The sequence below is a fragment of the Paraglaciecola polaris LMG 21857 genome (assembly GCF_000315055.1).
Taxonomy (GTDB): Bacteria; Pseudomonadota; Gammaproteobacteria; order Enterobacterales; family Alteromonadaceae; genus Paraglaciecola; species Paraglaciecola polaris.
In genome coordinates this window covers 1-56126 of sequence record NZ_BAER01000095.1, presented here as the reverse complement: position 1 = coordinate 56126, position 56126 = coordinate 1, and the positions used below count along the sequence as shown (strand labels likewise).

Below are 56126 nucleotides of genomic sequence, written 5' to 3'. Positions count from 1 at the left end.
CAGTCTCGAAAGGTCCTAGGTTCAAATCCTGCTCCCGCAACCAACCGATACCTCAGTAATCGTTGGTAGAATTCAAAGTAAAAACAAAAGCAAATTAGTTACGGCATAGTGTAATTAGAGCTATTACGTTGGTTTACTAAAGTTGTTTTAATCCGCTCGTTCGTTGTTCATTGTGCGACTAAATGTCATTCCTAATCGACTAAGCCAATTTCAAGGTATTCAAGTCGCTTAAATCTAGGTAAAATTTGCCATTCGTATTTTGCCAAACCTGTTTGGCGTGTTTTTCCCCATCCCTGAGTAAAGGACAGCTATGCCTGGGTTACACCGCATTATATTAATTAATTGTCATCTTCCCGGTTTTGTTGAACTTGATGTATCTGGGCACAGTAATATCTGTGGTACCAACGCATCAGGTAAAACCACCTTACAGCGCCTTATCCCGGTTTTTTATGGGGAGTTACCTAGTAAAGTGGTGCCTAAAACCCGTAAAAAGTTTGATGAATTTTATTTGCCCCATGCCAATAGCTATCTTATCTATGAATATCAGCGAGAAGATGGTCATCAATGTCAGGTCGTGCTAACCAGAAAAGGCAGCGACGGCGTGCAATATCGCTTTATCGGTGCCCCGTACCAAAGTGAACAACTATTAGTGGCTATGGAGAATGGCGAAGCTCAAGCTATGATGCCCGAACAATGGATTAAGCAACTCAGACAGCTGCAGATTGATTTTTCTCATAAGATCCAGGCAACCAGTGAATTTAGAGGGATCATCCAAAACGATGCGAGTGTCGGGGGATCGGGGCGCGAGAATACCAAGCTGCGCCAGTTAGCCAGTCGTTACAGTTTAGTGTCGAGTCAACATCGCATTCGTCACATGGAAAAGCTCGTCAGTGCGGTCCATGCCAAAGAAGGCAAAATGGATACCTTGCGCACTATGCTGGCAGCCATTTTCGAAGAAGATGGTTTAGTGCAGCCAATGACGACTGTGAAAAATACTAAGGCGCGTGAATGGATCACGCAAATGCGCCAGACCATGCGTTTACAGAGTATGCAGGACGAATATGAAAAAATTCAGGGACAGACTGAGCAGCTTAATGTCATTGAACAGCAGCTACTCCTGCTTAAACCGCTGTTAGAAAAAGACTTGCACACCTTAACCACAGAAAAAGCTGACGGTCAGGAAAACCGCAGCGCTCTAAAGAACCAACAGCGTTCTGAAAAAGACATTTTTGAAAAGGCAGAAGGGGAGCTCAATAGCCGTCTTAGTGAAACCAAGGAACAACTTGGGGCCAAGTCGTCCCGTTTGGATCATTTACAGCAGCAGTATGAAAAATATCAAGACACAGATATCGAACGGCTGCAAAAAGACATGGATGCGCTACCGTTAAAGCGCGAAGAATATGAGCAAGGTTTAGAGCAATACAACTTACTGATTGAACAACACAAAGATCTGCAGAGTCAGCTTGAACAACAGAAATTTAAATTATCTGAGTCGTTAGAGAGATTATCGCGCAAGAACCAAGCGAGTGTGAAAGTCATCAGGCAACAGAAAGAAAATGTTCGCCAAACACATCAAGATAAGGAAACCGAATTACGCGGTCAATTTGAACAGCGTAAAGAACAGCAAGCTCAGCAATTTGAACAACAGTTAATGAATGTTGAGCGTAGTATTGTGCGCCAAGAACATCAGGCTAAACATGCATCGGCCACAGATCAAGAAGTTGAAAATGGTGGGCTGGCAGACAAACGCTTAGAATTAGCACAGCGTGCATGGCAACAAAGCTCCAGTGCTAAAAAACAAGCTGAAACTACGCATCAGCAATGTCAGCAAAAACGCGACGAAGCAGACAAAGACCTGCACCGAGCTAGGCTTGCCACTAGGCAAGGTAAAGATCATTTACAACAGTTACATAAACAACTATCTCCTGAACAAGACAGCTTACGTCAGTTTTTACGTGACAATAAACCCGGTTGGGAGCACAGCATAGGTAGGTTGATTGTTGAGCCTTTACTTGAACGGAAAGACCTGTCACCTGTACTAGTCGCCGCGAGTAGCAAAGAACACGATAATAGCGTTTTAGGTGTCCAGCTGGATATGTCGGTTATTGATGCGCCGGCTTATGCGCAAGATGAAACGGCGCTGCGCTTAGCGCTTGAGCAAGCCACCAAGCATTTACTCGGCGCAGAGAAGCACCAAAAGCAGACTGAGTCTGAGTTAGACCAGCTTCATCAAGAAGCTGAAATTCAACGTGAAATGGTGTCTGAGCGAAACCGAGCCTTCGAACAGGCAGAGCAAGAAGTGAGTTATGCGCAAAGCGCCAAGCAGCGCTTTTCTGATGAACTGAAAACTGCCTTAGAGAAAAGGCGGGCCCAGGCTCAGCAAACGTTACAAAGCCTGCTGCATGAAAAACAGCAAATAGTTGAGCAAAAATCCGCCGCAATCGCTTTGCTTAAATCTGATTACGACGAGCAGTTACTGGAATTTAAATCCGGTTGGCAAGATGAGCTAGCGGTATTAGATGAACAAATAGATGAATTAGACAAACAAGTTGAATATAAGCGCCAGCAAAACCGTGAGCAAATTAAGCAATTAGAAGATGCGTTCAATCAGGAGCTGGCGAATAAAGATATTGACCCCAACACGTTGAAAGCGCTGAAACAGCAAACAGAATCTTTGAAAAGTCATATTCAAAGCGTGACGGGTCGCCGGGAAGAACTAAACGAGTACAAAACGTTTATGCAGTCAGATTGGCTTAAGCAACGCCCCATTTTACTCGAGCAAGAAGCTGAGCTTAAAGCGTTATCCCAACAATTGACACAGCAGCAAACGTCCTTGCAACGTCAGTATCAAAACAAACGCACAGAGCTAAGCCAAGCACTATCAGCAGTTGAAAAACGTCTAGCTGCTTGGGGAGCGTTGGTAACAGAAATCGAACCTATGGTCAGGCAGTTGGCGAACATAGTATTTTCATTTACCGCTGATGATGATCACGAGATAAATGTAGGTGATCAGGCTGAACGTATCAGCCGTTGCACTGAAGCCCTCGAAAGTCGCAGTCGTGGCGAGAAAAAGCTTAAAGAAGCCCTAACGGAATTCGAAGCAAGTCTTGGAAAAGATGCCGGTAAGGACTTCTTAGATGCCATGCTGCAAGCGTTTAGCGTATTAGATGACGATGCCAATGTGCGTGACAGGTTACCGATCCTGCAACGTTTACTGAGTATATTGGCATCACGCCAGCGACAAATTGTTGAGCAAGGTGAAACCATAGGGGGCGATCTGAATAAGTTTTTCACTGTTTTCAGTGATATCAATCGCAAAATATCCCTACAGAGCAAACGATTAACCGACGAAGTTTCCGATGATTTAACCCTCGACGGTATAGCCCGCTCCGAGGTGAAAATAATATCGACGGTAGATGAATTAAACTTCTGGACGCCCCTTAAGCGATTCGCCCAGCAATACGATAGTTGGAATAAATCCGATGCTTTTTTACCGAGTGAAGCCTATTTAGATACATTGGCCGACGTGGTAGAAGTACTGCCAAATGATGCCAATTATAGTATTGAATCCTTGTTGCGCTTAGAACTGCACTTGAACGAAGGCGGCTCAGACTTGGTGATCAAAAATGACCGTCAACTGTTAGAGTCTTCGAGTCACGGCATGGCGTACTTGATTTTATGTAAGTTTTTATTGGCCTTTACCCGTTTGTTACGTAACAACGCTAACATCGATATTCACTGGCCCATAGACGAAATTGGTACATTGGCCTATCACAACGTCGAGAAATTGTTCACCGCCTGCGATACCAACCACATTCATATTTTAGGTGCATTTCCTAACCCTGAATCTGATGTGTTGATGTTGTTTAAACATCGCTATTTGATTGATAAACAAAGACAACGCCTAGAAAAAATTGAACCTAAGCTGAGTCGTATCGCTCAGCGTCTGCAACAAAATAAAACGATTGGCAATGAACAGTCACAGGTGACAGCATGATAGAAAATGGCCCACTATTAGAACGCTTATTAGAAGGCGAGTTTATCTGCGCGGTAACGGACGAGCATAGTTTTCATAAACTGCAGAACGCGCAACTGGTTGAAGATCTTAATCACTTTCTGCGTCCGTTAAATCGTCGTGTGGCCAAAAGTGAAGATGGTGCGGTCTATTTTCTCGCTTACTGCGACTTAAATCAGCAAGCTCGCCAACAATTAAGCCATCAGTTTAACGCCACAGTGCAGTCGCTGTTACCTATGTTGGAATGGATGCAGCTAGTCCAAGAAGCCATGGGCAAAGATGGCGCGCTTAGTGCCGGAGACACGATTAAGTTACAGGATTTTGAATCAAAGGTGGTAGATAACCAATCCCTTAGTCAACGTCTTGCGCAGCTCTCCAGCGATAAGTTGTTCAAATCCACCAGCGATAAGTCTGACATGCAAATCAAGCAAGTCTTTAAACGTATTAAGGAGCTTGGCTATTTGTATCAGCCTCACAAAGACCGTTTATTTTATATTGTAACGGGTAAAGTTGAGCAACTGATTGAACTGGTGCGCTTCATTAAAGATGAAGAGAATGTGCCTATTAGCGACGATATCTCTGAGCAAGAGGCGATGTTTTGAGCGCCCTAGTAGAAGCAAAAAGCAGCGCCCAAAGTAATCCTTTATATGCGTTAGGAAAAGAGCGCTTGGAGCTGATTGGTAAACACGCTGATGCCCTGATGCAAGGGTATTTGCAAGGTCATGTTGATGAGAGCAGTTTCAGCCAACAAGCCCTCGACAAACTGATTAACGGGCGCATTCTGTGGCGCCCAGACGAGCAACAACCTCTGAGCCTGCGACCTAATGTAAATGAACTTATTGCAGGTTTAACCCAGGATGAACGTAAACGGCAGATCAACTCTGACGTAGGCGAACATTTAGACTTGATCCACACCCGGGTACAGTCATTGCACGGCGCGCGGCAAAAAGGGGATTATGCTGCCAGTGAACACCATATGCAGCTGCTTACCGAGCGTGTGCATGATATGACCGGTCAGTTCGGTGATGCCATTGAGAGTCTTTGGCATAGATTGAACACGGAGTTTGGTTTTGTTAGCAGTTTAGACGATAAAATATTAGAAATTGAGCTCGCCCAGCGTCAATTACGCCGTATATTGGATGGTTTTAAAATCATTAACTTCGATGATTTGATTCAATTAGCCGGCAGTGACGGCGCATTACGCAAGTTGCTTGTTAGTCAACTACAGGCCCGTATTTCAGAGCATTCAGGTTCCTTGTTTGAGGTACAAAAGCGTTTGGTGTTGCTCATGGCGCGTTTTCGCCATCAACAAGAACGTGCATTGTTGGTTAATCGCATGAGTGCTTTTTTACGTCAGCATCCGAATTTTAAAGTTGGAGATTACGCCAACCGGAGTCAAGTGCCGTCTGTGATAAATCAGGCGCACGGCATAATTGCACTAGGGTTTATTGCCATAGACAGGGCACAAGACAGTTACGCGTTAGCTGAACTCGCCCGCGCTATTCCAAGAGATCTGGTTCCAGCATTACATTCTGAAAAACAAACTCAAGGTTTTGCGACATCGATACAAGATTTAGTGGCCACAGAGCAAAAGCAATTAGCAAAAGATGTGGAAGATTACTTTTTGCACGTAATTGAAAGTAGCGCAGCGATAAGTGGTGTTGAATACCTCGCTGAACAGCAATTACCTTGGGAGCCTGAAATGTGGTTGTTTCAAATCGTGGCAGAATACGAAGGCCTACCTCAGCAAAACAAGCAGAGTTTTATGCTCAAAAAAGACAGCGACCGACACAGCCCGTTTAACCATTTGCATATTATTGAAGATGTCACTTTGGGTATGCGTTTCTTCGATGAGTTTCAGGCGACAGGTTAATACGGACAATGACAGACGCACTCACCCCTAAGGCGAAAGCACTGTTAAAGGAACAGTATTTCGCCTTAATGTACGATGATAGTGCCTTCACGCAAAAAGTCGCCACGGTGAAGCAGATTACCACTTGGTGCGAACAGGCATACATAGAGCCTGGCCATTGGCTTGTCATGGATAAGCGTTATCGTTTTCACCGAGACGCCATTGAGGCTATTCGGGATGCTTACCAGATGAGCATGGGTGAGGATATATTTACTGATTTTAGCCAAGATACGCATCAAAGCGCCGCCCAAAAAAGTGCTGATGAAAAGCAAGGGAGCATAAAGCCTACTCATCACTTGATCCTATGTGCGCTAACACAACCTTCAATTGTAGACCGCTTCAAACAGGACTTTTACCCGAGTCAGCAAGTGAACATCGAACTGGATATACGAGCTTTAGATGTCAGTGGTTATGACGCGCTTTTGATGATAGAAAATCGTGATAGCTTTAATGATTGGCATGTATTTTCAGCCCAGGTAAAGAGTGACTTGCAAAAGGTACTGGTCTTTTATCGAGGTGATAGCCATTACAGTGTTGCCGCCAGCCATTTGTTACAGCAATGGCGCAAGGATCACAGTGCGAAGCCAGTGATCTATTTTGGTGATTTTGATTTAATGGGCGTACGCATTGCTGTGGGTGGCCAATGTACACATTTATTGTTACCAACCTATGCGTATTTGGATGCTAATTTAGTGCCGCAACACTTCCCCGTTGAGCAAGAGAAGTTACTGGCAGGTTTACGCCGGGATTGCCCGTCAAGCTGGCAGTCACTGATAGGTTTAATGGCTTGTAAACGTGCTGGGTTACGACAGCAGAAAATGTATCGCGTGCCTTTGGCCCTTTATCCTGCTCAATAAAATGGGGTCGGGAGCATCTCTTCCCAGGCATTCTGTTTAGCCTGATAACAACGCACCTAGGGTAAACGTAAACTAGTTACTTCTGGTTGCCATCGCAGGGGAAACGCCCATCGCGCGATAAGCGGGCTTAATCACCGCTAACTGACTAATCAGGAATAAACTTACTATTCCAAGTGGCAAATAATATAGCGGCAGCGGCACAAGAGCATACTGGGATACGAGAAAAACATTCAAGCCGAGTGTCACTATGCTGCCTAACAACACACCCATTGCACAAAGTAGTGCGTTTTCGAGCATAAAATGATGCAATATTTGACGCTTACTTGCCCCTAATGCTCGGCGGATACCTATTTGTTGCCTGCGTTTATTGATATTAAAACTGGCTAACCCCGCCACTCCCATAGCCGTCACAAAGGCCAACACGATTATGACGATCAGTAATATGCTGACGGTGGCAATATCCGCAGCGTAGATTTCATCTTTGGCCTGTTGAATACTTTTTACTTTACGAATGACCCGTTGGGTGTTCATCTTGGCCAGTGTTGCCGTTAATGTTTGCATAATTTCATCTCGTCGCCCGGGCTGCGTACGAATAACATAGCGTGCTGAGTTATGGGTGACTCGGGCAGGGGAGATAATTGTTTGTTCTACATGTGCCCAGTCAACCCAAGGGGCATATAATTGTTCAACAATCCCTTTAACAATTATGGGCGTGTTGTGATTGACATAAATCGTTTTGCCTACGGCTTTTTGCCATTGCTGATCACCAAATAACGCCGCCGCTGTTGCGCGGCTAAGTAAAACGTGACTCGGCCATTGGCTATCAGCTTCCTCAAGCCATAAGGTATCCTGTTGGTTAAAGTTTTCACCTGCTAGCAATGTTAACCCAAAGGTATTGATGCCGTGCTCATCGAATTTATAACTCGCAGCGGGAATGAGTTGGGCACTGCTCTCAGGGCTCGTTTGGATCTCATACCAGTTGCCGCTGTCTGACAGTGGAAATGAATTGGCTTGTAGCGCGTCTATCACCCCATCTGTACCACGAATAAGCGCTAAGTCTTGCTCTATAGAGGCTCTGGGGTTGAAATCTTGACTGAATCCAGAGCTGGTAAGAAAAAACAAATTGGGCTCATCAATGCCACTTTCACGCTCTATATGCACATAACGATCCCATGTAATCGCAACGCCATTGGTGATTATGGCCATTGTGATTGCGACTTGTATCACGACTAATATCGCGCTGAATTTTTGCTGTAACAGGGCACGAAATATAGGACCGATATTTAGCAGTAAATTCATTAGATAAGCCCTCGGTTACTGTTTCAATTGTGTGGCTAACACTGGGCGACATGCAGTATAAACGGGCACGAGTCCCGCGATAATAGTACCCATAACTGCCAGTAGAATAACGCTTAGTGCGATAGGTATATCAAGTTCGATCAAGCGTCCATAACCAGCATAAAGTGAGGCAACCCCCTGCAATCCCACTAACGCTAAAATAATGCCTATCAAGCCGCCACACAGGCCGATGAAAACAACCTCAAGTGAATATTGCATTACGATTTGACTAAAATTAGCACCCAAGGCCCGGCGCAGGCCTATTTCGCTATGCTTGGTGTGTAATTTGGCACTTAATAAGCTCGCCGCATTGATTAAGCAAACCAGCAAAAACATAATTGATAACCAAAACATAATTTGCACATCTTGTTTAACCACTTGTTTATATTCAAGCCATTGAGCAACATTTAACAATCGGTTATTCAATGGACGAGGGAAGCGGCCTAAGGATTTCTGCTGTTGTACGTACTGGGTGAGATAGTCAGCAAACTGTGATTTTTGTTGGGGATTATCCAATTCGACCCAAAGCTGGAAATTAGTGCATTCCGAATGCATAAATGCATCATAACGCTCGCTTTCTACCGCCTTCCAGCAACTTGTTATCCCGCCATGGGGCAATTCAAACACCGCTTTTAACTCTAAGGGTAAATACATTTCTTCTGGATCACTAAACGCGCCATAAGACATGTCGTAAAACTTTGGTGACAGGTGCCAGTCGTTCAATACCCCGACCACGGTAAAGGTAGCGCCCAACATGGTAAGTGTTTGGCCAACCGAGTTGGCACCATGAAAAACCCGTTGATTGGTTTCTTTGCTTAATACCACCACATAATCGTTATTTTGTTCAGCGTTTTCATCCCAACCTGCGCCATATAAAAAAGGCACATCAAACATGGGGAAAAAGTCTTTGCTGGTGACGCGCATCAATGCCAGAAATGGGGTTAGTCCTTGCTCTGCCGGGTTGACCATTCCCCAGGTTATGGCGCTGGCACTCTGGCGTTTTGCTTGTCTTGCTTGAACGACATTACGGGCATCGGTCCAAGTAACGAATTCAGGGGGCAGATCCGGAGATATCGCAGCCTGATTCGGATCCCAGTTATCTAATTGCACGCGAAATAACTGCCCACTTTTATGGGCAATCGGATTAGACGACATGCTGTTAACCAAAGTCAAGGTGATCGTACAGGCTGCAATCCCAAGAGCAATGGTAAGCATGGTTAATATACTGTGCACTTTAGCGCCTAAAATACTCAACAGGGCCAGTCGGCAATAGTAGTTAAACACTTGGTGTGATTTCAGCTTGTGTTTGTATATGAGCAGCCGTTTCGCTGGCATCACAGACTTTGCCATCACGTACAATAATTTGTCGCTGAGCTTGTTTGGCGAGCGCCTGATCGTGTGTCACCATGATAATGGTGGTGCCACTTTGGTTAATTTCTTGAAGTAGGGTCATTACACTGTTGGCCATGTCACTGTCTAGGTTACCGGTTGGCTCATCAGCCAATAAAAATCGTGGTGTGCCTGCTAGCGCCCTCGCAATCGCCACGCGTTGCTGTTGGCCGCCAGATAATTGCGCGGGATAGTGCTTAATACGCTTGCCTAGGCCCACTCGCTCAAGGTTTTGTATGATCCGACTTTTACGCTCAGCAGCGTTAAAACCACGATAACGTAAGGGCACGTCTACGTTATCAAATAGGTTTAAATCAGGAATAAGATTAAAGCTTTGAAAAATAAAACCGATTTTCTCATTGCGTAATTGACTGCGCTGTTTATCGTTCAGACCCTGTATGTTTTCACCATCCAGGGTGTACTGGCCACTGTCGAACGTTTCGAGTAATCCTGCAACATTTAAAAAAGTGGTTTTACCCGAGCCAGATGTGCCGGTTACCGCCACAAAGTCGCCTTCACTGACGTTGAGGTTGAATTCTCTTAAGGCATGGGTCTGCACCACATCCGTGGTGAAAACTTTACCGATATTTTTCATGACTAACATAGTGCACCTTATTATTGTTGTTGTGCCAATTACGCGACTATTTTTAGCGAGTCAATTTTAGTGAGCCAATAACACAGTTTCGGCACTGTTAAGCGCGTCTGTAGAAGAGATGATGACTTGGTCACCTTTATTTAACCCTGCGAGTATCTCCACTTCACTCAAGCTACGCGCGCCAATTGTTATCGGTTGGCGTACTGCCATGTCGTTTTTAACCACGTAGGCGAAACGACCATTATCACTTTGTAAAAACTGGCCTCTGGTGAGTGTCAGCACATTGTGCTTATTTTCCATCAATATACGCGTGCTTAAACGCTGGTTTTGGCGCAGGCCACTTGGCTGCTCTAGGGTTTTGCCTTGTATATCTTGCTTGGCAAAGCGCACTCGACCGTTCACCTGATTATTTTCAATTTCAGGTGAAATGGTGACCAATACGGCTGGGTATTGTTGTCCGTTAAGACCCACTTGGGCATCCATACCTATTGCGAGATCATCGGCATAACTTTCAGGAATATCGACCTCTAACTCGAATTCGGATAAATCGACCACACTCAATATGGCCTGATTTTTACTGACTTGATTTTTTTGCTGTACGGCAAGATTACCCACAATTCCATTGACCGGTGACTTGACTTGTAACTGGTCTACTTGGCGCTGTGTTTCTGATACTTGCAGCGCTTGATGTTCTATCATCAACTGCTGTGTTTTGAGTTCAAAATCGTGACTTTCCTGATCCAAACTGGCATCTTGCAACGCATGCTTGTACACCAATTGAGCGTTTTTAAGATCGTCTTGAGCCTTCTCGTAATCTATTTCGCTAATGGCATGCGTGGTATAGGCATTATCGGCCCGGCGCTTTTCCCGCTCGGCCGCTATGGTGGCGACTTGCGCTAAGTCCGCTGCCTTTTGTTTTTCTAAGGCGAGTTTTTTACCTTGAATCGCTTGCCTTTCTAACTCTAATTTATTGCGCTGTAAACTGGACTGTTCTTGCTTGAGTTGGTTGGTTAGTTTTGGACTATCAATAAGTGCTAATACTTGATTCTTTTCTACTTTATCACCTGCATCCACTAACAATGTAATGGTGCCTTGGGCAGGACTGTAAAGCCGTGGACTCACAGCCGCTACCACTCGACCTTGGACTGATAAGTCGCGTACAAAGTCTTTTTCGGTGACGATTGCCATGCGCACATTTTGCATAGATAAACTGGTATCTGCCGATGACCATCTGGCAAACGCTCCTGCAAAAATAACCAATAATGTTATCAATATCAGCAAAACGATGAGGCCAACCCATAGCCGTTTTTTGGATGAAGATGTTTGCAACACTGTGTCTTGTGAACTGGTATCGGTAATATTCACTAATGATCCTTGAGACATTTGTCATAGGCGAGTACATTTAAATAACGACTCGACCCTCAACGTCTTGTTAACTAAGGGTAAATTAATTGCGCCTGAGTGTCTACTTTACAATTTAACATTTACTTACATTTACATTGGATAGAGGTGTAAAAGCCATATGTTAGCCCTAAGACCGAATTGTGAACATTGTAACAAAGCCTTACTACCCGCGGCCGAGGACGCCATGATCTGTAGTTTTGAATGCACATTTTGTGAAGTGTGTGTGCAGCAAATTTTAGCCAACGTGTGCCCCAACTGCGGTGGCGGGTTCACCCATAGACCGATTAGGCCCCAACGTAATTACGTTAATCATAATTGTTTGTTAGATCACCCAGCAAGCACCGCGATCGTACATAAACCCGTGGATCTCAAAAAGCATAAACTGCTAATAAGCATGCTTAAAGGGCTGGCACCGAGTTTTCGATAAATTTCGATGATGCTTGTGTATAGGATGTTAAATGGATAACGTCTTGTTAACTTAATTCAAAGGAATATGTTGTGATGCAAGCACAGCCACAAAAGCACTACTCGACTTGTACCCTCTGTGAAGCCATGTGTGGTATTGAAGTAACCACTCAAGGACGTGAAATTTTATCTGTCGCTGGAGATAAGAAAAACCCTTTTAGCGAAGGTCATGTTTGTCCTAAAGCGGCAGCAATTAAAGATTTATACGATGATCCTCAGCGTCTTCGTCAGCCGATGCGCAAAACAGCCAGTGGCTTCGAGCCGATCAGTTGGGACGACGCACTAGACTCGGTAGCGACTCGTTTGCACGCTATTCAAAATCAACATGGTAATGATGCAGTAGGGGTGTACTTAGGCAACCCTAATGCACATAACATGGGCAGTATTTTATTTGGGCCTTATTTTTATCGGGCACTAAACACTCACAATCGTTACTCGGCCACCTCAGTCGATCAGCTACCTCACCATATTGTCAGCCGGCAAATGTTCGGCCATCAACTACAAATTCCAATTGGTGATATCGATCACACAGATTATTTCATGATCATCGGCGGTAATCCGCTTGCGTCCAATGGCAGCATCATGACGGTGCCCCATATTAAAAGACGCTTGAAAGCGATCCAGAAACGTGGCGGTAAAGTGGTGGTCATCGATCCTAAGAAATCTGAGACGGCAGATATTAGTTGCGAGCATCATTTCATTAAGCCCGGCAGTGATGCCTTACTTATGCTTGCCATGCTCCATACCATGTTTGCTAGAAACTTGGTTGATGCCGATGAGCTGCTTGAACATGCACCCGACCTATTACAAGTGGAATCGTTTGTAAAAGATTACCCCCCTGCAAGAGTGTCGGCCCGGGTTGGTATCAGTGCCGATGAAATAGAAACCATGGTGACCGAGTTTTGCGCCGCAGGCTCTGGTATTTGTTACGGCAGAATGGGCGCCAGTGTGCAGACATTCGGTACCCTGACGCAGTACCTGATCATGTTATTCAATATGCTCAGTGGAAATCTAAATCGTCGGGGAGGGATGATGTTTACCCAACCGGCAGCAGACACCTTGCCCCATTCTGGCCGTGGCACTATGGGCAAATACTTCTCCCGAGTGCGAAAGCTACCTGCCTTTGCTGGTGAATATCCAGTGGCAGCGCTATCAGAGGAAATTACCACTCCAGGAGAAGGTCAAATAAAAGCCATGGTGATCGGAGGCGGTAATCCTGTGCTAACCACAACGAATGGTAAACAGCTTGATAAAGCGTTCGAGCAACTCGACTTTGTGGTCGCGGTGGACTTTTATATCACTGAAACTAGTCGCCATGCAGATATTATTCTACCGCCTGTCACTGCGCTAGAGCGGGATCATTATGATGTGGTGTTTCATAATTTTGCCGTTCGCAACAGTGCGAAATTTTCACCTGCGTTATTTGAACAAGCCCCTGAAACCAAAACCGATTGGCAAATTTATTTAGGTTTAGCAGAGCGAATAGACAAACTGAATGATAAAGCCACAGAACATTATGCAACACTTTGGCAAAAGGAACCGACGGGGGTCGTCGATGACATGTTACGCAGTGGTCGGTACGCAAATGGCGAGCACAACTTAAGTATTCAAACTTTACGTGACCAGCCTCACGGTATTGATTTAGGGCCGCTACAACCTGAGCTTCCAGCAGCGGTTTATCATGGGGATAAAAAGATCAACATGGCGTTTGATTATTTTATGGCTGATTTAGTGCGGCTCGAGGACCACTTTTTCTCACCCGCATCCCCCTTAGACCAACACAGCGCTGAGATCTTGTATTTGATTGGGCGTCGGCATTTAAAGTCCAATAACTCCTGGTTGCATAACAGCCCGAGAATGATGAAAGGTTTGTTGAGCGACGGTAAAGGCCAAAATCCTCGTTGCAGTGCACAAATTCATCCCGCAGATGCGACACGCTTTGGAATTCAAGATGGGCAGCTAATCAGTGTCACATCGCGTGTGGGAAAGGTAGAAATCCCCGCAGAATTGACCGATAAAATTATGCCAGGGGTTATCTCCATACCCCATGGCTGGGGTCACAATAAAGCTGGCAGCGCTTGGAAATTGGCTGAGCAGCACAGTGGCGTCAGCGTTAACGATTTAACTGATGAAATGTGTCTGGACGAGTTATCCGGTAACGCGGTACTCAATGGCGTGCCGGTGACCATAGCTCCAATAAATGCCGGTTAGGTATAGGGACAGTTACTAATAACCAGTAGTCGATATTGAAGGCCGAGCCATCACATTGCTCGGCCTTTTTACTTTAGACCATAGACTGAACATATATAACGCTTCAGCTAATCAGCTAATGCTAGGGCGCTTCACTTTAAAAAAACCGGCATATAGTACCGGAACCGCACCCAAGGTCAGCACCGTACCCACGGCGAGTCCGAATGCAATCACATTCGCCATACCATAGAACAAAGGATCCCGACTCAGAATAAGCGGCAGCAGGCCTGCCACAGTGGTTATCGTAGTCATGGCGATCGGTCGTACCCGAGTGATACAGGCGTTGACGATGGCGTCATAATCCGACGCACCTTCTCTGCGTTCAATATCGATACGATCGATTAGGACGATGGCGTTGTTAATGATAATTCCCGCTAAACTGTATAAGCCCAGTGTCACCATAAAACCAAATGGGGCGAACATCACACCTAAACCCAGCACAGCACCTATGAATGATAACGGCATGGTTAAGATGATGATCCCCGCACGGCGAAACGAGTTGAACTGAGCGACTAACAACACCAATATCAAGCCCAGAACCATAGGCATGCTGGCACTGAGGGCTTTTTGCGCTTCCTGTGATTGCACAATAACACCGTCGTATTCTATGTGGTGGTTAAGGGGCAGATCTTGGGCGAGCTTTTGTAAATCGGCATCAATGATCGCTTTTAAATCTTCCGCGGCCATCCGGCTATTACGTGCCTCGACACTAACGGTCGTGAACATATCTTCGCGCTGTATAATCGAATATTGATTGACCGGCGAGAATTCAGCCACTTGGAATAGTGGAATAGCCGTGCCAGTGGCTTGTGAAAATACATTCAATGAACGTAAACGGTCGAGGTTATGGCGCTCGGCGTCACTTGCTCTAAACATGATCGGGATAATGTCATCTTCTTCACGAAATTCGGTGACCGCGGCCCCTGAGAAGTAAGCTTGCAATGAACTGGCAATATCTTGTGAGGTCACGGATGCGCGCCTAGCACGCTGCTGATCGACTCGCACCTCAATTTTAGCAATCATGTTTTCCCAATCATTGCGTATATCTCTGGTATCTGGGACTTGGTATAGCAGGTCCATAACCTGCTGTGCTTTTTGATAAATCACGTCTTTATCTGGCCCTTTAATTTGTATTTTAATGGTCTTGGAGTCAGAGGGGCCGAGAAACATCTTTTTAGCGCGCACCGATATATTCACAAATTGATGTTCTAGATCGCTATCGAGCTGAATGGCCAGCGCCGCAACATCGTTGCCAGGGGCAATATTGAGCACCATAAATGCTTTATTTTCGGCGGGATCTTCAGGGCTAAGGGAAAGCACAAATCTGGGCCCACTAAATCCTACGTAGGCAGAATGACTTTCGATAAAATCATAGCCAGAATCCTTGTCTAGCCAGTCCATGATGACGCGCATCTGCTCATTTGTTTGGCGTTCTGAGGTACCGCTGGGTAAATCGATATTCACAATCAGTTGATTACGGTTTGAATCCGGGAAAAACTGTTTTGGAATGACTTTCATTGCCAGTATTGATGCGATCAGTAAAGCGAATAGGGTGCCCATGAAAATGACTTTATGGCGTAAAATTAGATGCAAAAATTGCTCGTATCGACCGGTCACTTTCTCAGAGGCTAAGACGTCAGCTCCCCCTTTTGGGGCATCTATTTTGATAAAGTGGTAGCACAACAGTGGCGTAACACACAGTGCCAGCACCCAACTGGTGAGCAAAGTAATCAAAATAACCAAGGACACCGAACGGGTATACTCACCAGCGACATGTTCAGCGAGCATCAAGGGTAAAAAGAACAAAATGGTGGTTGCCGATGAACTGAGCAGGGGAATTGATAGCTCTTTACCGCCCTGGATCATCGCTTTGTAGCGTTCTTGACCGTTTTCTAACCTGCGCTTGAAATCTTCCGCGATAACGATGCCATTATCAACCAATAACCCCAAGGCAATGATTAATGTTGCCAGGCTCATGCGCTCTAAACGAATGTCGCAGATTTGCATGATGGTCAATGTAGCCAGCATAACGAATGGTACTATCGTCCCAACAATGAGGCCGGTGCGCATCCCCAAAAATAACACGACTACAATCAGCACAATCACCAAGGTTTGTAAGACGTTAATCGACACACCTTGTACTGTTTTTGCCACTTGATCGGCTTGATAAGTGGCAATATGCAATTGATACCCTATGGGTAAGCTGTTTTCTAGGCTGCCGATAGCCGCTTTGAGACGGGGTGCATATTCTAAAATGTTGTATTCAGGCAACATAGATATAGCGAAAACGATGGCTTGCTCGCCATTGAAATAAGCTAAATCATTGGGGGGATCAACATATCCGCGATTTAATGTGGCAATATCGCCAAGGGCAATTGATTCTTGGGTACCTGGAATAGTGATGTAGGTTTCGGCTAAATCGTCAAGACTATTAAAGTTTCCCGTGGGCTCGATAATGAATGACAAGAGTCCGGTATCGATTTGCCCGCCAGAACTGATAATATTTTGTGTCTGCAATGCGGTCATCAATGTGTTAGGTGATATACCCAACTGGGACAAGCGGGCATTAGAGGTTTCTAGGAAAATACGTTCGTCTTGAACCCCGAGCAATTCGATTTTTTTAGTGCCATCTACCGCATAAAGCGTATCCCTAACGTGTTTGGAAATATCAAACATCTGACCGAGATCAAAGCCATCGGCAGTTAATGCGAGAGTCAGCACTGACACGTCGCCAAACTCATCATTTACAAAGGACGGATTGGTCCCCTCGGGTAATGAGGCCTGTGCCTGTTCGACTTTATTCCGTACGTTTTGCCAGATGGCATCTAAGTTAAAATAACGATCGTAGATTTCCACGTGTATCACTGATAACCCGGTGGATGAAGATGAGCGCAACTTCTCCACTTGGGGGATTTTGCGGATTTCCTCTTCCAGCGTTTTGGTGATCAGCAACTCAATCCGTTCAGGAGACATGCCTGGATAAGAGGTACTGACAATCGCTTCGCGAATAGTAATACTGGGATCTTCTCGCGCAGGCAGAGTGAAATAGGCAATGACACCATTAATCAATAATATCAGAACGATCATCAGCACCAATTTTTGGTGCTTGAAAGCAATTTCAGTTAAATTCATTATGCTCAGCCGTTAGTTAAAACGTTTTACGTTGGCGTCGAGCAACGTCACGTGCTGGCCATTACGCAAGAATGAAACGCCCGCAATGGCGATGATTTCGCCGGCTTGCAGACCTTTGGCGATATAGACCTCATTGCCCAATATGTTGTTTGCCAGCACGTCTCGCTTGGAGACGGTTTGGCTATCTGGGTCGTATACAAATACATATTTAGTCTGGTCTTGCCCTGCGGCTAATGCAGAGACAGGTATGATCATCATTTCTGTGCTAACCAGGTTAGTCTCATTTGCTTGGGCGTCAGCTCGACTGGTGTAAGTAATATCTACTTCGGCCGTCATACCTGCCCGTAACAAAGGGGAGCTACCGTTCAACACTAACGTGATGGGAAAGGCGTTAGCCGCTTCTGCTCGAGTACCAACTTCGGTGATAACGCCGGTTAATTCAACATAGGGGGCAGCCGGGAAACGCACGGGTACAGTCATGCCATCTGATAATTGTTGTATCAAGCTCTCGGGTACCGATACCTGAACTTCGAGTCCACCGTGGCCTTCCACTTCAAACACACTTTGTCCTGGAGAAATCTGCTGAGACGGCTCTATCATACGTTTGGTTATCACGCCATCGTAAGGGGCTTGCAGGGTGCTGTCTTGTCGGTCCTTTGTGGCAAGCTCGAGCTGACTTTTGGCGACTTCAACGTTACTTAGCGCTGATTTATAGGCCGCTTCTGCATTATCAAAACCTGACTTGGAAACCAAACCTTGTTCCACTAATTCTTTATAACGCTGGTACTCATTCTGTGCTTCATTTAATGCCGAACTAGCCTGGGCATATTTAGCTTGCGCAGATTGATGATTGAGGACAAAGCTACGTTGATCGAGTGTAGCAAGCACCTGACCCAAAGTGATTTTTTGACCTAAATTGACCGAAACACTGGCGACTTTGCCCCCGACCAAAAAGCTCAAGGCGGCTTTTTCTACTGCTGCGGTGGTACCGGCTAATCTGCGAACTTGGGTTAACGCATGGGGTTTTACTTCCGTCCATGCAATAGGTCGAACAATTTCTTCAGGCGATTTGGCAGATTCATTACAGGCCGTAAGTAAGAAGCCAGAAGCCAATATACCAAGCGCTAAAACAGGCACTGATTTTTTCACGTGTTATTCCTAATCTGTTTGTATGTGACCTAGAGTAAACCCCAAAAAAGCTACGCGTAACCGCCGCATGCCTTAAATTTAGGTTGCTGAGTGTCGTTGGGTTAAATGTTATGCAAATGTGTTATTTCACCCACTTAATGCTATTTCTTGTGCTGTCTTTAGTTATTTTTACCGGCTAGGACTCGTTCACTTTATACAATGAGCCCCTATTGGCTGCTTTGTGCGACCTTTGTACGATTGTTCGTATCTCTACTTGCCACAATAATCTGGTCGCCATATTGTGTTTGAGAAGACTTTGCTAGGCGGTCGTAAAGTACGACGTTGACGGTTGCCGCGAGGTTCATGCAGCCTGTGGTTGGTACGTACACAACGTGTTGGCATTTATCCAATATAGCCTGCTCAATTGAACCGTCTTCGGGACCAAAAATGTAGTAGGCATGCTCGGGATGGGCAAAATGCGGAAGGGGCGTTGCGCCTTCTACTAGCTCTACTGCTACCATCGCCATGTGTTTCTCAGCACAAGGCGTGTCGATATGCTCCACGGGTATATTTAAACCCACATTTTTAGTATCTGTGTTAAACGCTCTCGCTCTTGCGTAGCGTTCACCAGTGTAATGAATGATATCGGCAGCGTAACAACCCGCTGCACGTAAAATACTGCCCATATTCTGTGGGCTCTTGGGATTAATAATACACAGGGCTACATTGCCCATAGTGGTATTTTTGTGTTCAGATGGTGCGTTCATTAGGCCACCAAAATTTGATCGATTTGCGCTAACTGTTCGGCACTAAATTGCAGATTATCCAACGCCGCAACACAATCCTCAATTTGACTAACCTTACTGGCACCAATAATCGCTGAGGTGACTGATGTAGGTTGCAATACCCAGGCTAAAGCGAGTTGGGCTAAGCTCTGTCCACGATCCTCGGCGATGAGACTCAAGCGTTGTACTTTGGCTATTTTGTCTTGCGTAATTTGGTCAGCTTGTAAGTGTATTTGTTCGCTTCGTGCCGCCCGAGACCCGTCAGGGATGCCAGTGAGGTATTTGTTAGTTAAAAATCCTTGTGCCAAAGGTGAAAATACCACTGAGCCCACGCCATTATCTTCCAACACTTGTGTCAGGCCGTCTTCAATCCAGCGGTCGAACATGTTGTAGCGAGGTTGATGAACCAACAAGGGGCTGCCTAAGTCACGTAAAATAGTAATGGCTTGCTTGGTTTGCTCGGCGCTGTAATTTGACACACCTACATATAAAGCCCGGCCAGAACGCACAATATAATCTAGCGCTTGCATGGTCTCTTCTAATGGCGTGTCTGGGTCAAAGCAATGGGAATAAAAGACATCGAAATAGTCCAATCCAGTGCGCTTTAAACTTTGATCGCAACTGGAAATGAGGTATTTACGCGAACCCCCAATACCATGGGGACCCGGCCACATGTCGTACCCAGCTTTACTGGAAATCAATAACTCGTCCCGGTAGGGGGCTAAACTCTTTTGCATTAATTTGCCAAACGTGGATTCAGCTGAACCGTACGGAGGGCCATAGTTGTTGGCCAAATCAAAATGATTGATCCCGAGATCAAATGCCCTGTGCACCATGGATTGAGCATTGCTAAAGGCGTCCACTTCACCAAAATTCTGCCACAATCCCAAGGATAATCTAGGTAATCTAATGCCGCTGTTGCCACAGCGTTTATACGGCATATTTTCGTAGCGGCCAGTGTCGGCAATATAATGAGGATTTGGCTGATGAGTGATCATAATGGCTCAGTAGATAAAATTTTTGATAGCCTAAACGAAAAGCCCTTGAATGCACAATTTTTCTCTATCAATTCAAGGGCTATACCGGAGAGCAAACCGCCAGATAAAACGCTAATTTGTGGGACTAAGCTTGAATGATTTTATTGGCCCATTGCTTAGATAACCCCATTAACGCTGAAGCTTTGCAGCGTAGTCGCAGTAATAAAACGTAAGCAAGTGGCACCAGCACCAAGCTCGTCACAGTAGAAAATGCCAAACCGCCGATAATGGCAATCGCCATAGGCGAATAGGCGGGTCCATCTCCGCCTATTGATGAGTCACCTAGCGCCAGCGGAATTAACCCGACTATGGTGGTGGCTACTGTCATTAAAATGGGTTTGACTCGGGTCAAGCAGGCTTCAATGACGGCGTTATTTAAAGCGATGTCTTGGTTGATTAATTGATTGATCCGGTCCACCAGCACAATGCCATTGTTGACCACTATTCCCATCAAAATTAGCATGCCAATCATACTCATTACCGACATGGGGGTTGCTGTAACGAACAGTGCCCAAAACACCCCCGTAAGAGAAAATAGTAGCGACGTAATGACCGCGGTAGGCAACAGTAGCGATTCAAACAAGGCCGCCATAACGATGTAAATCATGCAAATAGCTAACAACATGTTGGTCTGCATAACGGCTTCGTTCTGATTCTGACGGTCGATACTGCCATCGAATGTCCAGCTGTATCCATCTGGAAGAGTAAGATATTGCATGACATTTTCGATACGCTCTTTGGCTTGCTGTAACGTCACATCATCACGCATATTGGCGCCTATGGTTAAAGACGTTTGGCGATAGCTACGGCGTATTTCTGCTAAACGCGGAACAATTTTTGTGCTGCTTAGCATATCCAGAGTAACGGTTTGTTGGCCAATACGTGTAATGGTCAGGTTCTTAAGCTCAGAAATAGATTCTTGCAGCGCTTCGTCAAATAACATACGCACACCAATTTCACCGCTTTCGTTGTCTCTGAAGGTACGTAAATTGGTACCCCGTAAACCGCTGGCGATGGTGCGTGCCACATCATTGGCGGATAGGCCGTAACGAAAGGCTTTATTGCGATCTACGGTGATTTGCAATTCGAATTTCTGATTATTACCGTCGATACCCACATCGGTAAGCCCCTCGATTTTTTCGATGGCAGGTAATACACGCTGGGCCACACGACTTAATGATTCAGATGATTCCCCTAATAGTGTGAGTTGTAGGCCGCCGCCGTTACCTTCTTCCCATTTAAATGTAGGGCGAGCTCGGGCAAATGAAGGCATATCTTTCATAATGCGCGCTTTGAGTTCACTTTTGGCGACCGGTAAGTCATCACGCAATGTGAGGGCTGAAGTGGCTTCACCTGCAGTGTAATAGGTATACACCTGTTCTACATGAAATGCGTCTTGATTGGCGTACAAATAGGCTTCCATTTTATCTACTGATTTTTCGACTTCTGCAAGGCTGTAGTTCCCTTGAATGTCATAATTTAACCACAGGCGATTATTGTTATCGTCATCATCGTCTCCGCTAACAAACTGCATAGGAATGGCGGTACTAATTAAGATTAAAAGGGCGACAAGGCAGGTTAATCCGCGATGGGACAGCGACCAAATTAAGGTTTTACGGTACACGTTGGCAAGCCGTCCGTGAGAGGCTTGCGGTTGATTTTTAGGCTTTGGGGGATGGGCAACTTTACTGGCGAGTAAGGGGATCAATGTTTGGGCGATAAGCAAGGAAGCAAACAATGAAATACAAATGGCAATGGCCACATGCTCAAGAAATATCGTCAGGTTGACTTTAACGCCGATAATGTTCGGTAAAAATACGATGGCTGTGGTGGTGGTGCCGGCAATCACAGCCAAACTGACTTTACCGACACCGGCTTTGGTCGCTTCGACTGCACTGTGATAGTGATTTCGCTCCTGTTGAATGCTTTCAGTGACCACCACTGCGTTATCGACCAGCATACCCACCGCTAGCATAAGCCCCATCATGGATAAAATATTAATGGTGTAGCCCATAAAATACATGCAGCCTAATGTAATACAGATAGAAAAAGGCACGGAGAGCACCACAATCAAAGTGGTGGTGATATTACGCAGAAATACATACAACACACATACAGAAAGTAATGCGCCTAACATACCGGCATTGAGCAAGTCTGACAGTGATTCGGTGACGCTACTGGCTTCGTCATCCATCACGAACAATGTGATGCCTGCAAATGTGGGGCTGTCATCGGCTTGATTAATGACCTTCATGACGGCATCCGATACGGCGACCAAATTGCTGTTTGATTCCCTAAAAATGTTGAAGCCGACTGCATAGGTGCGGTCTAGATGACGTCCCTCTATGCGTTTTGGGCTTTCGTAACCAATGCTGGCAATATCACTTAACTGCACACCTTTTTTAAGCAACAGGGCTTCAATATCTTCAATTTGGCTGAATTCACCTTGGGGATTAATCGTTATTTTTTTTCCTAAATCGTAAAAGGATCCAGCGGTCATGGCAAAATTTGCCTGACGTAACGCGCTGAGTAATTCGCTGTTGCTGATCCCCAAGCTGGCCTGCTTTTGCGTATCAATACGTATGGCGATTTGCTTTTTTAGAACGCCATACAACTCAACCTTGGATACCCCTGGTACTCGCTCGATAGGCATTTTTAAGTTACGTTCGAGTAAATCATATGCGTCGGATAGGTCACGGTCACTGGATACACGCAACTGGAATATTGGCAAGTCACTGGTGTTGAATTGATATACCAAGATGCGCTCAACATCTGTGGGCAGATCGTTGCGGATAGCGTCTATTTTTTCCCTGGCTTCGATACCTTTGGCTTTGAGATTCTCATCCCAAGCGAACTGCAACTGAATTTCTGCAGCATCTTCGGTGGACTTTGAGCGTAAGCGCTTGATCCCTGACATAGTGGCTAATACCTCTTCCACTGGGCGGGTGATCATTTTTTCAATTTCCGCTGGGGTGGCATTTTCGTAGGGAATGCGAATGGCAATTTCAGGTATATCTATGCTCGGGAATTTTTCCAGGGGCAGCAACTGAGAGGCAAGGATGCCAAAAAGCAGCATTGAAAAAAACAACATACCTATGGTCACTGGACGCCGCATGGCAAAGGCGGCCAGCTTTGCACCGCCAGCACTGAATTGACTTTGCTCAGAACTTATCGTGTTGCTGGTTTTGGTTTTATCATCTTGTTTATCCGTATGCTTGTTATTCATAGCCCAGCTCCTTGTCTGCTGGCTGCACTGCGTTGCTTAATGGCGTGGCACGCATTTGCTGGTCTTGTTTACGGTCAAACAGCACATATAAACAGGGGATAAAAAATAAGGTCAGTAGGGTGGCAAATAGCAACCCAAATATAACGGTCACAGCCATGGGCACCCGCATTTCAGCGCCTTCACCTAGACCTAACGCCATCGGCAATAACCCTAACGAGGTGGTCAGCGTCGTCATTAAGATAGGTCGTAGACGGCTTTGCGCCGCCTCAATAATGGCTTGATACTTTTTGGCGCCATCAGTGCGTAATTGGTTAATTCGATCAATTAACACAATGGCGTTATTTACCACAATACCAGCGAGCATGATGAGCCCGATAAATACCACCACGCTGATGTTGGTTTGGGTGATAAAAAGGCCGTATATCGAGCCAGCACAAGCCAGCGGTACTGTTAATAGAATAAGCAGTGGATGCAGCAGAGACTCAAACTGAGAAGCCATGACCAAATAAACCAGAAATATAGCCAACGCTAAGGCAAATTTTAACGATGAAAAGCTTGTTTTCATTTCTTCACTTTGACCCGCTACCCTTGCCTGCATGGAAAGCGGTAGCGCCAACGCGTGAATATGTTGATTCGCGGCTTCAACCGCCTGCGCGAGATCGCCATAAGCGAGATTGGCTGATATCACCGCCACACGCTGCTGGCCTATGCGCGTGATTTCACTCGGGCCAATGGACATACTTAACTGGGCGACGGCGTTCAATGCTACGGCTCGGCTAGCCCCAGGATTAACAATGATTTGTCCTATGTCTTCAATTGAGTCGCGCTGTGCGTCTAAGCTACGCACGAGAATATCGATTTTACGATCGTCGAGATTGAACTGGCTGGCGACTTCACCACCGACTTTGGCGTTGATTAACGTAGACACTTGGGGGGCATTTAAGCCTAACTGAGCAAGTTTAGCGTGGTCAAAGGTAATTTTAAGTTCAGGTGTTCCTCTTAGCAGTGAGCTTTTTACATCGCTAAAACGCACGTCTTGCTCAAGAGCGTCGACTAACGCGGAGCTATAACGGCCTAAACTGGCTAAGTCATAACCAATAATATCAATTGAAATCGGTGCCGCGAAGCTGAACAGTTCAGGTTGGCCAAATTGGGCGCTCACCCCAGCTTGGGTACTTAGAAACGAGCGCATGGCGGTTTGTACCTGACTAATCTGTTCAGTCGTCACACCGTGTTGCATAACGACGTTGAGTTTACCCCAATTCTCGCCTCCTTGGCTGGCGGAAGCGTTCATTAAACTGCCCGTGCCCGCTAGGGAGTAGGTCCGTTCAACGGCTGCTTGTTGCCCGGTAAATTCGGCTAAGCCCATTAAGGTCTCATCGGTTTTATTTAACGGCGTGCCGTTGGGTAACCTGATCTCTACAAAAAACTCACCTTGGGACATGCTAGGTATCAGCTCCATACCTAAACGGGGTACTAATAATAATGCCCCGGCAGATATCGCCACTATTAGCATTAACAATAATGCGGGTACGCGCATCGCCCTGGTGAGTGCTTTTACATAGTGGGTCGCAATAAAATTGAAACTGCGCTCAAATACCCACAGTAGTGGTTTGAATATGATCTGTAATACGCGAGCGAGTGCTCTGAAAATCACAATCACCCAGGTGCAAATTGCCAATGGGAGGTAATAGAATACACCTCGCCCTAACCAGATGAATGGCAGGCTAAGTATGTTCAGCGTGCGCTTAATTGGCCCTGATTGATGCTTGATATTCTTTGCAGTGGTGTCCAGCTGCTCAGCCTCAAAAGGGTTGTCAATGTTTGCAAGGGGAGCGCTACGTTCAGGTGTTATTTCAGCTGGGCTTCGTTCCCGCGCAGCGAGCATAGGAATAATAGTTAATGCCACAATCAGTGAGGCACCCAAAGCGAAGGTCACGGTTAACGCCTGATCTGCAAATAGTTGGCCAGCGATGCCCTCCACAAACACTAAGGGAAAAAATACCGCCATCGTGGTTAACGTCGAAGCAATTATCGCCATGGAGACCTGCTTAGTGCCTTTAGCCGCAGCGAGTTGAATATCTTTCTCACTTTGTTTGTGGCGCTCAATATTCTCTAGTACCACGATGGCGTTATCCACCAGTAAACCTATGGCGAGGGCAATCCCCCCCAAACTCATAATGTTAAGGCTAATACCATTGCCGTACATTAGATTGAATGTGGCAATGATGGAAACTGGAATCGAAATAGATATGATCAGCGTCGGCCAGATGTTGCGTAAAAAAAGATACAACACCAACATCGCCAGTAAACCACCAATCATGCCTGCGGATTTTACGTCATCAATTGCATTGGCGATAAAAACTGACTGGTCATAGGTCAGCTGAATTTTGTAATTATCCGGTAGGGCACTTTTAAGCGCAGCTAATTCAGTGTTGATGTTTTGTGCGACTTGAACGGTATTGGCATCCCCTTCTTTATAAATAGCAATCTCAACCCCTTCTAGGCCATCGAAACGGGTAATTGAATCCCGTTCCTTGTAGGCGTCTTGAATTTGCGCGATGTCCCCTAAGCGAATATTTTTATTGTCACGACGGGCCACAAACACGTTTTGCATGTCTTGTAGGCTAGTGAACTGGTTTAGGGTACGTACAGTGTAAGCTTGGGAGCCATCTTCTACTCGTCCACCAGCAGCATTGACGTTCTCTTCTTTCAAACGTTTGATGATGTCGCTCATTGAAATCGCTAATTGACTGGCTTTTTGCTGATCGACCAACACCTGAATTTCGCTTTCAAGACCGCCGCCAATTTTAATTGAGGCGACCCCGCTCACGGACTCCAGTTTACGTTTAATTTGTTGTTCGGCGTATTCCCGTAAACGTTTCATACCTGCGATATCCAGCGTATCCTTGTCTACCGTCGACGTGATACCAAAACCCAGACGCATGACAGGCTCTAAACTGGGGTTGAAGCGCAATAATACCGGCTTTTTCACATCTAATGGCAAGGTTAAGATATCGAGTTTTTCCCTGACTTCCAAACTGGCCATATCCATGTCTGTTCCCCATTCAAACTCCAACAGCACATCTGACTGACCTGAGGTTGAAGATGAGGTAACTTTACGCACGCCTTTCACCACACCAATAGTCTCTTCAACCGGTTTTGATACCAGTTGTTCGATTTCTCCTGGTGCGGCACCGGAGTACTCGGTGCGAATAGTCAGGGTAGGGTATGACAAATCAGGTAACAGGTTGATGGCCAGACGTGATAGCGACACCAGACCAAATAACACCACTGCGAAGGTGAACATCCACACCGCGACAGGACGTTTTACTGCGATATCAACAATATTCATGCTAGGTGTCCTTACTTAGCTAGTGTGGTGGTCATTAGGATCGGCAGCTATAATTGGCTCGCTGATCGCTTCGATTTCTACTGGACCCGATTCTTGGGCTTGATTGACAATTTCAACTGGAGCACTGTCTTTCAGATTTTGATGACCTGTGATCACCACTTGTTCATCGCCGCTTAGGCCTGATAACACTTCAACGTAGTCACCTTCTTGGTAGCCAACCGTAATATGTTGTTTGTGAGCCACTCCGTTATTGACCACAAAAACACTGATGTTGTTATCGATGCTAAGCATGGCTCTGCGCGGCATTAGAGTGGCACGCTGGTGGGTGTCGTAATTCAAGCTTACATGGGCAAACATACCGGCTTTAAGTAAATGAGCATCGTTGGGTACTCGCAGCGTAACTTTAAATGTGCCGGTACTGGCATCAATCACGGGACTTATTCGCTCCACAAACGCGCTAACTTGATTGTCGTTTAAGGCGCTTAAGGTTAATTTGGCGGCTTGGCCTTTATGTACCCGAGACAGCTCTTTTTCTGGTAAGTAGACCACGCCATGCAATTCATTTTGCTCCACTATGTGAAACATCTGTGCACGCTGAAACGACTCGGTCAGGTTACCTACTTTAGCGTTTCGCGTAGCGATATAGCCTGATATAGGGGCAACTATGGTCGCTTCTTTTAAATCTAACTCGGCTAAGGAAAGTGTGGCTTGTGATGAGGCATATTGAGCGCTGATTTTATCGTAGGTGTCATCGCTGACCAGTTTCTGGTTATAGACTTTGTCTATTTTTGCCAATTCTTTTTGAATACCGATTAAATCAGCTTTTGCGCGGGCTAAATTTAAGCGATAACGCTCAGGTTCAAGCTGTGCAAGTACTTGACCTTTTTTAACGTAATCGCCTTCTTCAACATATATATGCTCGATAATGCCAGAGGCTCGGGCCACAACAAAAGCTTCTTCCTTGGCTTCTAGCACGGCAGTGGTGGTGTAGTTTGATGATATTTCACCTATATGCAGACTCGCCGCTTCGACTGGGACGGCAATCACCAGTTCTTTTTCCGGCTCAGTGCTGGTGGCATCTGCGCCGCAACCGGTAAGTAAAGTGCTAGTGGCAAGCAATGCTAATACTGTCAGAGAGTTAAAACTGATAATTGGTATCGTTTTAATCGTCATCTTATTCCCCTGTATCTGTGTAATTATTATTTGAATTAGTCGAGTTGCGTATCCGTGTGTTGCTAAAAGCACTGGTAGGCGCTCATCCACGTAATGGCTACTTTTTGTATTAGCTAAAAGCATTAGCTGTGCCACACTAAGAAAATAGACATATATGTTAATTATCAATTACTTATATGTTTCTTGAACAATGACTGATTTAACCGTCTCGTTATGACGACTAATGTTTAGTGAATTTGACCACTTATTCGCTCTACCGCATTTTTATTTCTAGTGAATGTAGCGTGAACGCTCTCGTTCAATGGAGCGGATCGAAGTGCGTTTAATGTGCATAACGGTATGTAGTTGAATGGACGTCTTGAGAAATAGCTGTGCAATTTTTATCGTCTCAAGTTTTGAATCGGCGGGTAACGTGAAAGTGCTGATGCAGGTTTTTTTTGGTGTGTTTTTTAGCCAGTAAAGTTTTCAACACAACTGCAGATTGTACATAGTTGGGTACTACATTTATTAATGCAAAATTAGTTGTGTTTATTTTAAGGTATTGATTTAAATAGTTTTATTTTAAATTTAAATAAAGTGGCATATAGCTTGTTATAGCAAGAAAGACGATGAAAGTGGCCAGACTTTCTGTCGGAAAATCTTGTTATAACAATACGGAGATAATGATGAAAAAATTTACCTTAACAACGCTAGCAGCGACCTCTTTACTTATGACCTCAGGTGCTTCTTTTGCTGCAATGGACGATAACGTTGATCATCACGGAATTTATGTAGGTGCGGGTTATGGGTTAGTTGACGTAGATGGTGACCAAGACTTTGATCGTGAAGACAACGCGCCAAATATATATATCGGCACTCAGTTTAATCAGTATCTGTCAGTTGAAGGCGGTTACATCGATTTTGGAGAATATGGCAATGACACTTTTAACACTGAGGTCGACGGTTATACGTTGGGCTTGAAAGCAGGTCTGCCTGTGAATGAGTACATCACACTTTATGCTAAAGGTGGACAACTATGGTGGGATGCAGATCTTAACGCCGCAGGCGCTGGAGACAGTACGGACGGTGATGATCTATTTTACGGTGTTGGGGCTTCGTTTGCGATTTCCCAAGGCTGGGATGTACGTTTAGAATATACCCGCTTCGAACTGGAATTTGAACGTGATGAGATCGGAATACTAGCTGAAATTGATGATTTCGACAGCGATGTGGATTACGCCAGTGTGTCTGTGCAATATACCTTTTAATCTATGATTGAAAAATGAACAAGGCCTGCTTTTAAGCAGGCCTTTTCGTTATGCGCGCGACAAAAATGGTTTAGTTATTTTCACCTGCAGCCGTAGCCACGATAATTTTTAACGCTTCCTCTTTACTAAACCCAGCCTCGACTAATGCTTGGTAATATTTACGCTGCAATTGAGCTTGAGCTTTTATCAAATCGGGATCGCTCATGGCTTTTACCTGGTTTTTCATCTGCTCTGCTAATTGTGAATTAACAAAATCAAGCGGACTGCCCATTTGCTGAGCTTGGGTATTGGTCGTAGTTAAAGCGCAGATGGCGATGAGTGCCAGCAGCGATGAGGTGTGCTTTGGTAATCGACGTGAACGTTTAAGGCTAAGCATAAGTAGCTCCTTATAAAATGTGCTTAAAATACGCGATAGGTCGTGGCGTTTATTCCTACCCTCTATAAAGCGTTATACAAAGGTTGACCTATCAAAGACGTAAATCGTAATCATTGAAACAGTAACATTAGAGACAAGGGCACACATAATTAGTTGCAAGTCGGCTGAGGCGGTTTAGCCCATACGCAAAGTGTTTATGCTCGACACTGTTAGTCGAGCTAGAAAAATGGGTCATTAGCATGACTAAAAGGAGACATCTTGAAGCAAAATGGACAATTACTTTTTTTGCGTTAAGGTGCGAGCAGATAAGTCAATCCAATCAAAAGTCATTGCCGTGGAAAATAACCCAGTACGAATATTCCGAATATTTGCGGTTATCTGTGCATTATCCTAATCACATTCACTTTAATAAAAAGCGTGGTTTCTGTGGCTATAAAAAAATAGGTTGTGAAGAGCTACTTATTTTCTCTATCTGTGTGATGAACCGAGACTTGCTCACCAAGCGAACCGTCGAATTGAACAACCCGAGTATGCGCGATATTCAAAATGTCCTCACTCATATTAACACCTTCTTTCAACGTCGAAGTGACGATGAGAGTCTTCATGACTAGCATAGGGCTGACCATGGGTATTATATGATTGTAACGGATGCCGTTCACTAGAGATCGATTCAAACTGTGTCAGTAATGGCTTCTGACACGGCCTCACTTCTTTCCAGAAAGTCGGTAAATTACATTCAACGCACAAGGGCATTACCGCTGATGCAAAAATTAGGTCTATTGTTTCCTATAAAAAACAGCCTATAAAACGCCTAACTTGCGTGATCCAGTAATGTGGAATATACCTTGAAGGGCAACGCCCCCGGCGGCTTTAAATGCTAAATGTGCTTTTTAAATGGCGGTTAAGGCCACAATACCGCTTATCACGTTCGAATTAACATCCTTATAAAACGTAACAAAGCGGCTTACACAGTACTAACCCGCTTAGCGGGTCAGCTTTTTGATTAAATCACTGTACTGTGGATAGCTACTGACAAGTTCAGTTTGTTTACCGAGTTGCATGTCTTCGTATTCAAAGCCTGGGGCGACTGCTTCGCCGATAAGGCCGTAACCGTAATCGCCGGTAGTGGATATTTTCGATGCTTTCCATGTACCGCCTTTGACCACCATTTGCATTTCATGGCCTTGTGTGGGGTCAGGTCCTAGAACGTGTGTTTCAAGGGTTCCGTCCTGATTTAATAGATAGTAGGTAATGGGATCGCCCACATGAAAGTAATGCATGATATCTGAGCGGTTCATATGAAAATGGCCGATGGGCGACTTAGCGCTGAGTAGATAATAAATGGAGGTCATGTTCACTCTATCCCCATTTTCAGTGTGCAGCACAGGGCGGTGATCTGCTTTAAAGGTTTGACGATAGAAACCGCCTTCCACGTGACCGGATAATTTGAGTGATTTAATGAGCTCTTCTGCACTCAGTTTCGCATCGACTGGGGCGGCTGATGGTGTCATTAATTCATGCAAAGTGTCTTCGTCCGGCGTGACCTTTTCGGCTTCGTAGGGTAGGGCATCTTTATACTGGGGCCAGTTAGCAATAATGTTGTTCACGACCACACTGCCCACACTATAAGCAGACTCAAGGGCGGATTGCATACCTGCGTAGCCATTTTCGCCACTTTCCATGGCTAAATTATCGGCGGCGGTTAGGCTATCAGGCTGCATGGCGTAATTACTGGCGGCGCGTAATACCATAAAACGCGACTTATCGGCCTTTTTGGCGTTGTCTAGGTAGATCATTGATTGATAGCTGCCGGTATCTTCCATGCCTGACGTGACAAAGTTGGCTTGGCCATTAGTCCAGTAGTCACTCCAGTCGTTGGCCCATTGGTTGAGCAATTTGCCATGCCAGAACGTAGCTGCAGCCATATGATCGCCGATTAATACAAAAGGGCGTTTTCGGGCATTGGGGTAGTTAAGGTATTTTTCACGTAATTCATACATGGCTGGGTAATCACTGAGTGCGGTATCTTTGCTCAGTTCATAAGCCCATTTTGTTAACTGAGTATTAAGTTGATAGGCTTCGCCATTAAGCGCTTGCACCGTCTCTTTTGTACCTTGGGTAGGTTTAACACTGAACAATGGAAAGTAACCGCTTTTCCAGTCTTTTGGTATTTCACGTGCATCAATTTCATGGGCTAAGTCACCATCGACTAACCAATTTGCCCAAACCGCCGAGCCTATTGATGCATCTTGTGGATCAACGCCTGCAATCCCTGCCACCAACCAGTAGGCATGGGTTAAATCAAAGCGCGGGTCTAAACCCAGGGCCATAATGGCTGCTGCGGCTTTTGCCGTGCCCATGCCTGTTACTATACCCATCACACCGGTATCTTCGTTTACATAGATATCATGGTGAGACATGGGAAATGCATAACGGGTATTCAGGTTTTGGCCTTCTTTCCACATTTGAAATTCACCTGGTTTGTCATCGTCGTCTTCACCGATTTCAAACATGGTGACCACCACTACTTTTATTTCGAGTGGGGTTGATGGCACGTTAGTCGCTTGCGAGCCTCTGACTGGATCAGACGCTGAGGGAGTGCTTTGACAAGCACTGATAAAAAAACTTATTAAGATAACTGCACTGATTGGCAGCCAAGATTTAGGGAGTGTTGAAAGCATAATAAAAACCGTCATATAAAAAAACAGGCATGCTATTTAGCATACCCGTCAGTTGGAATAAATCACTTATTAAAAATCAAATGTGATTAGAATTTATAGGATACCGACGCTTGATAATGACGTGGTAGCTCTGGTAATACAATCTGTGCCCCAAACAAATCAGGGAAGTTGGCACGGTAATACTCTTCGTCTGTTAAGTTTTTAATGTTAAAGCTTGCTGACCATGTATCGGTTGTATATGACACACCTGCATTGACCAAGGTGTAAGCAGGGAGTTGAACCGACTGGGAGAAACTAGAATAAGTTTCGTCCGCTCGCACTATACTGGCATTAGCTGCGTATCCGTTTAAGAAGTCGTAGGTGGCGTTAAACGTATAAATGTTTTCAGGAATACCCGCCTTACGTGCATCGTCTTTCGTTGCGCCTTCAGGCAGCAGGGTTAACCCTATTGGGTTACCACCGAAGATCAATGATGGGTCGGTTAAGCTAGTTAAATCTTCAGCCCCTAGGAAACCAAACTGGCTGCCTTCATTTAATGCCGTTAAGTTATATACGTTTAAGTGGGTGTAACCCGCGCCTAAAACAAGTTGGTCTGTCGCTACCCAGCGTAATTCAAATTCAACACCTTCATTTTGTGTTGTTGAGTTGGTGACGATGGCTTGAGCACTAAAATCCGTACGTTTTTGTTCGTAAACAGATAAAGCGAAGTACAGACTGTCGTCAAGGAAGGAACCTTTTATCCCGTACTCAAATAATTCAGATGTATCAAACGCACCGTCTCTAAGTTGGTCTACCCCAATTTCTGCACCTTGGCCAGCGACAATGGTTGCTTGCTCGGCGGCCGTGATATATGGGATCAAACCAAATTCTGTTTTATAGGAAATACTGGTATTCCATGATGTGCCGCTTTCCGTTTTACTTTCGGTAATGACATCACCTTTGACTAACAATAAATCACCTCGACTGGTTGTTTCAATATCGATAGTGTCGTAGCGCAAGCCTAAAACAATGTTCAAACCCCAATCCCAGGTTAAATCAGTTAGAGCAGCAATACCGTAATCAGTGTAATTGCCCTTATCATAGTTATCGAAATTATCACCAGTACGCGTAGATAACTCTCGTCTGTCTAAAGAACTTGATGCCATCGTTAAATCACGACGGTTAAAGTATTCATAGTTGAAATCATCACCGTGTAAAAAGTTAGTGTGACGAATCGATGGCGACACTTGAAATTGCGCTAACAACGAATTGCTTTCATATTCTGTAGAAAATATTAATTTGTTTTCAAATACCGAGCTGTCGTGAAACTGCGCGAAACCATAGGCGTTTTCATTTAAGTTGTCATAGTCTTCATAGAAAAACTGGTTCTTTAGTTCCCAACCGCTATCACTATAATAAATGGCATCAAAATAAAGTGTTTGAACGGTATTTTGTAGAACGTCATCAGCCGCTACCAGCACTTGGTTGCGGCCCAATGTGGTGGTACCGACGTTTTCTAACTGCATCAAATCAGTGGCTTCATCATCAGTAAACCCCGGCGCAAAAGGATAGAAAAAACTATTACCTGCTAAGTTCACCGCACCATATTCAGCATGCGAGATAGCGCCGCTTCCATCTGTATCAATATTTTTCGCCGTACCGGTAATATAGGTACCATTATCAATTAAATCTTGGGTTAAACGGTTCCAACCAGCTACTTGGTTACCATCGTAATCATGATACATACCACCAAATTCAAAGCGTAAATTATCGGTTACATCAATATTAAAAGAACCCTGCAAAACCGTTTGATCCGTTCCGGAGTTTTGGTAATAACTACCTGAATTTTCAACTTCACCGTACAGGTAGAAACCTGCTTCTTTACCGGCAAGTGTTGCGGGGCCGCCAATTTCGGCCGTCATGACGCTTTTATCCCATGACCCTAATGTGTATGAAAACTGACCTTCATTCTGTTCAAGGTATTGACCACCACTTGCGCGAGCAGATTTAGGATTGAAGTTTAAGTAACCGCCAATTTTAGCGGGACCGTAAATAGGAGATGCCGGGCCGCGTACTATATCAATGCGGCTCGATGCGCCAATTGGCGTAGGGTAGTTACCGGGATTATCTAAGCGTTTAACCCCGCGAAAATAGGTTTCGCCGGGCGTACCACGTACGTCTAATGAGCCTGCTACACCGAAAAATGATTGGGTAAACGTACCTGGTGAAAACGCCACTAAGTCATCAATATCGGTTACTGCAAATCGTTCAAGCATTTCATCGCTGATTGTTGATGCTGAGCGTGGCGTTTCTAAAATTGACTTGCCAAACCCAAATACCGCCTCAACGCCTTGGCCTGGCAAACTGCCAAGTGATCCCGTTACTTCAATTCGCTCCACTGCCGCGGTTTCTTCACTGACGGTCTCTTGCGCCAATATCGTGGGTGATAGCGTCATGGCTAGCCCTAATAGAACAGCATTACTCAAGGTTGAGCTTTTAAATAAGGGATGTTTCATCAGTATTCCTCTAACTATAATTCTTATGTGTATTAATGAGTGGTGTTTTATGGTGTTACTGATGAGGTAAAAGCATGAACGATGCCAAGGACTTGTCCAAATGGTCAAGAAATATTAAATCTTTTAAGGTATTGATTTTTAGTTATAAAATTTAACTTTGAGAGGGACCTTATGGTTGTGCATAGCCGTTTGTGTGAATTACATTTTTAGCGCGCACCAAAATGATTCGAAAAACCCGCAATTGCACCGTTACTGTACTTAGGCCTAGTGACGCTGAAGAGTAATTAATTTCACAAAGCCGACAGAGTTAGCCTAAATTGCCGAAGATTGCAGCTTTTTTGCCAGTTTTTGGTGTTCTATAGCTAGGGCATTATCGTCAATTGCATAATGCTTTGCATCTTCGATAACCCATTTACCCGCGATCATTAATTTGTCTACTGTGTGTGCACCGCACGTTACCAATGCTGCAACTGGATCGCCAGCGCCAGAAAAACGCAAAGCATTTAAGTCAAACACAGCTAGGTCAGCCTGTTTGTCAACTGCAATCTCGCCTATGTCATGTCTATTGAGTAAGGAAGCAGAGCCTGTTGTAGCCAGCCCTAATGCATATTCTGCAGTAATGTCACTGGCACCATAGCGCAAGCGTTGCTGCAGGAGAGATTGACGTACTTCTTGAGCCATATTCGAACAATCGTTTGATGCAGAGCCATCGACCCCTAGCCCAACTCTGCACCCGGCGTTTACCAAGTCGAGTGTTGGGCAAATGCCTGATGCCAATAACATATTAGAAGTTGGACAGTGTGCAATACCGACTTTGGCGTTTCCTAAGCGCCCAATTTCCTCTGGCGTAAAGTGAATACCGTGTGCTAACCAAGTACGATCATTTAACCAACCACATTGCTCCAAATAATCTAATGGACGGGCACCATATATACGCTGACAAAATGCATTTTCATCTTCAGTTTCAGCGAGATGTGTATGTAATAGCACGTCGTTTTTTTCCGCTAATCGCGCGGTTTGCAGCATTAGTTCTTTGGACACGGAAAAGGGAGAGCAGGGGGCTAACGCAATTTGCAGCATGGGGTTGGCATGACTACCTGTTGACTGGTGATAAGCATCAATGACTCGTTGAGAGTCTGCCAATATAGAGTCCTCACTTTGTATCACTGAATCGGGTGGTAACCCGCCTTTACTTTGACCCAGGCTCATGGAGCCCCGCGTGAGAACTGCACGACAGTTTAGCTCGGCGATGGCTTGCACTTGCACATCGATCGCATGATGCAAGCGCGTAGGAAACACATAGTGATGGTCTCCGATAGTGGTGCACCCTGACATCATCAATTCGAGCCCAGCTAGTTTGGTTGCGCTGTAAAGCATTTCTTCGTCTAGGTTTTTCCAAACCTTATAAAGAAAGGTTAACCAAGGGAGTAATGGTTTGTTTAACGCCCCAGGAACACAACGAGTAAGGGTTTGGTAGAAATGATGATGGGTATTGATCATGCCGGGCATAATCACTTTGCCTGTACAGTTTTCTATCGCATCAAAGGGTAATGTTGGGGATTCACCACTTTTCACTAGCTCGATGATTTGGCTATTCTGTACCAATAGGCCATTGCCGGCTTGCTGGGCATTACCGGTAAAAACGCCCTCTGGAGACTTGAGCCAGAGAGTCGGGGCCGCTTTTTTGTGTGGGGACGATTGCATGCTTGTTCGCTCTTAAATGATGATAGTTATGTGATGTTCATGATTCATTTGTGCGTCAGTCTTTACTTGGGATAATTTTTCTATTTGTCGTGGACGGTACTGGGCTGTGGTCGCCATATTGATAGGCATGTGCAGTGCTTTGCTTGATAACTGTGGTCGTGTTTTGTTCAGGAATAATAATACTCATAATGATGGCGCAAAAACCTGCGGTTGTTACCGAGGAGGATAAAATGTTGCTGGCCAATTGTGGTAATTGCGCCAGCGCATCGGGCACCATCATAACGCCTAGCCCTAAACCTAATGACGTCGCGATGATTAAGCTTTTTCGTCTGTCGATTGGTTCGCTGGTGAGTATTTTAACGCCGGCAACGGCAATTGTGGCAAACATGACTAGGGTTGCTCCGCCCAAAACCGGTTTGGGCATTAATTGCAGCACACTGCCAATAATAGGGAATAAACCGAGTAACACTAAGAAGCCAGCAATATAAAAACCGACGTGACGGCTTGCCACTCCAGTCATTTGAATGACTGCATTGTTTTGACCAAAAGTGGTGTTTGGAAAGCTATTAAACATGGCTGCCAACATGGAGTTGATGCCGTCAGCTAATATCCCGCCCTTTATGCGTTTGATATAAATAGGGCCTTTAATCGGTTCTTTACAAAACAGACTGTTGGCGGTTAAATCGCCGGATGTTTCGATAGCACTTAAAAAATAAACCAATGCAATGGGGATAAATAACTCCCAGTCAAACGCTACGCCGTATTTGAAAGGCTGAGGAAAGCTGATTAGTGGTAGAGACACCATATTATCGAACGTCAGTATGCCTTGCCACCACGCAATGAAGCAGCCGACAAACATGCCACAAAATATGGCACTTAGTCGAAGCATTGGATACCTAGATGCATTTAACGCGATCACTGTAATGAGCACACTTAAGCCTAAAATTAAATTGTGCGGGGCACCAAAGTCAGTCGCATTAAATCCACCAGAAAGATCTGTCATGCCAACCTTGATCAATGTTATCCCTATGGTTGTGATTACAATACCCGTCGTTAATGGCGTGATAACGGCTTTGAGATGTTGAATAAACTGGCTTAGTATAATCTCGACGAAGGCTCCAAAAAAACATAGGCCAAACATTAAAGCCATAATTTCATCATTGCTGCCGCCTCTACTTTTTATAGCGGTACCTGCGACTAATAACGCGCTGATAAAGGTAAAGCTAGTGCCTTGCACTGCAATGAGACCACAGCCGATAGGGCCGAATTTTTTGGCTTGAATGAAGGTTGATACTCCTGAGGTCATCAATGCCATGCTAATTAAATAGGGGATCTCAGCCTGCAAGCCAAGCACCGAGCCAATAATTAAGGTTGGGGTAATGATACCAATAAAGCAGGCCATAATATGTTGCAGCGCCGCCGTTATACTGTGACTCACGGATGGCACGTCTGTGAGTGAATACAGTATTTCACCATTTTGAGGACGGGATTTAAGCATAATTACGCCTATTAAAGTTAAGTGAGAAAAAGGAAAAGAGCCGCTGCTGGGCAGTAAACCGATAAAGGTAATAATGCCGACAAGCTCGCTCTTGCTACAATAATCTATATGGGAAAAAGTTGGATTATATAAAATAGAAAGCAATTATTTGACCAAATGGTCAATTGCTTTCTTGTTATCAAGTTATTGATTTTAAATGATAAATTTTTAATTTTTTAAAGCGGATATAGTAAGGGATATTCAAATGCACTCATCTAGTGCGCATGTGGACTATTTTGCATCATTTATGTTTTCATTCTAGGTGTGACTGCCGAAGGGTAGAAAATACGCACGGATAACAAATTGATGAAATTCGTCATTATTTGTTTGCTACAACCTTGGAGTACAGTATGCAAATCAGCAGCGCGCTCGTTAGCGCAAATTGGCTCAGCGAGCATTTACAAGATGAAAACCTAATGGTTTTTATGAGCACAATGGATGATATCGCCAGTGGTAAACCGGAAGCCACTCCGGCGGGTTACATACCCAATGCACAGCTGTTCGACTTTGAACATAAAATTTGTGATACCCAAAGTGGGTTACCACATAGCATGCCTAGCCCAGCCGTATTCCAACGTGAAGTTAGAAAATTGGGCGTGAATCAGGACAGTGTGATCGTTATCTATGACAACCAAGGTTTATTCAGCGCGCCTCGTGTGTGGTGGATGTTCAAATACATGGGGCACAAGCGAGTTTATGTCTTAAATGGGGGTTACCCAGCTTGGCAAGATGGCGCTTTGAAAACTACATCTAGTCTATCAAAAGCAACCTTGCCGGGAGATTTTGTCAGCGAGCCTCAAGCTGACTTGTTAGTCGATGCTGGACAGGTTTTAGCTGGGCTTAATGCAACGGATAGACGGGTCATTGATGCGCGCTCTGCTGACCGTTTTTATGCAAAGGTTGCAGAGCCTAGGCCTCATTTACGTGCTGGGCATATGCCGAACGCAGTAAATCTGCCATTTAATCAATGTATTGATAATGGTCGCTTGGCAGATGTTCACACATTACGCAGCAAATTTAACCTGTTAGGGGTAAATCATCAGCACAGACTGATTTTTAGTTGTGGCTCAGGGGTGACAGCCTGTGTGCTGGCGCTAGCAGCCCATGAAGCGGGTTATAATCACCTAAGTGTTTACGATGGATCATGGAGTGAATGGGGGGCAGGTAATACCTTGCCTGTAGTGGCTGAATAAAACATCACAGATATTTTGCCTTTAAGCCTAGGTATTGGGTTGATTCAGTCTCAATTCATTCAGACGAGTCAATACTGTGTCGCTTGAAAGGTAAGGTAATCGAAATTAATCATATTGTAAGGACGTAAAATGAAAAAAATAATCGCTATTGTGACTTTGCTAAGTGCCAGTGCTGCATTAACGTTTAGCACCACAAGCCTAGCAAAAAATGCTGAGACGGTTAATCAAATCAGCGTCAGTGGGCAGGCAAATGTGGCTAGCGTTCCTGATTTATTTGAATTCAGTGTTTATGTGCAAGAGCAGGGGGAGCGGGTTCAAGACTTGAACAGTGTGGTGTCTGATAAGACCCAAACGATTGTTAGCAGTGTGTTAGCCTTTGGTGTTGACAAAAAGGATGTGCAATCGATGCGCGTCCAGTTGAGTCCTTGGTTTGAACATAGTAATAATGCTCGAGTGCAAAAAGGTTTTCAGCTGTCACGGGAAATCAAATTTACCTTACGTGATATTAAACTTTATGATCAGGTGATTGATGCGGTATTAAGTACTGGCGCTAGTCGCATTGAGGGCTTCAATTATATAGTTGAGGATGCCCAACCACAGTATTTAGCCGCTCTTGAGCTCGCCCTTAAAGATGCAAAATTACGCGCATCGCGTATGGCGCAAACCTTGGGTGCAAAATTAGGCAAAGTTATTTCAATCAACGAAAATAGCGGTTATTCGCCTATACCTCGGGGACGAGAAGTGATGATGATGAGTAAAGCCAGTGATTCACTTCCCGGGCAAATTAACACGGGTGCTCAGGTCAATGTAGTATTTGAGCTAGTTGAATAGATAAGTCGGACGCAATATTACAGCGGTTTTCCTTTGATGAATGATAACCGCACATTCCGATGACTAATGTAAGGTGGGGGCATGATCCCGCCACGTTTTTGTTAATGTCACTTCCCCCATTCTAACGCTTTCCTTAGCTGTTTTGGCTCGTTCATAGTCAGCTCAGGCTTGCGCTGTAAATCTTACCTATTTATTAGTTGAACACAGTTAATCGCTTTTCCGGTCTGAACATTAACAATTGTTGATAGACGAAGGACTAGCGATGAATATTGACACAAAAAGTTTTTCCCAAAGCTTTGCAGAACAACTGCGACGAAATTTGGTGGCGTTGATTAGTTTAAGTGTCGCGGTAACGAGTTTAAGCTATGCAACGTGGCGAAATGAGGTCACTGAATTTAATCGTAATCAACGCCATGGGGGATTTGAGGTACTTATAAAACTTAATGAACTGCAGTTAGTCGTATTTCATAATCGTTATGATCAAACCTTACAGGACAAGGGTAATCCACGCCTAGGTTGGGCCTATGTATTAACCATTCAAGATTTAGCCCAGGTATTACAAGCGCCAATGCCGGATAAAAGTGCAGCCTTGGTGCAGGTGTGGAGTGACAATTGGCAAAGCATCGGTGACGAGCAAAGTAGTGTGGACGCAATTCTTAACCAAATCGAAGTGATGCGTGCAGAGACACTCTCTATGCTGCGCGAACTAAGCTAACCCTAATGCACAATATGTTTAATAATAGTAATCAAGCTCAATTTCTGGAACGGCAATCACAACTAACCAATACATAAAAATAAATATGATCAGTGCTAACACGATGGCCAGTGGCCATCTTGAGGATGATATGCCGCTCTTTGATTGCACATTTTTATGACCATGAAACATAGCACCGATTAACGGCTTTTTAAGAAGAAATTGATAACTTGTTATTGCCAATACATGAAGCGCAATGATAACTAGTAGAACATCGAACATTTTGTGATGTAACCATTGCATAGTGCCCTGCAATTCTGAAGATATCGCCGGATAATAAGGGCCGTTAAACAAGACGTCATCTGTGGTAAATAAGCCGCTTACTGCTTGTGTTCCGACGACTATTAGAATGGCTGGCACAATTAACGCACCCAATGGATTATGCCCAGTATAAGTGGGCTGGTGCCGGCTAAATAATGATTGCCCGTATTGCCAAATGGCCTTAGGCCCGCGCAAAAAGTCATTGAAGCGGGCGTGTTTAGGTCCAACAAATCCCCATAATAAACGAAAAATCATTAATCCTAACAGCGTATAGCCAAACACAGCGTGGTAGTCCATATAGCCTTCTAAGACTTCAGCGGTGAGCCATTGAGCAAAAATCAAACTAACTAGTGCCCAATGAAAAATACGTAAAGGGAGGTCCCAGACCAATGTTCGTTTCTGCATACTGTATGAAGCCTATAAAATGAAAAATAGTATGCAGAATATTGTCACTGGACGCGGGATTAAACTCAAGGAGTAATCTCATTAACATTTTGTGTTTAACGATATTTTCCGCATCTGATTGACCCGTTGAGGCTGTTTGCTTGCCAAGCAATTTGCATTTTTACAAGGTAAATTCACTACCTGTCGCCCACCTCGCCAGTTGAAAAAACCGACAAGTGACGCCATAGCATTATGAATTGGCAATTTTTATGCCGTATAAAGTAACTCATTCTCTATTTTGACAATTAGAATGTGCGCCAAACTATCGTGACTTTCAGCCTGAAAAGTTTAGTTGCATACAATGGCGTAAATATAAGTAAGCATTCAATGTTTGGACGAGTTTATCCCTTTTTTTTAACGACAGAGAGTTTCTATGTTGCACGTTAACTTACAATCCATACGTCATGCGATTCGCACCAAGACTTACTTAGCGGAAGCACAAAGTGTTGAGTATATGCTTAGCACAAATCCACTGGGTGAAGAAGATCGACAAAAAGTGCATGCCAGCGCTCTGTCTTTTGTTGAGCGATGCCGTGCTAATCCGGATAAACAAAGCTTATTCGACGCATTTTTACAGGAATATAGCTTGTCGAGTCATGAAGGCGTAGTGTTAATGTGCCTGGCCGAGGCACTGCTTAGGGTGCCTGACACCGATACCATTGACCATCTTATCGCAGAAGAAATTCATTTAGGTCAATGGCGAAAGCACATAGGTAACTCCAATGAATTATTGGTTAATGCCGCCAGTGTCGGTTTGTCCTTAAGCAATAAGATTTTAGGAAATAAACAATCTAACGATGATGCCCCTAACGGTTGGTTCCATAAACTGATCCAACGTTTAGGTGAGCCAGTGGTGCGCGGTGCCACTTTGCAAGCCATGAAATTGATGGGGCAGCAATATGTGTTGGGTACAGATATCAAAGAAGCCACTGAGCGCGGTCGAGAAATTAATGCTCCCGGGACGCGTTTTTCCTTCGATATGTTGGGTGAAGCCGCCAGAACATATGAAGATGCAGCGAAATTTCATGATGCCTATTTGTCGGCGATACGTTCAATTGGCAATGATAATAACCACAGTGATGTCAATGCAGCTGATGGGATTTCAGTCAAATTGAGTGCCCTTCATCCACGCTACGAATTCAGCCAGCACCAGCGAGTCATTGACGAATTGTTACCCAGCGTGCTGGCGCTGGCTGTGGAAGCCAAGAAATTTAACATTGGTTTGACTATTGATGCAGAAGAAGCCGCGCGCTTAGATATCGAACTCGATGTATTTGAAGGATTGGCTTTCGCACCTGAATTAGCGGGTTGGGATGGCCTTGGGTTCGTGCTTCAAGCCTATCAAAAACGTGCCTTGTCAGTCGTGGATTGGTTAGTTGAATTAGCTAAATCCAGTGAGCGAAAATTGAAGGTTCGCTTAGTTAAGGGGGCATATTGGGATGCAGAAATTAAACATGCCCAAGAAATGGGCGTCGCAGAATTTCCGGTATTTACGCGCAAAGCTCATACGGATTTAAGTTATCAGGTGTGTGCGGGGAAATTACTCGATAACAGAGATGTTATTTACCCACAATTCGCCACGCACAATGCGTACACCGTTGCCTTGATCATGCAAATGGCGGGAACCGATACCAGCACTTTCGAGTTTCAGCGTTTACACGGTATGGGTGATTTACTATACAGACAGATAAGGGAAAGTACAGGTGCTGTATGGCCACTTAGGGTTTACGCCCCAGTGGGCGTGCATCGTGACCTATTGCCGTATTTGGTCCGCCGCTTGCTTGAAAATGGCGCAAACGGTTCATTTATAAATCAGTTCTTGGACGAAGACGTCGCCGCTGCCGATCTTGTACAAAACGTGGAATCGACGATCAGTAAAGCCCAGGGCAAGCGCAATACTCAGATCCCATTAGCGCTAGACATATTCAATGCATTTGGTGAAAAGCGGGATAATTCCCGAGGTATCGATTTAGATGATCCCTTGGCGTTTGATATCGTTTCCCAAAAGGTCAGTGAGTTTGCACCGGAGAAATGGCGCGCTGGTCCAATTATTAACGGCGAGATGCGTACCGATAATGCTCATGGATGCTATTCACCTGCTGATACATCAAAACTGATAGGCCATTGCAGTCATGCTACCGCTGAGGATGTCGCCGCAGCGATGAACTCTGCAGCTGATGCTTACCCAGATTGGCAGGCGACTACCTGCGAGCAACGGGCGCTTATTTTAGATGCAGTCGCTGATTTACTGGAAGCCCAAACAGAAGAACTCACGACGCTGATTAGCTTTGAGGGGGGTAGAACATTAAATGACGGTATATCCGAAGTTCGCGAAGCGGTAGATTTTTGTCGCTATTATGCGTTGCAGATCCGTTACTTGACGTCCGATAGCCCTACTCAGGTTAAATTGGCTCAGGGCCAAGGAGTGTTTGTATGTATCAGTCCTTGGAACTTCCCTTTAGCCATTTTTGTCGGTCAGGTTGTCGCCGCTTTAGTCACAGGTAATACTGTGGTGGCTAAACCAGCGGAACAATCACCGTTAATTGCAGCTCAAGCGATAAAGCTTATGCATAAAGCGGGTGTGCCTCACAACGTATTGCACCTTTTAACGGGCTCCGGCCGGGAGCTAGGGCCGCTGCTAATGGCCGATAAGCGTGTGGCTGGTGTCGCATTTACCGGTTCAAATGCGACGGCACAAAGTATCCAAGGCGACCTAATCAAGCGTGGTACCGAACTTCCTCCCTTCATCGCTGAAACCGGCGGACAAAACGTCATGTTAGTAGACTCAACCGCCTTACCTGAGCAAGTGATCGATGATGTGATCCAGTCGGCATTTTTAAGTGCAGGCCAGCGGTGTTCGGCGTTACGTGTGTTATATATTCAACAAGATATTGCAGATGACTTGCTGAATATGCTCAAAGGGGCCTTGGACACCTTGCAAATTGGTCGTCCTTGGAAACTCAGCACAGATATCGGTCCTGTTATTGATGATAAAGCGCTGGTCACGCTCAATGAGCATTGCGAAAAAATGACCAAACAAGCGACATTAGTGGCGAAAGCGAAAGTCCCTGAAGTCGATGTCGAAGGTTATTACATGCGACCGCATGTGTTTGAAATCGAGCATATTAATGAATTAGATAAAGAAGTTTTTGGTCCTGTTTTACACGTTATTCGCTACCGGGCTCAGGATTTAGATCGGGTGTTAGACGATATCAACAACACAGGTTATGGCCTAACGCTGGGCGTTCACAGTCGACTCAACGAATTTGCTGATAAAGTGTTCCGCAATACGCATGTGGGCAATACCTATATCAACCGCAATATGGTGGGGGCTGTGGTGGGCGTTAATCCGTTTGGAGGTCAGGGCTTGTCCGGCACAGGGTTCAAGGCTGGCGGCCCGCATTATTTATTACGCTTTACCAAGTTGTGGGCAGCAGAGCAAGTGTTAGGTGAGTTGCCAGAGATTGGTAGCCTGAGTCAAGAAACTAAAATGAGTCTGAGAGTCGCGAAGGCAGGGCAGGTTGACTGGCAATCCACTCCCGTCAACCAACGTATAACGTTATTGGAAAATGCCTTTGCTGGCGCGCAAAATTTACCGGCGTTTAGCAATTTATCAGTCGATGTACTAAAACAAGCAACCCATATGTTCTCTCAGGCCAGACATGATTTTGGTACCTCCACTGAATTGCCAGGCCCTACAGGTGAGACCAACGAGCTATCATTGCACCCACGAGGGATATTCTTAGCTGTGTTAAAAGAGGGTGAGGAAACAGAAAACTTGTTACAAACTCTTGGGGCATTGTTGGCAGGGAACAGTCTGTTATTGGTCAATAATGGGGCGAAGAGAGCCAGTGAGACAGTGCTTTACCAAGCCTTAGAAAGCTTCATTCCCGTTGCGTGTTTGCAATGTATTGATGACTCACAACAATTGCATGGCGTGTTAATTGACAATGCGTTGGCCGGAGTGACCGGCAGTAACACTGATGGGCTGATTTGGGCACTCGGTTTGCGTAAGGGGGCAATTATTCCTTTTGTGGGTAAGCTGTCTGCCGATTTCAGTTTGCTGCGCTTTGCCTGTGAAAAAACTAAAACGGATAACGTCGTAGCGACAGGCGGAAATGCAATGCTGCTTAACCTAAAAGAATAGTATTATGCCCAGGTTCTCAGGCTGTAGCTCATCAACGCAGTACTTATCACTAGTTAAATAGTGATAATGCTGCTTAAATTAAGCCTTTTGGGTAATTTACCTGACACTAATTCTGTCTATGATTAGCATGAAGAAAACAAAAAACGATAAAATCGTGTTACTACAAGGCAATAAAGATGAAAAAAGGGCAAGATACGCTAGACCGCACAGACTTAAAAATTCTCGATATTCTTCAACGTGAGTGCAGAATATCGAATGTCGAATTAGCCAATCAAATTCATTTAAGCCCGACTCCTTGCCTAGAGCGAGTTCGTCGCTTAGAAAAAAATGGCTATATTGAAAAATACGTCGCTCATTTAAACCCGAAAAAACTAAAAGCAAATTTAACCGCCTATGTTCAATTGTCACTGGCCAGCACGAGTACGGAAGCGGTGAAAGAGTTCAACCAACAGATCAGTGAAATTGACGAAATTGTCGAATGTGCCATGGTGGCCGGTCAATTTGATTACTTGATCAAAATACGCACAGAGAACATGGATGAATACTGTAAATTTTTGGGCTCAACATTAGCTGCTATTAAAGGTGTGACGCAAACCCACACTTACGTTGTGATGGAAGAAGTCAAATCTACTCATTTGATTCAATTATAAGAAATGATGGATTGACCTGTTTGTATGGCTGAAAGCCTGATGCAAATCAGGCACAATAGCGTCACTGATCATTTGACGTACATACAGCATGAATAAAATTGCAATTTTTGGGGCCAACGGCCGAATGGGACGCGTGTTAATCGACGCGTTAGATCAAGCGCAAGACGCCATATTAAGTGCGGCTTATGTCAGAGCATCTTCATCTATGATGGGGGTTGATATAGGTGAATTAGCTGGCATTGGTCAACGGGGACTTAATGTCTCTGACGCGATAACCGCCGACCTTTCTTTACCCGATGTCCTCATTGACTTTACCCTTCCTGACGCCCTTGAGGCGAACCTCGCATTGTGTGTGAAGCACAAAAAGCCTGTAGTAATAGGTACTACAGGTCTTAATAAAGCGCAAAAAGAAGCCCTAAACAATGCCAGTCAGCATATACCTATAGTGTTTGCAGCGAATTACAGTGTAGGCGTAAATCTCTTATTGAACTTAGCCAGACAAACGGCCCGCGTAATGGGCGACACCGCAGACATTGAAATTATTGAGGGTCATCATCGCTTTAAAAAAGATGCGCCTTCGGGTACGGCAGTTGCGATAGGTGAAACCATCGCCGACGAGTTAGGGCGTGACTTGGCGACTTGTGCTGTATATGGCCGCGAAGGCGACACAGGTGAGCGAAATCAAAAAACGATTGGCTTCGCTACCATACGTGCAGGAGACATAGTAGGAGAACACACGGTTTTGTTTGCGGATATTGGTGAGCGTCTGGAGTTAACTCATAAAGCGTCTAGTCGACTAACGTTTGCCAACGGTGCAGTTAAAGCCGCAACATGGCTCAAAGATAAGCCCGCTGGATTGTATGATATGCAGGATGTATTGGGTCTCGCATAATCGAGCATCCCACAATTACGGGTAAGTAGGGGTTTTAACCCTTAATGGGGTAAATATGCGTGAAAGCGGTATTTTAACAAATTTTCTAATTGGGAATAGACCTTAAACGGGCTTTCATGTATATTATTGCGAATTTGCCAAATTTTAGTGGGGTTTTTATTATCTCACGGAATTAATAGCTGCAAATACGGTTAAGCGGGATGTAATTCAAATAGTTACAGCCCGTTTTTTATAGGTTTTTGCACATTGCCCGTGCAAACGCCTTAGGTTAACTATATTCGGAGGTTGACTTGGCTAATTCCGCCCTTTTAGTGCTAGAAGATGGGTCTGTTTTCAATGGCACGGCTATCGGAGCGACTGGTATGTCTGTTGGGGAAGTGGTGTTTAACACCTCAATGACAGGTTATCAGGAAATTCTTACTGATCCCTCTTACGCAGAACAAATTGTAACTTTAACCTATCCCCATATTGGTAACACCGGTATCAATAGTGAAGATTGTGAATCCACTAAGGTATGGGCCAAAGGCCTCATTATCCGAGATTTACCCCTTCTTGCGAGTAGTTTTCGTAGCGAACAATCTCTTTCTGAATACCTACGTTCAAATAACATTCTCGGTATCGCAGATATCGATACCAGACGCTTAACACGTATATTACGTGATAAAGGCGCCCAAAACGGCTGCATTATTGCCGTTGAAGCAGGTTCAGAACTGCCCCTAGATCAGCAGCTCGCGCTAGATAATGCCAAGGCATTTTCTGGTTTGAAAGGGCTAGATTTGGCAAAGGAAGTGACGACTGATAGCGCATACAGTTGGACTGATGGCTCATGGACTCTGGGTCAGGGTTTTAATAAAAATCAGACCGATTTACCGTTTCATGTGGTTGCCTACGATTTTGGCGCTAAGCATAATATTTTACGCATGTTAGTGGACCGAGGCTGTCGTTTAACCGTCGTTCCGGCAAAAACCAGCGCACAAGAGGTGTTGGCGCTTAATCCTGATGGTGTGTTTTTGTCAAATGGTCCTGGGGATCCAGAACCGTGTGATTACGCGGTCACAGCCATAAAAACCTTACTTGATAAAGATCTTCCTATTTTTGGTATCTGTTTAGGGCACCAATTACTTGCATTAGCGAGCGGCGCTAAAACGGTAAAAATGAAGTTTGGTCACCACGGCGCAAACCACCCAGTGAAAGACATACTTGGTAATCGCGTGATGATAACTAGTCAAAACCACGGTTTTGCAGTTGATGAACAATCCATGCCAGATAATTTAGATATCACACATGTATCCTTGTTCGACCAATCATTACAGGGGATCCATCGTAATGATAAGCCTGCGTTTAGCTTCCAGGGACACCCTGAAGCAAGCCCTGGCCCTCATGATGCGGCCCCGTTGTTTGATCATTTTATTGAATTGATGCAAGCAACACGCTAGACGATCCTTAAGCCCAAAATTTAGAGTAACAAGCACAATGCCAAAACGTACCGACATAAAAAGTATCTTAATTATTGGTGCTGGACCGATCGTCATCGGCCAGGCCTGTGAATTCGACTATTCTGGTGCGCAGGCGTGTAAAGCACTGCGTGAAGAAGGTTACCGAGTTATTTTGGTTAACTCGAACCCTGCGACGATAATGACCGACCCTGAAATGGCTGATGCGACCTATATCGAGCCAATTCATTGGGAAGTGGTTAAAAAGATTATTGAAAAAGAACGTCCTGACGCTATTTTGCCAACCATGGGTGGGCAAACTGCACTGAACTGCGCTTTAGATTTAAATAAGCACGGTGTGTTAGCAGAGTTTGGCGTGGAAATGATTGGCGCCACTGCCGACGCCATCGATAAAGCGGAAGACCGCGAGCGTTTCGATAAAGCGATGAAATCGATTGGTTTAGAGTGTCCTCGTGCCGAGATTGCCCATACGTTAGAAGAAGCGTTTGATGTGTCAACACGTATTGGTTTTCCCTGTATTATTCGCCCCTCGTTTACCATGGGTGGAAGTGGTGGTGGTATCGCGTATAACGTCGAAGAGTTCGAAGAAATCTGTCGCCGAGGCCTCGATTTATCTCCCACCTCGGAGCTGCTAATCGATGAGTCGTTAATCGGTTGGAAAGAGTATGAGATGGAAGTCGTACGTGATAAAGCAGATAACTGTATTATCGTATGTACCATCGAAAATATCGACGCTATGGGTGTGCATACGGGTGATTCCATCACAGTGGCACCTGCACAGACGTTGACTGATAAAGAATTTCAAATAATGCGTAATGCTGCCATGGCGGTACTGCGTGAAATAGGTGTTGAAACGGGTGGTTCGAACGTCCAGTTCGGCGTCGATCCTGATAGCGGTCGTTTGGTGATTATAGAGATGAACCCACGGGTTTCTCGCTCATCAGCGTTGGCATCAAAAGCCACTGGTTTTCCTATTGCAAAGGTAGCTGCTAAGTTAGCAATTGGTTATACCCTTGATGAGTTAGCAAACGATATCACGGGCGGTTTAACCCCAGCGTCGTTCGAACCTGCTATCGATTATGTGGTAACGAAAATTCCGCGTTTTAACTTTGAAAAATTCGCAGGAGCTAATGACCGTTTAACCACGCAAATGAAATCAGTGGGTGAGGTCATGGCGATAGGCCGTAACCAACAAGAATCACTGCAAAAAGCCCTTCGTGGTTTAGAAGTCGGCGTTAACGGGTTTGATTCGATCATTGACTATACCGACCCTGAAAATAAAGCCACTATTTTACGTGAGTTGCGCGAACCCGGTGCTGAGCGGATTTGGTACGTAGCCGATGCAATGCGTATGGGGATGGATATCGAAGAGATTTTCACCCTTACCAATATTGACCGTTGGTATTTAGTACAAATTGAGGATCTGGTAAACGAAGAGAAAAACATTATTGAAATTGGTTTGTCTGGTATCGACGCTGCATTAATGACTCGCCTGAAACGTAAAGGCTTCTCTGACGCGCGTATCGCTGACTTAACTGGCGTTGACCAAGGTGACGTGCGCGAAATTCGCCGTGGCTTTGATATTCATCCCGTGTACAAACGTGTTGATACGTGCGCCGCAGAATTTGCCTCTAGTACGGCTTACATGTATTCAACATACGATGAAGAATGTGAGGCGAACCCCACTGATAAAGACAAAATCATGGTCATAGGCGGCGGGCCTAACCGTATTGGTCAGGGTATTGAGTTTGATTACTGTTGTGTACACGCGGCACTTGCCATGCGTGAAGACGGTTATGAGACCATCATGGTGAACTGTAATCCTGAAACGGTTTCTACCGACTATGACACCTCAGATCGTCTGTACTTCGAGTCAGTCACACTAGAAGACGTGCTCGAAATCGTGCGTATAGAGAAACCTGTTGGCGTGATTGTACAATACGGTGGACAAACGCCTCTTAAACTTGCACGTGATTTAGAAGCGGCTGGGGTGCCGATTATTGGTACGTCACCTGATGCTATCGATAAAGCAGAAGACCGTGAACGTTTCCAGAAGATGGTTAATAAGTTAAACCTTAAGCAACCAGCGAACGCGACGGTTAGTAATCTTGAAGAAGCGATGGTTGCTGCAGAAAAAATTGGTTTTCCATTGGTTGTTCGTCCTTCTTATGTTCTTGGTGGTCGTGCGATGGAAATCGTATATGACCTAAAAGATTTAAAACGCTATTTAAATAATGCGGTGAAAGTGTCTAACGACTCCCCAGTATTATTAGACCGTTTCTTAGATGACGCGATTGAAGTAGATGTTGATGCAATCTGTGACGGTAAAGAAGTCATGATTGGCGGCATTATGGAGCATATTGAGCAGGCCGGTGTTCACTCTGGTGATTCAGCTTGTTCATTGCCACCTTATTCGCTTAGCAAAGAAATCCAAGACGTAATGCGAGAGCAGGTTAAAGCCATGGCATTAGAATTGGGTGTTATTGGTTTAATGAACACACAATTTGCGGTGAAAGACGGCGAAGTATATTTGATTGAAGTGAACCCTCGCGCTGCGCGTACTGTGCCATTTGTGTCTAAAGCCACGGGATTACCTATTGCTAAAATTGGTGCACGCGCCATGGCTGGCCAATCTCTTGCGTCTCAAGGGTTGAGCAAAGAAGTGATACCACCGTTTTACAGCGTAAAAGAAGTGGTATTACCGTTTGCTAAATTCCAAGGTGTTGATCCGTTACTTGGCCCTGAAATGCGCTCTACCGGTGAAGTCATGGGCGTCGGCGATACTTTCGTTGAAGCATATGCGAAAGCTAATCTCGGTGCTGGCGAACCTATTCCTGCCGGCGGTAAAGCCTTGTTGTCTGTTCGCTTAAACGATAAAAATCGTATTATCGAATTAGGCCGAGCTATGGTGGCTAAAGGCTTCAGTCTTGAGGCGACCCGAGGAACGGCTGAGGTGCTTAATAATGCCGACGTACCTTGCTCAATCGTCAATAAGTTGTCTGAAGGACGTCCGAATATCGTCGATGCGATTAAAAACGGTGAATATTGTTATATTATTAACACCACCGAAGGTCGACAAGCGATCAATGATTCAGTGTATATTCGTCGGGAAGCCTTGTTGAACAAGATCCCGTACACCACCACTATGAATGCTGCTTTTGCTACGGTAAATGCGAACAAAGCTGATGACCGAGCACGAGTAAATTCGTTACAAGAACTGCATAAACGATTAGTTTAATTGTTTAAAAGTCTGTGCTGGGCATTGAAATTTTGCGCCCAGCACATATTTTGTATCTATATGAAACAACAAACAGAAATAAAAGCGAGCTATTGATCAATGACTCAATATCCAATGACGGCAAAAGGCGCAGAAATGCTGCGCGTAGAGCTGCAGCATTTAAAGTCGGTAAAACGTCCTGAAATCATCAAATCTATTGCTGAGGCCCGTGAACACGGTGATTTGAAAGAAAACGCCGAGTATCACGCCGCCCGTGAGCAGCAAAGTTTTTGTGAAGGCCGAATTCAAGATATCGAAGGAAAACTATCTAATATACAGATTATTGATGTGACCAAAATGACCAACACAGGTAAAGTCATTTTTGGTGTCACAGTGACGATTTTGAACTTAAATAGTAATGAAGAAATTACCTATAAAATCGTTGGTGATGATGAGGCCGATATCAAAAATAACTTGATTTCAGTCAGTTCACCTATAGCTCGTGGCCTAATCGGTAAGAGTATGGATGATGTTGCCACTATTCAAACGCCTAAAGGCGCGGTTGAATTTGAAATTATTGAAGTGCAATACATCTGATAATTTTCAAGTATTGTGTTGCCATTCGATATAGATAAAAGCGTGCATTTGCACGTTTTTTTTGTGTGTATTTATGCGTAATATATTAGAGTGTTCAGTCCCAATCAAACAACCACTTTCGTTCAATCCACTGAACAATAGTACACTATCGGCTTAATGCACTCTTGGCTTAGTCAGTTGTTGGATCACCTGCTGATTTAATGCAGCAAGATTGTGTGAACTACGACTGGTGTAAAGACCTTTGTCGACGACCAAATCTCGATCTACCACTTTTGCCCCAGCATTGCGTAATCGGTTGAGTACGGTAGGAAAGGACGCCACAAGTCGATTTTTGAGTACATCGGCTTCTAGCAACAACCAAGTGCCTTGATTAATCGCGACCACGGGTTTGAGTTCGGCGTCGGTAAAGAATCCTTTTACGAAACGGATGGCATCTTTATCTTGCAACAGGGCATCCGGATTAAACAGCCCACCCGGTAAAATTAGCGCATCGTAATCGTCAGCAGATACTTTAGAAACGACTCGGTCTACATCCACCTCTATACCCCATTTGCTGCCGTTCCAACCTATAATAGTGCCGGGCTCCAACGAAATGATATGTACGTCGACACCTGCACTGACGAGTGCATCTCGCGTTTCGATGAGCTCACATTGTTCGAATCCATCCTTGGCTAATATCGCGGCTGTTTTGTTGTTTGATAATGTGGTTAACATGCGTTGTTCCTTCTAATTGCATTGGCGTTTATTTTGACGTAACAGCAGTTAAAGACGGCAAATACACTTAAGGTCTAATAAGCAATTATTAAACCAAAATATATATATGTGAATGTTTTTTAACGACAGACCGTTACCTGTTGATTATTAGAAGTAAAATAATAATTACACATAAATTAGACCGAGTGTTAGTCGATTAGGTTGCAGAGAATACCGGAAAATAATGTAAATTTAGTCGCAGAATACAGGCATTTTTGTCACAAAGATTTACAGCAAAAAACACCTTGGGTAGATAAGTTTACCCTAAGCCTCGTTTTTAAGTATTTTACATTGTGCAATTAGTTTACCGGTTTGACTTGGGCCGACCTAATCCCCATTTTTTTTGCTAAAATGGCATAACTTAAAAGTCTGGTACTAATTTATGGTTAACGTAATTGACCCTAAATAGCGATCTGTGTTGACGATCAATTCTGTTCGAAATGCCCCTGAATTTTATGTGCAACAGTCTTTTTCTCCTAACAAGAATCAGTTTATATGCGTTTAGCGCTTGGGTGTCTTCAGAATGTATTTGCCCAAGCTGTTTATTTTTGGCTAACTATTTATGCTACTGTGCGCGGCTTCAGTAACATGCATTTTATCATTGGGAACAAAAACGACCATGCGCAGTGCAGTTTTATATGTGGTGACCGTGTTGATTTGGGGTTCAACTTGGTTAGCCATCGAGTTTCAACTTGGCGACGTTGCAGCGCAAGTTTCTTTAGTGTATCGCTTCGGTATTGCAGCAATATTGATGTGGGCATACTGCTTATTTAGGCGTATGGATATGCAATTTCCTTGGTCGGACCATGGGTTCTTCATTCTCTTAGCTGTGTGTAATTTTGGCTTGAATTATCTCATCTTGTATTGGGCGCAAAATTATTTAACCTCAGCTATGGCGTCAATCGCATTTTCTACCTTGTTGTTGATGAACATTATCAATACTCGGTTGTTTTTTGGTCGTGCTATCGCAAAACGTATATACGTAGGGGCAGGGTTAGGTGTTATCGGATTAGGTGCGCTTTTTTGGCATGATATTAAGGATCTCGATTTCGCTAGTGACGCTATGCTTGGCTTGGGGTTAGCGCTCGGAGGAACTTTTATCGCCTCTTTGGGCAATATGGCCAGTGTGCGTAATTCCGCACGCAAGATAGGGGTAATGCAAGGTAACGCCTGGGGAATGTTATATGGCACATTAGCGCTGACTGCTGTTGTGCTGCTAAGTGACGCCCAGTTTAGCTTTTCAACGAAACCGAGTTATGTGTTGTCTTTGTTATACCTTTCACTGTTTGGGACGGTGATCGCGTTTGCTTGTTACTTTTTACTGCTGCGGGATATCGGCCCAGAAAAGGCCAGCTATTCTATCGTGCTTTTCCCTGTGGTAGCCGTTGTACTCAGCACGTTTTATGAAGGTTTTGTGTGGCATAACAATACCGTTCTTGGCTTTGTCTTAGTTATCGTGGGTAATGCTATCGTACTGACGCCAATGGCAAAAATTCGCCACTGGCTTGCTCTTCGTAAATTACAACGAGGGTCTCATTCCCGCTAAAGTGCCGAGCATAATTATTTAGCTCGATGTAATCGAATGGCGATGAGAAATCCGAGCACGGTCAACAACCAAGCCGCGACATTTCCTAAATAACGGTAAGGGGTAGTACCACTTACCCTTTGTATCTCATCACTTAACACCGAAGTTTCAAACTGAGGTAAACGACTTTGTATCACGCCGTTGGCGTCGATGAATGCGGTGATACCGTTATTTGTTGAACGCAGCACAGGGAGGCCAAATTCTTTAGCCCGTACTTGGGCAATTTCCAGGTGTTGCGCAGGTCCATGGGAATGACCAAACCAGGCGTCGTTACTTACGGTAATGATAAAATCTGTATCGGCATATAGATTTTGTTGAATTTGGCTGGGAAAGACAATTTCAAAACACAGAGCCGGGGCAAAATGATAGCCATTTGCCAACAGGTTGGCTTGTTGATAATCCCCCCGGGTAAAAGACGACATAGGTAAATCGAAGATTGGCGCTATACCACGCAACCAGTCTTCTAAAGGGATATATTCACCTATGGGTAACAAGTGATGTTTGTCGAAACGATTTGCTTGAGGATACCGGTAATGTCCTTGCTTATCGCTTTGTTCGCTTAAGCCTAACCCTATAATACTGTTGTAGGCTTGACGCGTTTCAAAGTTATAGTTAACAATGCCCGTCAGCAGGCCTGTATTATGCGCCGCGGCTTCCTTATCTAATTGTGTCAAATAATCTACGGCGATGGGTTCGAGCTGAGGAATGGCGGCTTCTGGCCAGATGATAACTTGATTATCCCAATGGGCTTGTGTTAACTCCAGGTACTTTTTCATGGTGGGCCAATCTTGCTCCGGCGCCCAACGAATATCTTGCGCGATATTGCCCTGAACCATAGCTATTTTGACGGGCTCACCGCTGGGGTGAACCCAGCTATGGGTATTTAGTACCCAACCGCTTAAATATAGCAAAACGCTTAGTGCAATGGGCGCGATGTAACGTTTGTGCATCAACCAGACAGCACATGCAGCACAAAGCGCCATCAGCAGTGCACTTACACCAAATTCCCCGATAACGGGCATCCAGCCTGATAGCGGGCTGTTCATTTGGCTGTAACCAATGGACAGCCAAGGAAACCCTGTTAGCACAGTGCCTCGTGCCCACTCACACACTAGCCACACAAACGGCAGGGCAAGACCCCATACATGTGGCGTAAAATACCGTTTGGCAAGTTTGCTAAACAACATGGGATAAAGGGCTAAATAGCTGCACAGCAACAGCATTAAACCGAGGGAGCCAATGAGGGG

Annotated in this window: 37 protein-coding genes; 18 read left to right on the top strand and 19 right to left on the bottom strand. The window is 44.8% G+C overall.

Annotation, left to right across the window (positions count from 1 at the left end; all coding sequences use genetic code 11):
* Window positions 1-310 precede the first annotated feature (310 nt).
* From GPLA_RS15815 to GPLA_RS15800, 4 genes are read left to right on the top strand one after another with little or no spacing between them, the layout of a single operon-like run.
* Window positions 311-3997, top strand: coding sequence for an ATP-binding protein (locus tag GPLA_RS15815; RefSeq protein WP_007105952.1), 3687 nt, complete (start codon window positions 311-313; stop codon window positions 3995-3997).
* Window positions 3994-4617: a condensin complex protein MksE gene (locus tag GPLA_RS15810; protein ID WP_007105951.1), complete on the top strand. Its 624-nt coding sequence runs from the start codon at window positions 3994-3996 to the stop codon at window positions 4615-4617. Before GPLA_RS15815 ends, GPLA_RS15810 begins: the two co-directional genes overlap by 4 nt.
* On the top strand, window positions 4614-5888 hold the full coding sequence (locus tag GPLA_RS15805) for a hypothetical protein (protein WP_007105950.1): 1275 nt from the start codon (window positions 4614-4616) through the stop codon (window positions 5886-5888). Before GPLA_RS15810 ends, GPLA_RS15805 begins: the two co-directional genes overlap by 4 nt.
* Before the next feature lie 8 nt (window positions 5889-5896).
* Window positions 5897-6784, top strand: coding sequence for a DUF7281 domain-containing protein (locus tag GPLA_RS15800; RefSeq protein ID WP_007105949.1), 888 nt, complete (start codon window positions 5897-5899; stop codon window positions 6782-6784).
* Window positions 6785-6856: 72 nt separating this feature from the next.
* Here GPLA_RS15800 and GPLA_RS15795 read toward each other — a convergent pair whose 3' ends face one another.
* From GPLA_RS15795 to GPLA_RS15780, 4 genes are read right to left on the bottom strand one after another with little or no spacing between them, the layout of a single operon-like run.
* Entirely contained in the window at window positions 6857-8083 is a 1227-nt protein-coding gene (locus tag GPLA_RS15795; RefSeq protein WP_007105948.1) for an ABC transporter permease, read from the bottom strand.
* 15 nt (window positions 8084-8098) lie between these two features.
* Window positions 8099-9406, bottom strand: coding sequence for an ABC transporter permease (locus GPLA_RS15790; RefSeq protein ID WP_040515053.1), 1308 nt, complete (start codon window positions 9404-9406; stop codon window positions 8099-8101).
* A complete protein-coding gene (locus GPLA_RS15785) occupies window positions 9399-10115 on the bottom strand; it encodes an ABC transporter ATP-binding protein (RefSeq protein WP_007105946.1) in 717 nt (238 codons plus the stop codon). Before GPLA_RS15785 ends, GPLA_RS15790 begins: the two co-directional genes overlap by 8 nt.
* 57 nt (window positions 10116-10172) lie before the next feature.
* Window positions 10173-11471, bottom strand: a complete 1299-nt coding sequence (locus tag GPLA_RS15780) for an efflux RND transporter periplasmic adaptor subunit (protein ID WP_007105945.1) — start codon at window positions 11469-11471, stop codon at window positions 10173-10175.
* 157 nt (window positions 11472-11628) lie between these two features.
* Here GPLA_RS15780 and GPLA_RS23260 point away from each other — a divergent pair, with 157 nt between their 5' ends.
* Window positions 11629-11937: a DUF1272 domain-containing protein gene (locus tag GPLA_RS23260; RefSeq protein WP_083882090.1), complete on the top strand. Its 309-nt coding sequence runs from the start codon at window positions 11629-11631 to the stop codon at window positions 11935-11937.
* 74 nt (window positions 11938-12011) lie between these two features.
* Entirely contained in the window at window positions 12012-14186 is a 2175-nt protein-coding gene (locus tag GPLA_RS15775) for a molybdopterin-dependent oxidoreductase (protein ID WP_007105944.1), read from the top strand.
* A 111-nt stretch (window positions 14187-14297) separates the two neighbouring features.
* On the opposite strand, the gene GPLA_RS15770 is transcribed toward GPLA_RS15775, so the two are convergent.
* The 7 genes from GPLA_RS15770 to GPLA_RS15740 form a co-directional block, all read right to left on the bottom strand.
* On the bottom strand, window positions 14298-17357 hold the full coding sequence (locus GPLA_RS15770) for an efflux RND transporter permease subunit (protein WP_007105943.1): 3060 nt from the start codon (window positions 17355-17357) through the stop codon (window positions 14298-14300).
* Window positions 17358-17369: 12 nt separating this feature from the next.
* Complete coding sequence (locus tag GPLA_RS15765) at window positions 17370-18506, bottom strand: efflux RND transporter periplasmic adaptor subunit (RefSeq protein WP_007105942.1); 1137 nt, start codon at window positions 18504-18506, stop codon at window positions 17370-17372.
* A gap of 206 nt (window positions 18507-18712) precedes the next feature.
* On the bottom strand, window positions 18713-19252 hold the full coding sequence (locus GPLA_RS15760; protein ID WP_007105941.1) for an RNA methyltransferase: 540 nt from the start codon (window positions 19250-19252) through the stop codon (window positions 18713-18715).
* Window positions 19252-20268 carry an aldo/keto reductase gene (locus GPLA_RS15755; protein WP_007105940.1) on the bottom strand — a complete coding sequence of 339 codons (1017 nt, stop codon included), beginning with the start codon at window positions 20266-20268 and terminating at the stop codon, window positions 19252-19254. Before GPLA_RS15755 ends, GPLA_RS15760 begins: the two co-directional genes overlap by 1 nt.
* A gap of 124 nt (window positions 20269-20392) precedes the next feature.
* The gene (locus GPLA_RS15750) at window positions 20393-23422 is read right to left on the bottom strand and encodes an efflux RND transporter permease subunit (RefSeq protein WP_226993134.1); all 3030 of its coding nucleotides are present in this window, start codon (window positions 23420-23422) and stop codon (window positions 20393-20395) included.
* A gap of 103 nt (window positions 23423-23525) precedes the next feature.
* Window positions 23526-26888 (bottom strand): efflux RND transporter permease subunit, encoded by a 3363-nt coding sequence (locus GPLA_RS15745; RefSeq protein ID WP_007105937.1) that lies wholly within the window; start codon window positions 26886-26888, stop codon window positions 23526-23528.
* A gap of 15 nt (window positions 26889-26903) precedes the next feature.
* Window positions 26904-28061 carry an efflux RND transporter periplasmic adaptor subunit gene (locus GPLA_RS15740; RefSeq protein ID WP_007105936.1) on the bottom strand — a complete coding sequence of 386 codons (1158 nt, stop codon included), beginning with the start codon at window positions 28059-28061 and terminating at the stop codon, window positions 26904-26906.
* Window positions 28062-28726: 665 nt separating this feature from the next.
* Between GPLA_RS15740 and GPLA_RS15735 the strand changes: the two genes are divergently transcribed.
* A complete protein-coding gene (locus GPLA_RS15735) occupies window positions 28727-29308 on the top strand; it encodes an outer membrane beta-barrel protein (protein ID WP_007105935.1) in 582 nt (193 codons plus the stop codon).
* A gap of 70 nt (window positions 29309-29378) precedes the next feature.
* On the opposite strand, the gene GPLA_RS15730 is transcribed toward GPLA_RS15735, so the two are convergent.
* Window positions 29379-29684: a hypothetical protein gene (locus GPLA_RS15730; RefSeq protein WP_007105934.1), complete on the bottom strand. Its 306-nt coding sequence runs from the start codon at window positions 29682-29684 to the stop codon at window positions 29379-29381.
* 239 nt (window positions 29685-29923) lie between these two features.
* Between GPLA_RS15730 and GPLA_RS23520 the strand changes: the two genes are divergently transcribed.
* Window positions 29924-30295: a hypothetical protein gene (locus GPLA_RS23520; RefSeq protein ID WP_153810579.1), complete on the top strand. Its 372-nt coding sequence runs from the start codon at window positions 29924-29926 to the stop codon at window positions 30293-30295.
* A 372-nt stretch (window positions 30296-30667) separates the two neighbouring features.
* Here the strand turns inward: GPLA_RS23520 and GPLA_RS15725 are convergent, their stop codons facing one another.
* From GPLA_RS15725 to GPLA_RS15710, 4 genes are all read right to left on the bottom strand, one after another.
* Window positions 30668-32365 carry a cupin domain-containing protein gene (locus GPLA_RS15725; protein ID WP_007105931.1) on the bottom strand — a complete coding sequence of 566 codons (1698 nt, stop codon included), beginning with the start codon at window positions 32363-32365 and terminating at the stop codon, window positions 30668-30670.
* 86 nt (window positions 32366-32451) lie between these two features.
* Window positions 32452-34860 (bottom strand): TonB-dependent siderophore receptor, encoded by a 2409-nt coding sequence (locus GPLA_RS15720; RefSeq protein WP_007105930.1) that lies wholly within the window; start codon window positions 34858-34860, stop codon window positions 32452-32454.
* A gap of 312 nt (window positions 34861-35172) precedes the next feature.
* Window positions 35173-36564, bottom strand: coding sequence for an 8-oxoguanine deaminase (locus GPLA_RS15715; RefSeq protein WP_007105929.1), 1392 nt, complete (start codon window positions 36562-36564; stop codon window positions 35173-35175).
* A 55-nt stretch (window positions 36565-36619) separates the two neighbouring features.
* Window positions 36620-38062 carry a uracil-xanthine permease family protein gene (locus GPLA_RS15710; RefSeq protein WP_007105928.1) on the bottom strand — a complete coding sequence of 481 codons (1443 nt, stop codon included), beginning with the start codon at window positions 38060-38062 and terminating at the stop codon, window positions 36620-36622.
* 389 nt (window positions 38063-38451) lie between these two features.
* Between GPLA_RS15710 and GPLA_RS15705 the strand changes: the two genes are divergently transcribed.
* The 3 genes from GPLA_RS15705 (at window position 38452) to GPLA_RS15695 (ending at window position 40840) form a co-directional block, all read left to right on the top strand.
* Window positions 38452-39294 carry a sulfurtransferase gene (locus GPLA_RS15705; RefSeq protein ID WP_007105927.1) on the top strand — a complete coding sequence of 281 codons (843 nt, stop codon included), beginning with the start codon at window positions 38452-38454 and terminating at the stop codon, window positions 39292-39294.
* Between the two features lie 129 nt (window positions 39295-39423).
* A complete protein-coding gene (locus GPLA_RS15700; RefSeq protein ID WP_007105926.1) occupies window positions 39424-40125 on the top strand; it encodes an SIMPL domain-containing protein in 702 nt (233 codons plus the stop codon).
* A gap of 262 nt (window positions 40126-40387) precedes the next feature.
* Window positions 40388-40840 carry a hypothetical protein gene (locus GPLA_RS15695; protein WP_007105925.1) on the top strand — a complete coding sequence of 151 codons (453 nt, stop codon included), beginning with the start codon at window positions 40388-40390 and terminating at the stop codon, window positions 40838-40840.
* An 18-nt stretch (window positions 40841-40858) separates the two neighbouring features.
* Here the strand turns inward: GPLA_RS15695 and GPLA_RS15690 are convergent, their stop codons facing one another.
* On the bottom strand, window positions 40859-41545 hold the full coding sequence (locus tag GPLA_RS15690) for a cytochrome b/b6 domain-containing protein (RefSeq protein ID WP_007105924.1): 687 nt from the start codon (window positions 41543-41545) through the stop codon (window positions 40859-40861).
* Between the two features lie 412 nt (window positions 41546-41957).
* Between GPLA_RS15690 and putA the strand changes: the two genes are divergently transcribed.
* The 6 genes from putA (at window position 41958) to greA (ending at window position 52541) form a co-directional block, all read left to right on the top strand.
* The gene (gene putA, locus GPLA_RS15685; RefSeq protein ID WP_007105923.1) at window positions 41958-45731 is read left to right on the top strand and encodes a bifunctional proline dehydrogenase/L-glutamate gamma-semialdehyde dehydrogenase PutA; all 3774 of its coding nucleotides are present in this window, start codon (window positions 41958-41960) and stop codon (window positions 45729-45731) included.
* A gap of 176 nt (window positions 45732-45907) precedes the next feature.
* The gene (locus GPLA_RS15680) at window positions 45908-46381 is read left to right on the top strand and encodes a winged helix-turn-helix transcriptional regulator (RefSeq protein ID WP_007105922.1); all 474 of its coding nucleotides are present in this window, start codon (window positions 45908-45910) and stop codon (window positions 46379-46381) included.
* 88 nt (window positions 46382-46469) lie between these two features.
* On the top strand, window positions 46470-47273 hold the full coding sequence (gene dapB / locus GPLA_RS15675; RefSeq protein WP_007105921.1) for a 4-hydroxy-tetrahydrodipicolinate reductase: 804 nt from the start codon (window positions 46470-46472) through the stop codon (window positions 47271-47273).
* A gap of 290 nt (window positions 47274-47563) precedes the next feature.
* Window positions 47564-48709, top strand: coding sequence for a glutamine-hydrolyzing carbamoyl-phosphate synthase small subunit (carA, locus tag GPLA_RS15670; RefSeq protein WP_007105920.1), 1146 nt, complete (start codon window positions 47564-47566; stop codon window positions 48707-48709).
* Between the two features lie 37 nt (window positions 48710-48746).
* Window positions 48747-51965: a carbamoyl-phosphate synthase large subunit gene (gene carB / locus GPLA_RS15665; protein WP_007105919.1), complete on the top strand. Its 3219-nt coding sequence runs from the start codon at window positions 48747-48749 to the stop codon at window positions 51963-51965.
* A 99-nt stretch (window positions 51966-52064) separates the two neighbouring features.
* Window positions 52065-52541, top strand: coding sequence for a transcription elongation factor GreA (gene greA / locus GPLA_RS15660; RefSeq protein WP_040515047.1), 477 nt, complete (start codon window positions 52065-52067; stop codon window positions 52539-52541).
* A gap of 153 nt (window positions 52542-52694) precedes the next feature.
* On the opposite strand, the gene GPLA_RS15655 is transcribed toward greA, so the two are convergent.
* Window positions 52695-53255 carry a type 1 glutamine amidotransferase domain-containing protein gene (locus GPLA_RS15655; RefSeq protein WP_007105917.1) on the bottom strand — a complete coding sequence of 187 codons (561 nt, stop codon included), beginning with the start codon at window positions 53253-53255 and terminating at the stop codon, window positions 52695-52697.
* A gap of 658 nt (window positions 53256-53913) precedes the next feature.
* Here GPLA_RS15655 and GPLA_RS15650 point away from each other — a divergent pair.
* Entirely contained in the window at window positions 53914-54840 is a 927-nt protein-coding gene (locus GPLA_RS15650) for a DMT family transporter (RefSeq protein ID WP_007105916.1), read from the top strand.
* Between the two features lie 14 nt (window positions 54841-54854).
* On the opposite strand, the gene lnt is transcribed toward GPLA_RS15650, so the two are convergent.
* Window positions 54855-56126 (bottom strand): apolipoprotein N-acyltransferase (gene lnt, locus GPLA_RS15645; RefSeq protein WP_040515045.1); only part of this gene is annotated, 1272 nt, incomplete at its 5' end.

Excerpts from the sequence above, each read along its gene's own strand:
- GPLA_RS15815 (WP_007105952.1), top strand. The coding sequence starts at position 311 with ATGCCTGGGTTACACCGCATTATATTAATTAATTGTCATCTTCCCGGT.
- GPLA_RS15810 (WP_007105951.1), top strand. The coding sequence starts at position 3,994 with ATGATAGAAAATGGCCCACTATTAGAACGCTTATTAGAAGGCGAGTTT.
- GPLA_RS15800 (WP_007105949.1), top strand. The coding sequence starts at position 5,897 with ATGACAGACGCACTCACCCCTAAGGCGAAAGCACTGTTAAAGGAACAG.
- GPLA_RS15795 (WP_007105948.1), bottom strand. The coding sequence starts at position 8,083 with ATGAATTTACTGCTAAATATCGGTCCTATATTTCGTGCCCTGTTACAG.
- GPLA_RS15785 (WP_007105946.1), bottom strand. The coding sequence starts at position 10,115 with ATGTTAGTCATGAAAAATATCGGTAAAGTTTTCACCACGGATGTGGTG.
- GPLA_RS23260 (WP_083882090.1), top strand. The coding sequence starts at position 11,629 with ATGTTAGCCCTAAGACCGAATTGTGAACATTGTAACAAAGCCTTACTA.
- GPLA_RS15775 (WP_007105944.1), top strand. The coding sequence starts at position 12,012 with ATGCAAGCACAGCCACAAAAGCACTACTCGACTTGTACCCTCTGTGAA.
- GPLA_RS15770 (WP_007105943.1), bottom strand. The coding sequence starts at position 17,357 with ATGAATTTAACTGAAATTGCTTTCAAGCACCAAAAATTGGTGCTGATG.
- GPLA_RS15760 (WP_007105941.1), bottom strand. The coding sequence starts at position 19,252 with ATGAACGCACCATCTGAACACAAAAATACCACTATGGGCAATGTAGCC.
- GPLA_RS15755 (WP_007105940.1), bottom strand. The coding sequence starts at position 20,268 with ATGATCACTCATCAGCCAAATCCTCATTATATTGCCGACACTGGCCGC.
- GPLA_RS15750 (WP_226993134.1), bottom strand. The coding sequence starts at position 23,422 with ATGCGGCGTCCAGTGACCATAGGTATGTTGTTTTTTTCAATGCTGCTT.
- GPLA_RS15745 (WP_007105937.1), bottom strand. The coding sequence starts at position 26,888 with ATGAATATTGTTGATATCGCAGTAAAACGTCCTGTCGCGGTGTGGATG.
- GPLA_RS15740 (WP_007105936.1), bottom strand. The coding sequence starts at position 28,061 with ATGACGATTAAAACGATACCAATTATCAGTTTTAACTCTCTGACAGTA.
- GPLA_RS15735 (WP_007105935.1), top strand. The coding sequence starts at position 28,727 with ATGAAAAAATTTACCTTAACAACGCTAGCAGCGACCTCTTTACTTATG.
- GPLA_RS15730 (WP_007105934.1), bottom strand. The coding sequence starts at position 29,684 with ATGCTTAGCCTTAAACGTTCACGTCGATTACCAAAGCACACCTCATCG.
- GPLA_RS23520 (WP_153810579.1), top strand. The coding sequence starts at position 29,924 with ATGACTAAAAGGAGACATCTTGAAGCAAAATGGACAATTACTTTTTTT.
- GPLA_RS15725 (WP_007105931.1), bottom strand. The coding sequence starts at position 32,365 with ATGCTTTCAACACTCCCTAAATCTTGGCTGCCAATCAGTGCAGTTATC.
- GPLA_RS15720 (WP_007105930.1), bottom strand. The coding sequence starts at position 34,860 with ATGAAACATCCCTTATTTAAAAGCTCAACCTTGAGTAATGCTGTTCTA.
- GPLA_RS15715 (WP_007105929.1), bottom strand. The coding sequence starts at position 36,564 with ATGCAATCGTCCCCACACAAAAAAGCGGCCCCGACTCTCTGGCTCAAG.
- GPLA_RS15710 (WP_007105928.1), bottom strand. The coding sequence starts at position 38,062 with ATGCTTAAATCCCGTCCTCAAAATGGTGAAATACTGTATTCACTCACA.
- GPLA_RS15705 (WP_007105927.1), top strand. The coding sequence starts at position 38,452 with ATGCAAATCAGCAGCGCGCTCGTTAGCGCAAATTGGCTCAGCGAGCAT.
- GPLA_RS15700 (WP_007105926.1), top strand. The coding sequence starts at position 39,424 with ATGAAAAAAATAATCGCTATTGTGACTTTGCTAAGTGCCAGTGCTGCA.
- GPLA_RS15695 (WP_007105925.1), top strand. The coding sequence starts at position 40,388 with ATGAATATTGACACAAAAAGTTTTTCCCAAAGCTTTGCAGAACAACTG.
- GPLA_RS15690 (WP_007105924.1), bottom strand. The coding sequence starts at position 41,545 with ATGCAGAAACGAACATTGGTCTGGGACCTCCCTTTACGTATTTTTCAT.
- putA (WP_007105923.1), top strand. The coding sequence starts at position 41,958 with ATGTTGCACGTTAACTTACAATCCATACGTCATGCGATTCGCACCAAG.
- GPLA_RS15680 (WP_007105922.1), top strand. The coding sequence starts at position 45,908 with ATGAAAAAAGGGCAAGATACGCTAGACCGCACAGACTTAAAAATTCTC.
- dapB (WP_007105921.1), top strand. The coding sequence starts at position 46,470 with ATGAATAAAATTGCAATTTTTGGGGCCAACGGCCGAATGGGACGCGTG.
- carB (WP_007105919.1), top strand. The coding sequence starts at position 48,747 with ATGCCAAAACGTACCGACATAAAAAGTATCTTAATTATTGGTGCTGGA.
- greA (WP_040515047.1), top strand. The coding sequence starts at position 52,065 with ATGACTCAATATCCAATGACGGCAAAAGGCGCAGAAATGCTGCGCGTA.
- GPLA_RS15655 (WP_007105917.1), bottom strand. The coding sequence starts at position 53,255 with ATGTTAACCACATTATCAAACAACAAAACAGCCGCGATATTAGCCAAG.
- GPLA_RS15650 (WP_007105916.1), top strand. The coding sequence starts at position 53,914 with ATGCGCAGTGCAGTTTTATATGTGGTGACCGTGTTGATTTGGGGTTCA.